The sequence below is a fragment of the Treponema lecithinolyticum ATCC 700332 genome (assembly GCA_000468055.1).
Classification (GTDB): Bacteria; Spirochaetota; Spirochaetia; order Treponematales; family Treponemataceae; genus Treponema_C; species Treponema_C lecithinolyticum.
The window spans coordinates 275,556-333,226 of record KI260561.1; the positions used below are offsets into that span (position 1 = coordinate 275,556).

General features: G+C 46.2%; 49 protein-coding genes. 19 read left to right on the plus strand and 30 right to left on the minus strand.

The genetic code is table 11. The features are described from left to right. Positions 1–389: 389 nt before the first annotated feature. From HMPREF9193_RS04010 to HMPREF9193_RS04020, 3 genes are all read left to right on the plus strand, one after another. A complete protein-coding gene (locus HMPREF9193_RS04010; RefSeq protein ID WP_021686791.1) occupies positions 390–878 on the plus strand; it encodes a hypothetical protein in 489 nt (162 codons plus the stop codon). 24 nt (positions 879–902) lie between these two features. Continuing rightward, positions 903–3,152, plus strand: a complete 2,250-nt coding sequence (locus tag HMPREF9193_RS04015) for a formylglycine-generating enzyme family protein (protein WP_021686792.1) — start codon at positions 903–905, stop codon at positions 3,150–3,152. Positions 3,153–3,401: 249 nt separating this feature from the next. After that, positions 3,402–3,587, plus strand: coding sequence for a hypothetical protein (locus HMPREF9193_RS04020; protein ID WP_156882449.1), 186 nt, complete (start codon positions 3,402–3,404; stop codon positions 3,585–3,587). 10 nt (positions 3,588–3,597) lie between these two features. Here the strand turns inward: HMPREF9193_RS04020 and HMPREF9193_RS04025 are convergent, their stop codons facing one another. Beyond that, on the minus strand, positions 3,598–4,074 hold the full coding sequence (locus tag HMPREF9193_RS04025) for a hypothetical protein (protein ID WP_021686794.1): 477 nt from the start codon (positions 4,072–4,074) through the stop codon (positions 3,598–3,600). An 8-nt stretch (positions 4,075–4,082) separates the two neighbouring features. After that, a complete protein-coding gene (gene fliS, locus HMPREF9193_RS04030; RefSeq protein ID WP_021686795.1) occupies positions 4,083–4,523 on the minus strand; it encodes a flagellar export chaperone FliS in 441 nt (146 codons plus the stop codon). Positions 4,524–4,670: 147 nt separating this feature from the next. On the opposite strand from fliS, the gene ftsH reads away from it, so the two are divergent. Further along, positions 4,671–6,659: an ATP-dependent zinc metalloprotease FtsH gene (gene ftsH, locus HMPREF9193_RS04035; RefSeq protein WP_021686796.1), complete on the plus strand. Its 1,989-nt coding sequence runs from the start codon at positions 4,671–4,673 to the stop codon at positions 6,657–6,659. Between the two features lie 21 nt (positions 6,660–6,680). Next, positions 6,681–7,727, plus strand: a complete 1,047-nt coding sequence (locus tag HMPREF9193_RS04040; protein ID WP_021686797.1) for an ABC transporter permease — start codon at positions 6,681–6,683, stop codon at positions 7,725–7,727. Here HMPREF9193_RS04040 and HMPREF9193_RS04045 read toward each other — a convergent pair. From HMPREF9193_RS04045 to HMPREF9193_RS04090, 10 genes are all read right to left on the minus strand, one after another. Next, the gene (locus HMPREF9193_RS04045) at positions 7,722–8,984 is read right to left on the minus strand and encodes a zinc-binding dehydrogenase (protein ID WP_021686798.1); all 1,263 of its coding nucleotides are present in this window, start codon (positions 8,982–8,984) and stop codon (positions 7,722–7,724) included. The two genes, HMPREF9193_RS04040 and HMPREF9193_RS04045, sit on opposite strands and share 6 nt — an antisense overlap. 319 nt (positions 8,985–9,303) lie before the next feature. After that, positions 9,304–10,824 (minus strand): FGGY family carbohydrate kinase, encoded by a 1,521-nt coding sequence (locus HMPREF9193_RS04050; RefSeq protein WP_040847563.1) that lies wholly within the window; start codon positions 10,822–10,824, stop codon positions 9,304–9,306. Between the two features lie 233 nt (positions 10,825–11,057). Continuing rightward, positions 11,058–12,272, minus strand: coding sequence for an SDR family NAD(P)-dependent oxidoreductase (locus tag HMPREF9193_RS04055; protein WP_021686800.1), 1,215 nt, complete (start codon positions 12,270–12,272; stop codon positions 11,058–11,060). Between the two features lie 7 nt (positions 12,273–12,279). After that, positions 12,280–13,611 (minus strand): PHP domain-containing protein, encoded by a 1,332-nt coding sequence (locus HMPREF9193_RS04060; protein WP_021686801.1) that lies wholly within the window; start codon positions 13,609–13,611, stop codon positions 12,280–12,282. Positions 13,612–13,727: 116 nt separating this feature from the next. Next, positions 13,728–16,184, minus strand: a complete 2,457-nt coding sequence (locus tag HMPREF9193_RS04065) for an alpha-ketoacid dehydrogenase subunit alpha/beta (RefSeq protein ID WP_021686802.1) — start codon at positions 16,182–16,184, stop codon at positions 13,728–13,730. Positions 16,185–16,227: 43 nt separating this feature from the next. Beyond that, the gene (gene lpdA / locus HMPREF9193_RS04070) at positions 16,228–17,592 is read right to left on the minus strand and encodes a dihydrolipoyl dehydrogenase (RefSeq protein WP_021686803.1); all 1,365 of its coding nucleotides are present in this window, start codon (positions 17,590–17,592) and stop codon (positions 16,228–16,230) included. A gap of 10 nt (positions 17,593–17,602) precedes the next feature. After that, on the minus strand, positions 17,603–19,057 hold the full coding sequence (locus HMPREF9193_RS04075) for a dihydrolipoamide acetyltransferase family protein (protein WP_021686804.1): 1,455 nt from the start codon (positions 19,055–19,057) through the stop codon (positions 17,603–17,605). 10 nt (positions 19,058–19,067) lie between these two features. Then, on the minus strand, positions 19,068–19,844 hold the full coding sequence (locus tag HMPREF9193_RS04080) for a DeoR/GlpR family DNA-binding transcription regulator (RefSeq protein WP_021686805.1): 777 nt from the start codon (positions 19,842–19,844) through the stop codon (positions 19,068–19,070). A gap of 151 nt (positions 19,845–19,995) precedes the next feature. After that, positions 19,996–22,080 carry an ABC-F family ATP-binding cassette domain-containing protein gene (locus tag HMPREF9193_RS04085; RefSeq protein ID WP_021686806.1) on the minus strand — a complete coding sequence of 695 codons (2,085 nt, stop codon included), beginning with the start codon at positions 22,078–22,080 and terminating at the stop codon, positions 19,996–19,998. An 11-nt stretch (positions 22,081–22,091) separates the two neighbouring features. Further along, the gene (locus HMPREF9193_RS04090) at positions 22,092–23,519 is read right to left on the minus strand and encodes an SH3 domain-containing protein (RefSeq protein WP_021686807.1); all 1,428 of its coding nucleotides are present in this window, start codon (positions 23,517–23,519) and stop codon (positions 22,092–22,094) included. Positions 23,520–23,615: 96 nt separating this feature from the next. Between HMPREF9193_RS04090 and ychF the strand changes: the two genes are divergently transcribed. Continuing rightward, a complete protein-coding gene (gene ychF, locus HMPREF9193_RS04095; protein WP_021686808.1) occupies positions 23,616–24,773 on the plus strand; it encodes a redox-regulated ATPase YchF in 1,158 nt (385 codons plus the stop codon). 46 nt (positions 24,774–24,819) lie between these two features. Beyond that, positions 24,820–25,974 carry an endonuclease/exonuclease/phosphatase family protein gene (locus HMPREF9193_RS04100; protein WP_040847471.1) on the plus strand — a complete coding sequence of 385 codons (1,155 nt, stop codon included), beginning with the start codon at positions 24,820–24,822 and terminating at the stop codon, positions 25,972–25,974. A 187-nt stretch (positions 25,975–26,161) separates the two neighbouring features. Here HMPREF9193_RS04100 and HMPREF9193_RS04110 read toward each other — a convergent pair whose 3' ends face one another. Next, positions 26,162–27,529, minus strand: coding sequence for an MATE family efflux transporter (locus tag HMPREF9193_RS04110; protein ID WP_021686810.1), 1,368 nt, complete (start codon positions 27,527–27,529; stop codon positions 26,162–26,164). A 39-nt stretch (positions 27,530–27,568) separates the two neighbouring features. On the opposite strand from HMPREF9193_RS04110, the gene HMPREF9193_RS11365 reads away from it, so the two are divergent. Continuing rightward, a complete protein-coding gene (locus tag HMPREF9193_RS11365) occupies positions 27,569–28,111 on the plus strand; it encodes a hypothetical protein (protein ID WP_021686811.1) in 543 nt (180 codons plus the stop codon). After that, on the plus strand, positions 28,000–28,551 hold the full coding sequence (locus HMPREF9193_RS11370) for a M15 family metallopeptidase (protein WP_245565492.1): 552 nt from the start codon (positions 28,000–28,002) through the stop codon (positions 28,549–28,551). The genes HMPREF9193_RS11365 and HMPREF9193_RS11370 overlap by 112 nt, the downstream gene beginning before the upstream one ends. 6 nt (positions 28,552–28,557) lie before the next feature. Here HMPREF9193_RS11370 and HMPREF9193_RS04120 read toward each other — a convergent pair whose 3' ends face one another. From HMPREF9193_RS04120 to HMPREF9193_RS04135, 4 genes are read right to left on the minus strand one after another with little or no spacing between them, the layout of a single operon-like run. After that, positions 28,558–28,998 carry a YbaN family protein gene (locus tag HMPREF9193_RS04120; protein WP_051305992.1) on the minus strand — a complete coding sequence of 147 codons (441 nt, stop codon included), beginning with the start codon at positions 28,996–28,998 and terminating at the stop codon, positions 28,558–28,560. Positions 28,999–29,000: 2 nt separating this feature from the next. Continuing rightward, entirely contained in the window at positions 29,001–30,683 is a 1,683-nt protein-coding gene (locus HMPREF9193_RS04125) for an amino acid ABC transporter ATP-binding/permease protein (RefSeq protein WP_021686814.1), read from the minus strand. Continuing rightward, a complete protein-coding gene (locus HMPREF9193_RS04130; protein WP_021686815.1) occupies positions 30,680–32,428 on the minus strand; it encodes an ABC transporter ATP-binding protein/permease in 1,749 nt (582 codons plus the stop codon). The genes HMPREF9193_RS04125 and HMPREF9193_RS04130 overlap by 4 nt, the downstream gene beginning before the upstream one ends. After that, positions 32,425–32,757 (minus strand): nitrous oxide-stimulated promoter family protein, encoded by a 333-nt coding sequence (locus HMPREF9193_RS04135; RefSeq protein WP_021686816.1) that lies wholly within the window; start codon positions 32,755–32,757, stop codon positions 32,425–32,427. The genes HMPREF9193_RS04130 and HMPREF9193_RS04135 overlap by 4 nt, the downstream gene beginning before the upstream one ends. Positions 32,758–32,879: 122 nt before the next feature. Here HMPREF9193_RS04135 and HMPREF9193_RS04140 point away from each other — a divergent pair, with 122 nt between their 5' ends. Together HMPREF9193_RS04140 and HMPREF9193_RS04145 are read left to right on the plus strand one after the other, a co-directional pair. Continuing rightward, positions 32,880–33,767, plus strand: a complete 888-nt coding sequence (locus HMPREF9193_RS04140; protein ID WP_021686817.1) for a fructose bisphosphate aldolase — start codon at positions 32,880–32,882, stop codon at positions 33,765–33,767. A gap of 123 nt (positions 33,768–33,890) precedes the next feature. Next, positions 33,891–35,381, plus strand: a complete 1,491-nt coding sequence (locus tag HMPREF9193_RS04145) for a hypothetical protein (protein ID WP_021686818.1) — start codon at positions 33,891–33,893, stop codon at positions 35,379–35,381. A 2-nt stretch (positions 35,382–35,383) separates the two neighbouring features. On the opposite strand, the gene HMPREF9193_RS04150 is transcribed toward HMPREF9193_RS04145, so the two are convergent. Then, complete coding sequence (locus HMPREF9193_RS04150; RefSeq protein ID WP_021686819.1) at positions 35,384–37,096, minus strand: YifB family Mg chelatase-like AAA ATPase; 1,713 nt, start codon at positions 37,094–37,096, stop codon at positions 35,384–35,386. Positions 37,097–37,233: 137 nt separating this feature from the next. On the opposite strand from HMPREF9193_RS04150, the gene HMPREF9193_RS11015 reads away from it, so the two are divergent. The 4 genes from HMPREF9193_RS11015 to HMPREF9193_RS04170 are packed head-to-tail and all read left to right on the plus strand — an operon-like array spanning position 37,234 to position 42,193. Continuing rightward, positions 37,234–38,511 (plus strand): Crp/Fnr family transcriptional regulator, encoded by a 1,278-nt coding sequence (locus HMPREF9193_RS11015; RefSeq protein WP_040847473.1) that lies wholly within the window; start codon positions 37,234–37,236, stop codon positions 38,509–38,511. A 60-nt stretch (positions 38,512–38,571) separates the two neighbouring features. After that, positions 38,572–39,591 (plus strand): thioredoxin family protein, encoded by a 1,020-nt coding sequence (locus tag HMPREF9193_RS04160; RefSeq protein ID WP_021686821.1) that lies wholly within the window; start codon positions 38,572–38,574, stop codon positions 39,589–39,591. After that, positions 39,588–40,910 (plus strand): hemolysin family protein, encoded by a 1,323-nt coding sequence (locus tag HMPREF9193_RS04165; RefSeq protein ID WP_021686822.1) that lies wholly within the window; start codon positions 39,588–39,590, stop codon positions 40,908–40,910. Before HMPREF9193_RS04160 ends, HMPREF9193_RS04165 begins: the two co-directional genes overlap by 4 nt. After that, a complete protein-coding gene (locus tag HMPREF9193_RS04170) occupies positions 40,907–42,193 on the plus strand; it encodes a hemolysin family protein (RefSeq protein WP_021686823.1) in 1,287 nt (428 codons plus the stop codon). Before HMPREF9193_RS04165 ends, HMPREF9193_RS04170 begins: the two co-directional genes overlap by 4 nt. Here HMPREF9193_RS04170 and HMPREF9193_RS04175 read toward each other — a convergent pair. Both HMPREF9193_RS04175 and HMPREF9193_RS04180 read right to left on the minus strand, forming a co-directional pair. Further along, entirely contained in the window at positions 42,145–43,275 is a 1,131-nt protein-coding gene (locus HMPREF9193_RS04175) for an omptin family outer membrane protease (protein WP_021686824.1), read from the minus strand. The two genes, HMPREF9193_RS04170 and HMPREF9193_RS04175, sit on opposite strands and share 49 nt — an antisense overlap. Further along, a complete protein-coding gene (locus HMPREF9193_RS04180) occupies positions 43,265–44,023 on the minus strand; it encodes an RluA family pseudouridine synthase (protein WP_021686825.1) in 759 nt (252 codons plus the stop codon). Before HMPREF9193_RS04180 ends, HMPREF9193_RS04175 begins: the two co-directional genes overlap by 11 nt. A 146-nt stretch (positions 44,024–44,169) precedes the next feature. Here HMPREF9193_RS04180 and thyX point away from each other — a divergent pair, with 146 nt between their 5' ends. After that, the gene (thyX, locus tag HMPREF9193_RS04185) at positions 44,170–45,006 is read left to right on the plus strand and encodes an FAD-dependent thymidylate synthase (protein ID WP_021686826.1); all 837 of its coding nucleotides are present in this window, start codon (positions 44,170–44,172) and stop codon (positions 45,004–45,006) included. An 11-nt stretch (positions 45,007–45,017) separates the two neighbouring features. Here the strand turns inward: thyX and HMPREF9193_RS04190 are convergent, their stop codons facing one another. Genes HMPREF9193_RS04190 through HMPREF9193_RS04200 form a run of 3 tightly spaced genes read right to left on the minus strand, consistent with a single transcriptional unit; the run spans position 45,018 to position 48,703 of the window. Beyond that, positions 45,018–47,156, minus strand: coding sequence for a hypothetical protein (locus HMPREF9193_RS04190; RefSeq protein WP_021686827.1), 2,139 nt, complete (start codon positions 47,154–47,156; stop codon positions 45,018–45,020). Between the two features lie 9 nt (positions 47,157–47,165). Further along, positions 47,166–48,284, minus strand: a complete 1,119-nt coding sequence (locus HMPREF9193_RS04195; protein ID WP_021686828.1) for a DUF2804 family protein — start codon at positions 48,282–48,284, stop codon at positions 47,166–47,168. 17 nt (positions 48,285–48,301) lie between these two features. Beyond that, entirely contained in the window at positions 48,302–48,703 is a 402-nt protein-coding gene (locus tag HMPREF9193_RS04200; protein WP_021686829.1) for a NusG domain II-containing protein, read from the minus strand. 147 nt (positions 48,704–48,850) lie between these two features. Between HMPREF9193_RS04200 and HMPREF9193_RS04205 the strand changes: the two genes are divergently transcribed. Beyond that, positions 48,851–49,525: a Crp/Fnr family transcriptional regulator gene (locus HMPREF9193_RS04205; protein WP_021686830.1), complete on the plus strand. Its 675-nt coding sequence runs from the start codon at positions 48,851–48,853 to the stop codon at positions 49,523–49,525. A 63-nt stretch (positions 49,526–49,588) separates the two neighbouring features. Here HMPREF9193_RS04205 and trxA read toward each other — a convergent pair whose 3' ends face one another. The 3 genes from trxA to metK all read right to left on the minus strand — a co-directional run bounded on the left by trxA (position 49,589) and on the right by metK (position 51,786). Continuing rightward, on the minus strand, positions 49,589–49,897 hold the full coding sequence (gene trxA / locus HMPREF9193_RS04210; protein WP_040847474.1) for a thioredoxin: 309 nt from the start codon (positions 49,895–49,897) through the stop codon (positions 49,589–49,591). Positions 49,898–49,979: 82 nt separating this feature from the next. Next, positions 49,980–50,633 (minus strand): endonuclease III, encoded by a 654-nt coding sequence (gene nth / locus HMPREF9193_RS04215; RefSeq protein WP_021686832.1) that lies wholly within the window; start codon positions 50,631–50,633, stop codon positions 49,980–49,982. After that, on the minus strand, positions 50,620–51,786 hold the full coding sequence (gene metK, locus HMPREF9193_RS04220; RefSeq protein ID WP_040847476.1) for a methionine adenosyltransferase: 1,167 nt from the start codon (positions 51,784–51,786) through the stop codon (positions 50,620–50,622). Before metK ends, nth begins: the two co-directional genes overlap by 14 nt. A gap of 90 nt (positions 51,787–51,876) precedes the next feature. Between metK and HMPREF9193_RS04225 the strand changes: the two genes are divergently transcribed. Then, a complete protein-coding gene (locus tag HMPREF9193_RS04225; protein WP_021686834.1) occupies positions 51,877–52,185 on the plus strand; it encodes an isoamylase early set domain-containing protein in 309 nt (102 codons plus the stop codon). A gap of 88 nt (positions 52,186–52,273) precedes the next feature. Here HMPREF9193_RS04225 and HMPREF9193_RS04230 read toward each other — a convergent pair whose 3' ends face one another. Then, on the minus strand, positions 52,274–53,377 hold the full coding sequence (locus tag HMPREF9193_RS04230; protein WP_021686835.1) for an FAD:protein FMN transferase: 1,104 nt from the start codon (positions 53,375–53,377) through the stop codon (positions 52,274–52,276). A gap of 105 nt (positions 53,378–53,482) precedes the next feature. Here HMPREF9193_RS04230 and HMPREF9193_RS04235 point away from each other — a divergent pair, with 105 nt between their 5' ends. Continuing rightward, positions 53,483–54,505, plus strand: coding sequence for an alcohol dehydrogenase catalytic domain-containing protein (locus HMPREF9193_RS04235; protein ID WP_040847569.1), 1,023 nt, complete (start codon positions 53,483–53,485; stop codon positions 54,503–54,505). On the opposite strand, the gene HMPREF9193_RS04240 is transcribed toward HMPREF9193_RS04235, so the two are convergent. From HMPREF9193_RS04240 to HMPREF9193_RS04250, 3 genes are all read right to left on the minus strand, one after another. Continuing rightward, positions 54,502–55,800, minus strand: a complete 1,299-nt coding sequence (locus tag HMPREF9193_RS04240; RefSeq protein ID WP_021686837.1) for a TRAP transporter large permease — start codon at positions 55,798–55,800, stop codon at positions 54,502–54,504. The genes HMPREF9193_RS04235 and HMPREF9193_RS04240 overlap by 4 nt on opposite strands. 9 nt (positions 55,801–55,809) lie before the next feature. Beyond that, positions 55,810–56,343: a TRAP transporter small permease gene (locus HMPREF9193_RS04245; protein WP_021686838.1), complete on the minus strand. Its 534-nt coding sequence runs from the start codon at positions 56,341–56,343 to the stop codon at positions 55,810–55,812. A gap of 100 nt (positions 56,344–56,443) precedes the next feature. Further along, positions 56,444–57,454: a TRAP transporter substrate-binding protein gene (locus HMPREF9193_RS04250; protein ID WP_021686839.1), complete on the minus strand. Its 1,011-nt coding sequence runs from the start codon at positions 57,452–57,454 to the stop codon at positions 56,444–56,446. Positions 57,455–57,671: the final 217 nt, after the last annotated feature.

The following is a 57,671-nucleotide window of genomic DNA, read 5'->3' on the forward strand; positions in this document are numbered from 1 at the left end:
AATTCACAACTCGAGTTTGCTCCGCAAACTCGGAAACGGATGGCTTTTGCTGCCATCCGTGGCCGTATTGCAAATAAGGCCGGATTCCAAAGGTATTGCGAGCCGGCGTAGCAATACTGCGAGGCCTTTGGCAGTGCGGGTATGAAAAGTGCACCTCCGTGTGCACTTTTCAACGCGAGTTTCGTCAGGCTTACGCCTGCCGAAACATCGGTTACGTACAGCGTTCCCGACCTCGTGTCGGAACATTAGCAGATAAGGCCGGGTTCTTAGGGCTGGCTAAGCCCTAAGCGTTATTTGGAAGATGGGTTGGGTTTTAGGGAAGGGAAGAAACTTTTAGTCGAAAAAGTGTCTTCCCTTCCCTGAATAAAGCATTTTTTAAGGAGGTTTTTATGAAATACAAACTAAAAACAATCTTGTTTATCGGTTTAGCGCTCATTGCGCTATTCGGCATGACCGGCTGTCCGAACAACGCGGGCGGAAGCAGTTCGGGAGGCGGCAACATCGACGGCGTATGGAAAGCTCTTTCCTCAACAGTAAACGGCGGAACACCGGTACCGTATCCGATATCCAATCCTAATCCGGGCGGCGGTACTGGACAGCTGTATTACTGTTTTTCGGAAGGTAAAGCATATCTCGCATTCAAAATAGAGGGAAATTCAAATCCCGGAGGAAACGGTCTTTTTAAAGGCGATCCGTGGGAAGAAGAATATACCTTTGAAAACAATATGCTTAAGTTAGTCGGAGAATCTCTGCCGTTTGTCTTAACCGGAAACACGGCAACAATAACCATAATCGAAGGCAGTAAGACCATTGTAACAATGCTTGAGCGGGTAAGCTTGCCCACCGTAGCCGAAATTAAAGCGGCAAAGAAACCGTAATAGGTTGGAAAACAGGAGTTATTTATGAAAACACGTAATTCAAAGACAAAGGCATCTGCGCTCATCACAGCCGCATTCATCGTACTTACCGCAGCACTGGTCTTTACCGCATGCCCCAACAGCGCGGGCGGCGGAGGCGGGGGCGGCTCTACCGTCAGCATCACCGTAAGAGGCGATGAGCACATAAACCTGCCGTCGAAGCCGATTGCGGTACGGGTGGGGGCCAAGTGGTCGGAAGCGCAGTCAACGGTTAAAAGCAAGGTCAGCGCCAAGCCGAACTTTTTGATTGACTCGTGGCACTTGGGCGAGGACGAAAGCGCACCGGAGCTTAAAGACACGGACATGTTTGTTAAAGACACCACCGTGTTTGTCAAATCGCGGCCGGACTTACCCGACCTTTCAAGTATACAGGGCTCGGGCGAGCAGGTTAAAATCACTTTCGAGGTAACGCCTGAAGAAGGAGGCGCCATACTGGGGCCGAAGTCGATCAGCGTCAACAAGGGAACCCTTTGGAATTCGGTTCTTAAAGCCTATGCCAAAGCTGCGCTCAAAGAGCACTACGGCTTTAAGTGTAACGGATGGAAAAAGAACGGCAACCCGGTGAACGATACCTACACCTTCGACGACGACACAACCATCTTTGCCGATATGGAAGACATGCGCATTAACATCACCGTAAAGGGCGACGGCAACGTGAGCGTACCGGATAGCACGCCGCTTGTTGTGCTGAGCGGAAGAAAGTGGCAGGACATAAAAGAGCAGGCCGCAAACAGGGTACAGGTCAGCGATCCTTCAAACATTGCCGTAACCGCGTGGCACCGGGGAGAAAGCGAAAGTGCTCCTGTGTTGACCGACGAGTACGAGTTTAAAAAAGCCGACGGGCAAAACCGCACTGTCTTTGCCAAAACGGGCGACCGGCGCATTACGCTTACCGTTACGTACGGTTCAGGCTCGGGTACACCGGAGACCGCCGGCACTATCACCATATACGACGGCGATGAGTGGCACAACGTACAAAAGCAGGTTGAAAAACTGGTAACCGTTCCCGAAGACCACTCCATACACTGGTATTTGGATAATGCAGGCGGGGAGTTTATAGACTTTTTCTATACGTTTAAAGCGAGCGACGGGAATGCACGTACGGTGTATGCCAGAATATCGCCGCCCATAGCGCTTACCGTTACATACGGCAGGATTACGGGGGCAACGGTAACGCTCGGCACCGTAACCGCAAAGCACCGCGGGTTGTGGTACGGCGTACAAGACCGGCTTAAGTATAAGTATCCTCTTCTCAAAAATACGGAGGTGGAATGGCATTGGCATGATAAAACCGGAGCGCTTATAAACGATACCTATGAGTTCGACGCCGGCAACGTGCCGTCGGACACGGTGTATGCGTTTGTCAGACCTCGAATAATTACGTATTACGGCGGACTGAGGTATCTTGCACCGATAGGCTCTGGCGGTTCGTATGAAGATTACAATATGAAAAAGATAGAAGCGGTAACGGACGGCTATGTCGGAGGCGATGCCTACTACTACGTCTACAACGATCCGCATAAGGTCAGTTTAACCGCCTATAATATAGGCACAACGGAAGTTACGCAAGAGTTGTACGAGTTGGTAATGGCACACAATCCGAGTTACTTTCAGGGCAGCTCACATCCGACTGCATCAGGCGAGAGCCAAGAAAAGCGCCCGGTAGAACAGGTAAGCTGGTTTGATGCGATAGCTTTTTGCAACGAGCTTACGCGCTGTTGTTACTCTTTGGGAGAAGCGCAATGCGTGTATACCTATAACGGGCATACCTACACGGTAGAAGATGCACAGGCACACAATGTGCCCGTCATGGATATGAGCAAAAAAGGCTTCCGCTTGCCGACCCAAGCCGAATGGGAGTGGGCTGCCCAAAGCGGCACTGCATGGCAGAAATGGGCGGGCACTGGCGACCGCGACGAACTTTCATACTACGCGTGGTACGATGCGAACGAATACGGCAGAACGCACCAAGCGGGACGTAAAAAGGCAAACCCGTTCGGTCTTTTTGACATGTCGGGCAACGTAAGCGAATGGTGCTGGGATTGGTGGATCCAGACTACGCCTGAGGGCGGTACCGATCCTGTCGGGCCGCTTTCGGGCACTAATCGCACCACCTGCGGCGGCGGTTACTCTTTCTTCGCCTCTGCGTGTTGTTGTGCGTCTCGCGGCTGTGAAGAACCCGACAAGAACAAGGATACTACCGGCTTTCGCATAGTGTGCAGGTATGAGTTTTAGGCTTTCCGCCTAAAACATCGCATGGCGCCGTATCTACACGTACCGCATACAAGCATCTATAAGTAGTAGATACGGCTATCTGCAATTGGTAGATAAGGGCATCTAAACTGAAACACCGCACAGGATTTGTGCGGAAGCTTGCGGGCAGGACGCCCGTACAGGCAAATGTCCGCCGAGTTTTTTGCGAAGCACAAATACTCGAAGCCCAAGAATGTACAGGACGTACATTCTTGGATACCTTTTCCCTTTATGCAAGCCCCTCAACTATGCAAAAAACTTTTACTCCTCGTTCTTGCAGACACAATCGGCACTATACTGCTTGCCGACCTAAAAGGTTCGTCTTCCGATGCAAGTCCTTTTGGGAAAAAACTGAAAGACAAGTCGCCCAATGTGCCGACGCTTTGTATAACAGGAACAGCTAACGGGTTTATTTGAGGGGATTGTTTTAAGTTTCAATATTTATTAAGGATGCGTTTTGGTCGTCGGATGCGTAAACCGAACGGGTGTTTTTGTAGGGATTGCGCACATTGTCCAATTTTAAGCGGACGCTGTCGATACGGGTGCGCAACGCATTGCGGTTTTTTTCGTTTTGTTGAAGTATTTTTGATTGCAGTTGTGCAAGGTCTGCTTGCAGTATGGGAATGTCCGTTTGCGAATAGCTGCCGTGCGAACTTTTGTACAATGCTTCCATGGGTTTTATAACTTTTTGCAAATTGCCGATACCGCCGATAATACGCTGTTCCAGTTCGGTGTGAGCGAGCAATTTTTCCGTGTCTTCATCAGCAATGCTTTGTTCTTGTTTTTCAAGTACGTTCAGGTATTCACGGAATTTTGTACGCTGTTCTTCGAGTAATCCGCGCAGTTTGTGCAGTATGCGCACGCGTTCGTTTAATTCCTGCTCGCTTAAGTGTGGTTCCGCCATTACAGAATCTATCCATTTATGTCTACGGCAGCGGCACGGGGTGTGTTTTCCGCAGCCATAGTGTTGGAAAGCGCCGCGTTCCACGATGTATACAATTCCTGCATAAAGGTAGTAATCGACAAAAGTTTTTTGCGGTCGTGGCTCATGCTTATATCCATCAATTCACGGTTAAAAAAGCTGTACAAAGCCATAAGGTTTTGAGCTATTTCTCCGCCGCGCTCCATGTCCAAAGACACCATCAGTTCGGTCAGTATTTCTTGTGTTTTAACCAAATTGTTGTGGAATTTTTCTATCGAAGCAGCTTCTATTTTATCTTCTTTCCCGTACAAAGACAACGCGCTATCGAGACGCCGAAGCGCTTCTTCATACAGCATAACAATCAGTTTGCCCTGACTTGCGGTTTTAACTCCCGTTTCTCTGTATGCGGCGTATGCTTGTGTGTATGCCATTACATCCCCTCCACAATGTGCTGATACATTCCTTTTTCCTTTATCGGCATTTTATTTTTCTGACTTTATGTTTTTCTTTTAAAATTAAAGATAAAATCACTCGACTAAACAAGCGTAATTGCGTATATTTATAAAAGCGAGGTTTGCATGAACGACAAAAACAACAAAGATAATAAAGATAAAAAAAACAATCCCGACAATCCTTTTGATTTTTTTAAGCTGTCTACCGACCCTGCGCCGGACGACGGCAATTATAAACGCCCCCGTTTTCCTTTATGGCTTATTCTTTTAGGTGTTTTTGCCGTTATAACCGCTTTTAATTGGTTTTTTATGACAAAAAACGATACCGCAATCGATTTTTCAGAGTTTAAAAAATTGATATCGGACGGATACATTGTGCGGGTTGAACTGGGTGATACGTATTTTATCGGTTACGGTGCGGATTCCGCAACGCACAATTCGGCACAGCGGGGAACGGCGGACGGTATTTCTCCCTTTTTGTTTTCATCCGCTTCCGCACAGGCTAAAACGTATAAAACCGTCGGTATTTTAACCGAAGATTTTTTAACTTTACTCGACGAAAAAAACGTTGCATACAAAGCCGTTAAAAATCAGCGAAGCGTGCTTTTGCAAGTGCTGTTTAATTTGGTAGTGCCGGTAGGACTTTTATTTTTAATTTATCACTTTGTTTTTAAACGTATGGGCGGTTTGGGCGGAAGTATTTTTTCTGCCGGACAAAGCCGAGCAGCAGCCGTTGAAGAAGGAAAGGTTACCACCCGTTTTGCCGATGTTGCCGGCGTTGACGAAGCAAAAGAAGAATTGGTTGAAGTGGTGGACTTTTTAAAATCGCCGCAAAAATATACCGAAATCGGCGGAAAGATTCCCAAAGGCGTGCTTTTGGTAGGTCCTCCGGGAACGGGTAAAACGCTTTTGGCGCGCGCCGTAGCAGGCGAAGCCGGCGTTCCTTTTTTCCGTATTTCCGGGTCCGATTTTGTTGAAATGTTTGTGGGCGTGGGTGCAAGCCGCGTGCGCGATCTTTTTAAGCAAGCGCGCGACAAAGCCCCGTGTATTGTTTTTATTGACGAATTGGACGCTATCGGCAAAAGCCGCATTAACTCGGTAAGCGGCGGTAACGACGAGCGTGAACAAACGCTGAACCAATTATTGGTTGAAATGGACGGCTTCGATAACTCAACCGGTCTTATTCTTTTGGCGGCGACAAACCGCCCCGATGTACTCGACCCGGCTCTTTTGCGCCCCGGCCGCTTCGACCGCCAAGTTGTAGTAGACCGCCCCGACGTAAAGGGTAGAGAAGCTATTTTAAAAATCCATGCAAAAAACGTAAAACTCGGACAGGATGTGGATTTGGCTGCCATTGCCCGTACCACATCGGGTTTTGCCGGTGCAGACCTTGCCAATGTGGTAAATGAAGCTGCTCTTTTGGCGGTGCGCGGCGGGCGCAAATTAGTAAGCATGGAAGATTTTGATGAAGCCGTAGAAAAAGCCATTGCCGGTTTACAAAAAAAGAGCCGTGTTATAAAAGAAAATGAGCGGCGTATAGTTGCTTTTCATGAAACGGGACACGCGCTTACGGCAGCTTTTACCGAAGGTGCCGATCCTGTGCATAAAATATCCATTATACCGCGAGGTGTTGCCGCTTTGGGGTATACGCTGCAAATGCCCGAAGACGACCGCTACCTTAAAAGCCAAAAAGAACTATACGGCGAAATCGACGTATTGCTCGGCGGACGTGCGGCTGAATTAGTTACTTTCGGCGAAGTGTCTACGGGCGCGGGAAACGACTTGCAGCGGGCAACCGATATTGCGCGCAGTATGCTTACCGATTACGGTATGAGCGACCGCTTTGAAAACGTTGTGCTGTCAAAACGCGGCGGTGCATACGGGAGCGAAGAGCCGCGCCTTATACGCGAGTACTCGGAAAAAACTCAACAGTACATAGACGAAGAGTTAGCACGCATTATGGCGGAACGTTTTGCGCGGGTAACTAAACTGTTAAAAGAAAAACAGCGCGTAATGGAATACATTGCAAACCGCTTGTTGGAAAAAGAAATTATAGAACAAAGCGAGTTTAACGATATTATAAAGGCGGAAGCCGACCTTGCGGTAAAAGCCTAAACGGACGGCGGCAGGAATTTTATGGATTTTATACCCGACCCTTTTTTTGTGCGCTTAAGGCGGTTTGTTTTGCAATACGCCGCCGCATGCTTTTTATGTTTATGTGTTGTTGTTTTTGCCGTTATTGACACCAGTTTAATTTCGGTGCGCAATATACGCAATATACTGTCCGATGCGGCACCCCTTTTAGTTTCTGCGTCGGCTATGGCGCTGTGTTTGTTTTCCGGCTACATAGACTTTTCCGCCGGAGCTTCGGCTTGTTTTGCGGCGGCTATTGCAAGCTCTTTTATGCAAGCGCCGGAAAGTGCCGGCAGAATGTTTGCTTTTTTGCCGCCGTTTCCGGCTTTTGCAGTCATTCCTTTTGTAACGGTTTTGTTTTTTGCGGTGGGTATGCTTAACGGTTTTTTAATAAAACGCGTGTCGCTTCCGCCGTGGTTTGCCACTTTTGCAACCGGCAGCGTATTGACTGCGCTAACGCATATATACTTATGTACAAAAGATATGCAATTACGCGTACTCGAAGGTTTTACCCGTCAGTATACTTTGTTCGGTGTAGGTTATATCGGAGTAAACCCTACGCTTTCGATTCCCATATCCGTAATTTTTTCGCTTTTTGTTTTTTTTGCCCTGCGTGCGGGAATAAAGCGGTTTTTACCCGAAGCTGACGCTCCCGGGCGTTCCGTTGTGCAAGACTTAAAAAAAACCATGTTTTTATTTGGCACAGTATCGAGCCTTTTTGCTTTAAGCGGCATGATGATTACTGCACGGGCGGGAAGTATTGCCTCTTTATCGGCAGGCGAATTTGAACTGCATACGCTTGCCGTATGTTTTACCGCTTCGCTGTCGCTGTTTGGCGCTCGGGGCAGCTGGGCTGCAGTCGCTGCCTGCACTTTTATTTACAGCGCGTTTATGTATACGGCAGACTTTGTGGGTATAAACCGTTTTGTAACGCTGGCATTCCGCACGCTTATTCCTTTGACAATGGTGTGGATTGATATCGTTAAAAGAAAAAAAACGGCAAATACCGGTAATAGCGGTATTACCGGTGCGAACATTAACCGATTATAAATCCGGCGCGTGCTCCAAAAGGTAATCCTCGGCTTCTTTTGACCACAGCATATCGCTTTTTTGCACGATTTTTGCCAGCGCGGCGAACAGGGGATCGGTTTTGCCTTTTTCTTCAAAATCGGTTAAAGCGGTCAGCGGCAGCTTTTTATGCGTATAAATCAGCTTTTTGCCGCCGGGAATCTTATCCAAATTGATAACCGTGTCGGCGACTTGGTCGAGTCCGCCTACGTGCGTAATCATCGTAACCGGGTTGAGTTCGCCTTTGGCCATCATGTGCAAAGATTCTTTTATGTCGTCGGTATTGCCGCCCGAAGTGCCGACTACGTGGTGGGCTTCGTAGTGCACGTTGTAAAAGTTGTACATCGCGCTGAACGACGGGTCGGTGGGGCCTGCAAAAAAGTTCAAACAGCCGTCTTTGCCGCACAAGCTGTCGCCCAGTTCCACAACGGGCTTTACGGGCGCAAATACGAATACATCGTCGTAGAGTTTGCCGCCGTTAAGTTCTTTTAATTTTTCAACGGGATTTGCTATATCGCGCGTGTTCACATACACGAGTTTTACTCCGTACTTTGCCGCTTCCGAGGGGGGCAGTAAGCTTTCCGCCCGCTTTAAGCGCGCATCGTCGATGTCGGTTACAACCAAAAAACCGGGTTTGCGCGGATTGTGAACAGCATAATCGATTGCAGTCAGGCCCATAGGACCGACGCCGGCAAGCAAAGCAAGCGAGCCGCCTTCGACGATTCCCATACGGTGTTCGTAGCTTCCCGCTGTGGTGTGGTACTGTGCGTGGAAGGCTCCGACAACACAGGATACCGGCTCCGAAAGCGAGCCCATAAAAAAGTTGTCGGCCTTGTATTCCAAAAGGCAGCCCAGCTCCATAACTTCGGCAGGAATAATGATATAGGTTGCATCGCCTCCGATATGGGCGTATGAATAGCCGGGCGCCCACAGCGTGCCGTCTTTGTTCAGTGCGGGCTGTATGGCGAACTTTTGTCCCGCCTTAAATTGGTGCTGCCATTTTTTGCCGACTTCAACCAGCGTTCCGCAAAATTCATGCCCGATAATAACCGGATTTTCGGACAGCTTTGCGCGCACACGTTTATGCGCGTCGCCCTGCATGGCAAGTTTGTGGCTCGACATACATACCGAGTCGGAAACGACTTCCGCAAGGATTTCGTCGTCTTTAATGGGCGGAAGTTCGAATTCTTCCAGCCTCAAATCGTTTACACCGTATAAACGTACAGCTTTTGTTTTCATACATACTCCTATAAAAACTTTTATTTAGGGGAAGGAAGACACTTTTGCGACTAAAAGTTTCTTCCTTCCCCTAAAACCCCTTCTATCTTCCAAATGACGCTTAAGGGCTCCCGCCCTTAAGAATCCCAACCTATCCACAAAACTGCCACGGATGGCAGTAAAAGCAATACGGTTCCGAGTTTTGCGAAGACAAACTCACGTTAAAAATCGGACAGGGAAGTCCGATTTTCAAACCTGCACTGAGAATTGCCCCCCCCCGGTTCTCAAGTCGTAAGTAACCGAGCACTTTTTATCGTTCTATAAAATGCAGCGGTCGAAGTTAAACCTTTGTTTCATTCATCCATGCTTTTTTATACGCTTCGTAGCCGGTTACGGGCGCTTTTTCGACCGCCGTGTAGGCTATGTCGGCGTTTTTGCCCAGTTCGCGTATCGGTTTGCCGCTTAAAGCCATAACGGCCGCTATCGCCGCACCGCATGCGGTCGCTTCGGCAATGCCGGTTAAAAATATTTCGTTTTCCGGAAGCGCCGAAGCAAGCAGGGCGTTGTATAATTTGTTTTTGCGGAAACCTCCTTCCGTAAAGACCTTCGTGCCTTTTTTTAGTCCCGAACGCCGAAGCGCGGTTTCGGTTTGTATAACCAGCGATAAATCGAGCAGGGCAAAAAAGCGCTGTTCATCCCGTATAATGTGGGGTAATTTTACACCCTTTTGCATGCCTTCAAGGGAATAAAAGGTGCCGCGTTCGCGGATGCCCGGCTTTGAACCAGTGAACTGTCCGGAACCCGCAACGATTTCGGGCATAAGGAAGGTGTCTTTTTCATTTAATACTTCCTGCGTTTTGCCGAAATCGAACGAGGGAAATTGTTCCGTATTGTGTACTTTTTTGTACAAACTTATATACGTGTCGAATTCCATGCCGCCCACAAAGATGGCGGTTTTTATGGGACGGCGGAACGCCGATTGGTTGAAAAAGACGATTTTTCCGATGTCGTCTTCGTTAAAAGCCAATTCGTCCTGCGGGTGCATGCATACGCACCAAGTGCCCGTCGAATTGAGCACAAAGTCGCCCGTGTCGTCTTTTGCAAGGTAGGGTAAAAGCGATGCGTTTGAATCGTGGATTCCCATGGTTACGAGGGTCGACCGGTCGAGGCCGGAGCATTTTGCCGCTTCCTCGGTCAGTGTGCCGAGCGCTTCGCACGTATTTTTATACTTCGTCGGAAGAAGATGCCGGATTCCCAACGTATCGGTTACGGGCGACCAATCGCTTTTTTTGTGGTCCCACAAATAGCTGTGACAGCCGCAATACGTCGGTTCGGTTCCCGCAATGCCGGTAAACACGTAGCCCCAATACTGGGGAAAATTCAAAATAGTGCGTGTTTTGGCGAATTCCGCGGCAAAATGTTTTTGCAAATACATAATGCCCTTTGCGGGATTTATGAGCGACCCGAACGGCGGCGTATACGTGCTGCGCTGCAAGTCGGCTTTGCTTCCGCATTTTTTATAAAATTCGTTCTGGAATTGTTCGCCCGGCTCGTGCGTGTAAAGAATCGACGGAACGCACACTTTTCCGTCCTTATCGATGCAGACAAAGGTTGCCCCGTGCGTCGTTACCGACAGCGCTTTAATCGGATACTTTTGCGCGAAGGTGCGCAATTGCTCGAAAAACCAATCTTCCATTCCCGCCAAATCGTGCGCTTCGACTTGAGCGCCGGTGTCCGGCTCGCGGACTTTCAGCGGTTCGAACGTTTTGTACACCGCATCGAGCTGATGCAGGTTTTCATCGTATACGGCAACTTTTTTGTTCGTCATGCCGATGTCTATAACGGCAACAGCATAGCTCATAACTTCTCCTAAAAAAACTTTTGCAGGAAGCTTGGGCTTCCGAAAAAGTTTTTTCGCGCTTTCGCAAACGTCAGTTGAGAAAGCGCAGTAAATATCGCCGCCAAGGACGGCGGTTAAATCATACAGAAGCGATATTTTGGTTTCACCAAAATTCGCTATAAACAGATGTACACGGAAGTACATCTGTTTATGACGGCGCCATTTTAGACGGCGCTTTTTATCGCTCTCCTTATTTAATGCAGCATAACCTGTCCGCCGGTTACCGGAAGTGCTTGACCCGTTTCGTATGTCTGTTCGACAAGGTAGAGTACGGCTTTTAAAACGTCCGGGCCGGAACAGCCTCTATTCATCGGAACCTTTGCTTCGTAAAAGGCTTTTACGTCGGCAACCGTTTGTGCGCCGGGAACTTTGCCGGCTTTTAAGTACTGCACGAACAAGCCTTTTTCCGGATCCGACCACAGCGGTCCGTCGAAAAAGTTTCCGGGGCATATTGCGTTCACTTTAATACCGTAGGCGACCAATTCCAGCGCAAAACTTTCAACCAATCCTATGCCGCCGAATTTGCCTCCGGCATAAGAGCCGTTTTTATTCGAGCCTTCCAAGCCCGACTTTGAATTGATTTGAATGATGTCGGTCGGCCATGAAGGGGCGACCGCGTATTGGCGCTTCATAAGGCGTGCGCAGTGCTTCGTTACGACGGCAAAGGCTGTGTAGTTTATATCGGTAACAAAACGGAACGAGGCCATGTCCTGCTCCAAAATGCTTGAAGCGCGAAGGACGCCCGCATTGCTTATGCACAAATCCAAGCCGCCGCAGGTAAGAGCGGCCGTTTCGAACATATTTTCCACGGATTCTTCATCGGCGACGTTTACTTTAACGGCAAAGGCTGTTTGTTTTTTTTCTTCGGCGTTTAAAGCGGCGGCAAGTTTTTCGGCGCCTTCAAGGTTTAAATCGGCAATAAAGACGACGGCGCCCTGCTTTACCAAACCGCGCACCAGCTCTTCGCCGAAGCCCTGTGCGCCGCCGGTTACGAGGGCTGTTTTGTTTTTTACGACGTCGGCACGTGAAGCGCAAGAGGCGCAGGCTTTTGCCGTCTCTTCTTTTTCGCCGCCGGAACAAGCGCAGTTCCATTCGTTTACCGCACCGCTTTCGGCTTGCGCAAGAGAGAGCGTGTCGGGTGCCGTTAAAAAGCGCTCGGTTTTTCCTTCAACCGAAAGTTCAATGCATGCGGGAACGGCGCCGTTGTGAATCGAAGCGAAAGCCTTTTTTACGGCTGCGGCCGCCTGCGTTTCGTCGTTCGGCGCGTCTTCAAAAGCGATGCGCAATGAAGCTTTCCGTTCTTTTTGTGCGGATTGCGCCGAACCGACACTTTGTACGATCCACGGTTTTTGCACAAGGTTTATAATCGCGCCGCGGATAATCGGCGCAAAAAATGCTGCGTGTGTCATATTTCTTTTATCGCTCCTGTGTTAATGATAAAGCCGCCTGTTCGGCGCTCAGCGTTCCCGCCGGTTTAAGTTTTTTGCCCAAGCCGGCATATACGGCAAGTCGCTTGGCAAGTGTTTCGTGCGCCAAAGGATTTTCGGCGGAAAACAAACCGTATTCGTTTTTGTATGAGGCAAGTTTTTCATGCGCCGCCAAAGCCCATGTCGCGTCGATAAGATTTTCGAATTCTTTTTCGAGCAATTCGGGACACGAAAAATCCTGACGCGAACTGTTTATGTCGACGCCGGATATTTCCATAAAACCGTATTTTTCGCACAATTTGCGCAAGCGCAAAAGCTGCTGCTTTGTGTTGCGCGGCGGCATGTACGTTACGGCAAGGTAGCCCAGTTCTTTGAGCACGGGGAATAAATCGTCCAAAAAATCGTCTTCAAATTTTTCGGCTTTTTTGTCGCCCGTGGGCGATTCGGTTATGTCGCCCAAATATGCGTATGCGGGAACGGCTCCTATCGCTTGGGCAAACGCGGTAACGGTTTCGGCCGGAATGCATTCGCTGCTGTCGGGCTGAATGAAGATGCGCGGCAAAAATTCGCTTTTTAGCGCACCGAGTAAATCGTACGCATAATGCGGATTTGAAGCGTCGGCGAGGCGCTCCGCGGTTTTCCCGCCGATGTACAAATTAAAGCGCGCTTTTAAATTCTTTAAAAGTTCTTCGCCCGTTCCGTAAGTGTCGATAAAGCGGTGCGCGAGCGCGTATAAAATATGCCGTTCGGTAACGCTTCCCGCCTCGTCGGATTTTGACAAGGGCTCTATGTCTTTTTCGTACGACAGCGGCTTAAGACCGGCTTCCGTGATAATTTCGTTTAAAGAAGCGGTCATCGCGATATTGCGCTTTTTGCGCGCTTTGCAAATCGGCTGCAAAAATAAAGCGGCGAGTTTTCTTTTCGATGAGGGAATGCCCTGCACCGTCATGTATGCAATGCCCTTGGAATCGGGATTGTTCAGTTTTACGTCGGCAAAACGCGTATGTTTAAAACTTACGCGCACTTCAAAGCCCGTAACGACTCCCAAGCCCAAAAGGCCGCAAGCTTCGGTCATTTCTTCGGCTGCCGATACGGAATCATGGTCGACGGAACCTGCAACCGCAAGGCCCGCTTCGCGCGCTTTTAAAGCGGCCATTGCCGGCGTGTAGGGACTGAAGCTGTATACGGTATGAATGTGATTGTTTGTCTGGACGTTTAAGGGCACAAGCTCCCTGCCGTTTTTTTCGACCCATGCTTTGAGTGCGGCAAGTCGTTTTTCGCCGGACAGTTTGGAATCGTTTATTTTTCCGTAATCGTTCATAGTTTCCCTTACATTATAAATGCGCAATAATTGCGCAAAGGCGGCCGCCGAAAATCTGCGTTTCCAGCAGCCGTTTTATCGATTTTTTAAACGCGTAAGTGTTTTACACGCGGGGTTTAGACTCCTTGACGATTTTTGCGCAAAATATCCATTGTCGTTTGAACCGATTTGGGCGTATATCCTTTTAACGGAATAATGCGCTCGTGAATCGTATCCAAAATCCAATCGACGCTCGGGAAATAATAGTGTTCGCATTCGGGAGCGGGCGTTATCCAGTTGCGGCTTCCCAGCACGGCAACCGGAGCGTCCAAATAATCGAAGGCGAGCGCACTCATATTCGAAGCAACCGTGTGCATAAAAGAGCCGCGTTCGGCCGCATCGCTTACGAGCAAAAGCTTACCGGTTTTCTTTACCGATTCGACAATTTTTTCGTAGTTTAGCGGATTAATCCAGCGGATGTCGATAATTTCGGCATCCATGCCGTATTGTTCTTTAAGCGTTTTCGCGGCGTTCATTGCGGTGTACAGCGTGGCACCCAGTGTTGCGATCGTGATGTCTGTGCCGGTTTTGCGGATTGCCGGTTCTCCTTCCGGAATTTCGTAGTAACCGGCCGGAACTTCTTTTTCGAATTCTTCGCCTTTATCATAGAGCTTTTGGCTTTCGAAGAAAATAACCGGATCCGTGCCGCGCAGCGCGTAGTTCAGCATACCCTTTGCGTCGTAGGGCGTTGCGGGGAATACCGCTTTAAGGCCGGGAATTGCAGCGACCAGAGCGCTCCAGTCCTGACTGTGCTGGGCGCCGTATTTGTTGCCGACCGAAACGCGTACGGTAAGCGGCATTTTCAAAAGTCCTGCGGACATCGACTGCCATTTTGAAGCTTGGTTGAATATTTCATCTCCCGCGCGTCCCATAAAATCGCAGTACATCAATTCCACAACCGCGCGTCCGCCGCTCATCGCGTAGCCGACTCCCGCGCCGACAATCGCCGCTTCGGAAATGGGGCTGTTGAACAGGCGGTTGTACGGCAGCGCTTCGGTTAAGCCGCGGTACACGGCGAAAGCTCCGCCCCAATCGCGGTTTTCTTCGCCCCATGCGGCCATCGTCGGATCGGTTACAAAGCGGTGGAACATCGCTTCGAACAAACCGTCGCGGTACTGGAACATTTTGTTTTTCGAAAGCGGTTTGCCGTCCGCGTCGAATGCGCTTCTGATTTTTCCTGAAATCGCTTTTAAGCGTACGTTCGTTTCGGGATTGACGTCGAGCACTTCGGGCTTTGCGTCGGCTAATTTGTCGGCCTTTGTGTTCGAAAACATAACCGATTCTATAAAAGAGGCGCTCGCGCGCGGACTTTCTTTGTCGTCCGTTGCCAATTTTACAACCTGAATCAGCTTTTCGCGGATTGAATTTTCCTGCTTTTCGGCGTCGGCCTTTGTGATAAGTTTGTTCTTTATAAGGTAGGCTTTGTATTCTTCAATCGCGTCCGCTTTTTGCCAAGCGTCGATTTCTTCTTTTGTGCGGTAGCTTGAAGCGTCCGAAGGCGAGTGTCCCGACACGCGGTAGGTGATTGTGTCCAAGAGTACGGGGCCGTCGCCTTTAAGCAAAATCGCTTTTTTGCGCGCGATTGCGTCCGCAACGGCGAGCGGATTGTAGCCGTCTACGCGCTCGGCGTGCATGTTTTGCGGATTGACGCCCGCGCCGACCCGCGCAACATAACCGTAGCCCATCGTTTCGCCGCAGGTTTGTCCGCCCATACCGTAAAAGTTGTTGAAAAAGTTAAACAAAATAGGCGGCGCGCCCCCGGCCGATTCGGGCCACAGCGTTTTGTATTGGTCCATTGCCGCCATCATCATCGCTTCCCATACCGGACCGCAGCCCAAGGCCGCGTCTCCCACATTGGAAACGACAATGCCGTTTTTTTTATTGATGCGTTTGAAAAGCGCGGCTCCCGTCGCTATGTCGGCCGAACCGCCTACGATTGCGTTATTCGGCATTGAACCGAAGGGCAAAAAATAGGCGTGCATGGAGCCGCCCAAGCCGCGGTTAAAGCCCGCGTTGCGTGCAAAAATTTCGGCAAGGGTTCCGTACAAAACGAAGTTTTCGGCCAAATCTTTTACGTTTTTGTACGAAATTTTTTCGGCCATCTTAAGCGTATCGCCGCCTAAAAATTCTTTCATGATTTTTTCGAGTTCTTTTTCGCTTAATTTTTCAACCGCCGAATAGCACTTTGCCAAAATTTCGCCGTGGCTGCGGTGCGAACCGAAAATAAAGTCGTCGATTCCCAAATTGACGCACTGACCGACGGCGGCCGCTTCCTGTCCCATCGAAAGGTGGGCAGGGCCTTTGTGGTTGTATTCGATGTTTTCCCATGCGCCCTGCGTTTTAAACGTGTTGAGCATGGTTTCGAACGCACGGATTGTCTGCATATCGTACAAAATCCGTTTAAGTTTTTCGGCTCCGTAGGTTTTTAATTCTTTTTCAAAATCGCTTTGATACTGATTTACCGGAATGTCTTTGATTTTCAACTTTTCCGCTTTTCTTACCTTTTTAGGGTCTACGAATAATGATTTCGGCATACTATATACTCCTTTTCAATAATATGACTTTTGCATACGGCTTTTATAAAGCCCACACCGCTTCGCGGATCGCTTCGCATACGGTCGGATGCGGGAAGATTAATTGCTTGACGTCTTCTACGCGCATTTCGTTTTCGATAAGGGCCGAAGCTCCCCAAATCATTTCGGAAGCATAGGAGCCCAAAATATGAACGCCGAGGATGCGGCCGTTTTTTTCATCCGCAATCACTTTTACCGTTCCGGCGGCTTTTACGCCGTTTTCGGCGACAAAGCGTCCCGAAACGATCATCGGCACGGTCGCCGTTTTTACACCGATGTTTTTGGCACGCGCTTCCTGTTCGGTTATGCCGCAGCCGGACGCTTCGGGTATGGAATAGACAACCCACGGAACGGCGTCGTATCTCATGCGGTCGCGGTTCGGCGTTCCGTCCAAAACGGAACAAATGTCGTTGACGGCGACTTCGGCCATGCGGTACGCCGAGTGCGCAAGCATGCTTTTGCCGTTTACGTCCCCGATTGCCCATACGCCGCTCACATTCGTGCGCATGCGCTCGTCTACCGCGACGCCCTTGGGCCTTATGTCGATTCCGGCAGCTTTGCCGTTCCAGCTTTCGGTTTGGCATTTGCGCCCGACGGCCATAAGGACGATGTCCGCTTTTACGGATTCGTCTTTGCCTTCTTTTGTTTTATAAAAGACGGTTCCGCCGTCGAGTTTTTCGACGCGGCAGCCCAAACGGAATTCGGTGTTTTTAAGATATTTGCGCAAAAGCGGGGCAAGCTCTTTGTCCATCGGCGGAATTATTTCGTCCATCATTTCGATAACCGTTACCTTGCTGCCGAGCGTTCCGAACAAGCTTGCAAATTCAATACCGATAACGCCGCCGCCGATAACGCACAGGTTTTCGGGAACCTGTGTCAGTTCCAAAAGCGCGGTCGAATCCAGCAGTTTTTTATTGTCCTTTGTGCCGGGAATCGGCGGCATTGCGGGAATCGAACCTGCGGCAATGATCACGGCTTTCGCTTCGTGCACTTCGCCCGTTTCGGCGATCTTTACCTTTCCCGCCGCGACAAGTTCTCCCGTTCCCATAACAACATCGACTTTCAATCGCTTCATAAGCGAAGCGACGCCGGAACACAGCGTTTCGACCGTTTTCTTTTTCCATGCGGCCATTTCGCCCATGTCGAACCGGATGTTATCGGCATGAACGCCGAATTGAGGCGCTTCCTGCGCGTGCAGGTAATGCTTTGCCGAATTCAAAAGCGTTTTTGTGGGAATGCAGCCGACGTTCAAACAGGTTCCGCCCAGATACTGTTTTTCGATGAGCAAAACCTGTTTTTTCCGCTGCGCGAGCCTTTCGGCGGCAAGATAACCGCCCGGTCCGCCTCCGATTATAATTACATCATACATACCGTACCTCTTATTTGGCAATCCAAATATCAATGTCTTTTAAGGCTGCGCACAAAGCTTTTACGAATTTTGCCGCAGGAGCGCCGTCCACAACCGCGTGGTCTATGGTTAAACTGAACGAAAGATGGGGCAGTATCGCGTAGCCGCCCTGTCCGTCGGCGGCGGGTTTGGGCTGAATGCCGCACACGCCTAAAATAGCGATTTCCGGCGCATTGATGACGGGCGTAAAGCTTTCGATTCCCGTATTACCCAAATTGGTTACGGTGAAGGTCGAGCCGCTTAACAGGTCGGGGCTTATCGAACCGGCTTGACATTCGCCTGCAAGGAGTTTTGCCTGAGCCGATATTTGTGCGAGCGACATTCGATCGGCGTTGCGGATGACCGGAACCATAAGACCGCGCGGAGTGTCCACGGCCATACCCAAGTGAACGTTTTTATACAGACGGATTGTGCCGTTTGTTTTTACGCCGTTTAAGAAGGGGAATTCTTTGAGCAGGCGGGAAACGAGGAACAACACCAAATCGTTTACGGTTACCTTCGATAAACCCATCGCCGGATCGCTTGCCTTAAAACGTTCGCGAAGCGATTGCATACGGACCGCTTCGGCGCTTGCATTTAAGGTGAACTGAGCGGCCGTTGCCAAAGAGTTCATCATGCGCTCGGCAATAACTTTCCGTATGCCTTTAATCGGCGTATCCGTATATTCGTCGGCTGCGGAGTAAGCTGCAAGCGCCCTGTCCGCTCCTGCGCTCGAACCCGAAGCTGGCGCAAAGGCTGCCGCACTTCCGTCGGCAACCGCTTGAATGTCGGCAAGCGTAACGCGCCCGCCGATGCCGCTTCCGGCTGCCGGGAGCAAACCGCCCAAACGCAGCGCTTCTTTTGCGGCAGCCGTAAGCGGCGGCCTTTCAGCTGCCGCGCGCAGCACATCCGCTTCTATAATACGCCCTTCGGCACCGCTTCCGCTTAAGGTGCGCACGTCGACGGCTTCTTTAAATGCGGCGGCTCTTGCCCGCGGTGAAATCGCCAAATGTGCGCCGGGCGCCGCCGAGGGGACGGCGGGCGCGGCGGATGCGGTCTTTGCCGCTTGCGTTTTTTCTGCAGCCGAACTTGCCGCCGGTGCATCGGTTACAGGTTCTCCTGCCGCCGATGCGGGTTCCGAAGCCGTTTGCGCTTCTTTCGGCGCTTCCGTTTGAGGCGGCGCTTTTACCGAATCTTCCCATTTTTCGCCGGGCTTTCCGACAACCATAATCGGCTGTAAAACGGGAACATCGTCGCCTTCAGTGTGTAAAACTTTTAAAACGGTACCGGATGCGCCTGCAGGAACTTCAAAGGTAGCTTTGTCGGTTTCAACTTCGCACACGACCGTTTCCGAATCGACCGTATCGCCTTCTTTTTTTTTCCATTCTACGATAATACAGGATTCCACTGTATTGCCCTGTCTGGGCATAATCAAAACATGCGCCATGTATAACTCCTCAACAGGTAATAATCTCTATGGGATTTTGTTTTAATTCTTCCGTTTGTTCCGGTTTTATGCCGTTATCGGTTATTAAAATATCGATGTCCGACATAGGCAAAATCGTTACCACGCCGCTTTTTCCGTATTTGGATGAATCGGCTAAAAGCACCAGTTTTTGCGCGCGCTCGCGCATAACGGAAATAATATCGCCGCCTTCGATTAAGTGGGTGGTTATGCCTGAATGCAAACTAAAACCGTCCGTGCCTACAAATGCATAGCGCACGTTAAAGCGGCGGATAGCTTCAATGGCTATGGATCCTACAAACGAATCCGTGCTGTCGCGGAATTCGCCGCCGATAAGGGTTATTTTTAAAGCGGGATTTGTTTTTGCGGATTCGAAAGCTTGAATCGAATTGGTGATAATTAAAATGTCGCGTTTTCCGCTTAAATAGCGAGGAACAAAAGATGTTGTAGTTCCCGCTTCTATAAAAACCGCGTCTCCGTTTTGAATTAAATCGGCTGCGGTTTTTGCAATGCGGTGTTTTTCTTCGGTGTGCATATTTTGCCGCTGAAAAATATGTGGATGTATCGACGGCAGAGCGCCGCCGTGTGTGCGGCTTAAAAGACCGAGTTCTTCAAGATTAGTTAAATCGGAGCGTACCGTTACTTCCGATACGGCAAGTTCTTCGCTTAAATCGGCAACGGACACAGTGCCCTGCGCCATAAGCCGGTTGAGTATAAGATGTTCGCGTTCCGATAAATCTTGAATCACATACGCCTCTTTATGTTTCACTTTCGATTATATTACGGATTTGGATAAAACGCAAGTAAAAAATAAATAAAAGTAAAGATAAGTTAAAAAAACATAGTTTTTGCTAAGAGGTGCCAACGGCGGTCGGTAAGCATTGTTTTTTTTTGTGTTGGTGTGAAGTGCTGTAAAGCGGTTAATAAGCGTTCAATTTTTCCGCAACATCAGCCCATTGTTCGGAAAGTTCTTCGTAGTATTTTTTTAGTTCGGCAATTTTTTGCTGTACGGCTTTACTTTTTGTTCCGTCGGTGTATACGTGCGGCTGTGCTAAAAGCGCTTCGTTTTCGGCTATTTCGGCTTCGATTTTTCCGGTTTCGCTTAAAAGCCGCTGTTCTTCTTTTTCCAATTTCCGCTTTTGTGCGTTACGCTGCTTTTGCTCTTCGTAAGACAGCGCTTTTTCTTTTTTTTCGCTTTGAGCATTGCCGGAAATCGGAGAAGCGCTTTTATCTTTTTGACCGTCAAGAATCTTGTCGGCGTCCGCACTGCCGGAAAAGGGGACGCTGCCGACTTTGCCGAAACTGTCTGCTTTGCCGCATCCGGCACTGCTTGCAGTTTTGCCGCAATTGCCGTCAAAAGACGAAGCAGTTCCGTTTTCTTTTGCTATTTGAGAAAGATAGTAATCATAACTTCCCGGATAATTTCGTATACGCGAAGCGCCCTGAGTTTTGGCGGGAGCTTGCAATTCCAAAACCCGTGTGGCAAGATGTTGAATAAAGTCTTTATCGTGCGACACAAAAATAAGCGTTCCGTCGAAGTGCTGCAGCGCGTCGGCGAGCACGTCTTTGGAATGTAAATCCAAGTGGTTTGTCGGTTCGTCTAAAATTAAAAGGTTTAAAGGTTTGAGTAAAAGCCTCAAAAGAGCAAGCCGGCTTTTTTCGCCGCCGGAAAGCACCGAAACCGATTTGTAAATATCGTCGCCGCGGAATAAAAATGCTGCAAGCATATCGCGTACTTTCGGAATTAAATCCAAAGGAGCGGTATTTTCTATTAATTGTATAACCGTTTCCGAGCCGCTCAGAGTTTCCCCTTCTTCTTGAGAAAAATAACCCATTTGCACGCCCGCGCCTTTTTGCACACTGCCCGAAAACGCCGTATCTTGTCCTGCAAGGATGCGCAGCAAAGTGGATTTACCCGCTCCGTTTCGTCCTGCTAAAACAAGACGCTCTTTTTTTTCTACCGTTAAATCAAAGTTGTCTATAACCGCCCGTGTTCCGTATGATTTACTTATCCCTTGTGCGCGCAGTACGATATTTCCCGAATGCGGGGCGTTCGGAAAACGGAAGTGTATTTTTTTTAAATGTTCCGGAATTTCTATGCGCTCAAGTTTTTCGAGCTTGCGAATTCTATCTTGCACTAAAGCAGCTTTGCTCGCGTTGTATCTGAATTTTCTGATAAAGTCTTCCGTTTTGGCGATTTCTTCCTTTTGGAGCGTGTACGCTTTAACGAGACTTTCCATTTCGGTTTGACGCACTTTTTCGTATGCGGTATATGATCCTTTGTATTTTTTTAATTCGCCGTTAAACAGTTCATACGTTTCTTTTACACATTGATCTAAAAAATAGCGGTCGTGGCTTACCAGTAAAAAACCGCCGCCGAATCTTTTAAGCCGTTCTTCCAACCACGTGCGAGCTTCTATATCCAAATAGTTGGTAGGTTCGTCCAAAATAACGATGTCGGCATTTTGTAAAAGCACTTTTGCAAGAGCTATGCGCATTTGCCACCCGCCGGAAAACGCTTGTGTAGGACGCTCAAAGTCCGCAGTGCTGAATCCCAAGCCGCATAAAGTTTCTTCAATTAGGCGGCTTCGTTCATGCCAGCGCGAAGCGTCGAGTTTGGTTTGCAAATCGTGGTATGTTTGGGCAAGCGTGTTTTGTTTTGCCGTATCTTTTGTTTCCGCCATCTGCGAAGCTACAGCATCCATTTTTTGTAAAACTTCCAAAGCGCCGGCAAAAGCTGTCTCCGCTTCGCTTTTAAGCGTTTTACCGCGGTGAACGATTCCCGATTGAGGAAGGTAAGCAAGCACGGTATCTTTTTCGTGCGAAATTTCTCCCGTGTCCGGCTGAATCAAACCCGCAGCGATTTTCATCAATGTGGATTTTCCGCAACCGTTTGCTCCGGTTAAAGCCGCTTTAGTACCGTTCGCTAAAACAAGGTTGACGTTTTTTAAAATGTCCCGGTCGCCGAATGCAAGCGATATTTTTGAAAGCTGAACAAAAGCCATTGCGATCCGGTTTAGCGTACCGAAAAAAACAATACGAGCGGACTTTTGCTGCGCGCGTTGACGGTACCGTTTTGTATGCTCCGTTTGTCGACGCTTTCCAAACGCAGCCCCGTTTCTTCCTGTTTGTATAAAAAGTTAACTTCTTCGCTATCGTTAAACATAAAGGTAAAAATACCGTCAAACTGTTGCTCGACCGACGCCGACATAAAGTACACGGTTTCGACTGTTCCCCGTACCGTACCGGCGCGTACTGCCGTTTGCGGCAAAAGACCGGAAGAAATTAAAAGCTGGCAACCGCTCCACGAAAAACTGCGGTCGCCGTTCAGCGTCAGTTTACCGTAGTTAGAACTTGAAAATACCGGTCCGCGCTCGGCAACTGTACGGTATTCGGCATTTCTGCGTTCGGTTTCGCTTTCGGCAAGCTTACGGATGTATTCTTCGGCACGTGCATTTTCGGCTTGAGCATTACCGGTGCCGTCGGCGCTTTCAAAGACGGCGCTTGCATTGCCTGTACCGGAGTCGGTGCCGAGTGTGTCCGAGCTTTCTTCTTCGTTTTGAGGCGGCGTAATCGTTACAAAATTATAGGAAACGGGTAAGCCGTCTTGTCCGATATACTGTACCGCTATAAAACCGGATGAGCGGACGGTGAGAGTAAACGGGGTTTGGCTGAATTTATACACTTTTTCGGATATTTTTTCGGTGCCTTTGTACGGGTACGATACGTTCAATTCGCTTAAGCGTATTCCCGTTGTGCCTGAATAAAAGCCGGTATCAAATCCGTATTCGGCTTTTAAAGTGTTCGGATCGATTTTTCTGCTGTTTATCATAACGCCGTAGTATTCTGGAAACCAGCGCGATTCAAGTATTTGAGCGATTAACCCGTCTTGATTTTCGCTGTCGGTGCTTTGTTCGGCAATTCCGACCGATTCGTCAAAAATACGTAAATTATGCGAAAAACACCAACCCTTTGTACCGTCTTCGGTAAGCACCATCAGCCATTCGCCTTGCAGCTGCTCTTTGCCGCCCATAACATTTTGACCGGTGCCTTTATACAGAATTTTTATTACTTCGTCGCGCCGGAGCCGGTACACTTGTTTTGCCGTATTTGCTGCTTCCGATCGGACAGGAAGACCGTCGAGCGCAACCGAAGCATAGCGGTGGCGGTATTCGGCATAGAGTTTTGCCGTTTTGCGCGCTTTTGATTTTGATTCGGGAGCACTTACAAACCACAGCGGCACTTCGATTTTTTCTTTTGACTGAGGGGTTCCGATAACGTATACTTTATTTATATTCGACCGTATGTATACCGGAACGATATCGCCGTCGTAAATATTTTTTTCGGGCAGCGACCACAGCATAACGCCATATCCCATTTTGCCGCAGCCGGTAAAATATATTCCGCTACACAACAGTATTAAAAAAAATATAATCCGCTTCATAGAATAAGCATATCATAAACACTGTGTTACCGCAACCTTGCGTATTTCGGCTAAAATTTGTAAAATCAACTATTCTCCGAATTATAAGGATGGTGTATGGCTATTAACTGCGGAATTGTGGGTTTGCCGAATGTCGGAAAATCCACTATTTTTTCGGCATTAACCCGCGCGCCCGCCGAAGCGGCAAATTATCCGTTTTGTACGATAAATCCCAATGTGGGGATTGTAGACGTGCCGGACAGCCGTCTCGATTTTTTATACGAAAAATTCGCTTCCAAACGGCGTGTGCCTGCCGGCGTTGAATTTGTAGATATTGCCGGTTTGGTAAAGGGAGCGTCAAAAGGTGAAGGTTTGGGAAATCAGTTTTTAGCGCATATCCGCGAAGTAGGGGTAATCGCCCATGTGGTACGCTGTTTTGACGATGCCGATATCGTGCACGTAAACAATAAAGTAGACCCTGCCGACGATATTGAAACTATCAACATGGAATTAGCGTTTGCCGATTTGGATACCGTTGAAAAACGTATTGAAAAAGCAAACCGCGCGGCACGCGTTATGGGAAAAGAAGAACAAAAAAAATCCGCAATTGTTTTGTCGGCGCTGGATAAAATAAAGCCGCTTTTACAAAACGGTACCGGTGCGCGCTATGCCCCGTTAACGGCGGAAGAAAAAGCGGCGATTTATGATTTGCATTTGATAACCGTAAAACCGCAGCTGTATGTGTGCAACACGGATGAAGACGGCATGCAAAACGGAAGCCCGTATATCGAAACCGTAAAAAAAATCGCCGCTTCTCAAAACGCGCTGCCCGAAGACGTTGCAGCATCCGGCGCTAAAACAGCAAGCGAAATTGTCGTTATTTGCGGAAAATTCGAAGCAGACCTTGCCGACATCGACAACGAAGAAGAAAGAGCTCAGTTTTTAAATGAATTAGGATTAAAGGAATCGGGCTTAAGCGTTTTGGCGCGTGCCGCGTACCGTCTTTTGGGATTGCGTACTTTTTTTACCGCAGGAGAGGACGAGTGCCGCGCATGGACAGTTCATGCCGGAGACACTGCGCCGAAAGCTGCCGGAGTTATTCATACCGATTTCGAAAAAGGTTTTATAAAAGCGGAAACCTATTCTTTTGACGATTTTAAAACATACGGCTCGGAAGCTGCTATTAAAGCGGCGGGTAAATACCGGGTAGAAGGGCGCGACTATGTAGTGCAAGACGGAGACGTTATGTTTTTTAAATTTAATGTAACAAAATAAAAAGCATAGCGGCGGCATAAAGCATATAGCAAAACGGAGGCAAACGGTGTCCGGAAAATTATGTGCTGTAAACTTAAAAAACGGTATAAAGCATAAGTGTATGTGCGGTTTTAAAAACATACTGCACGTGCTGTGTTTTTTGTGTATTTTTACCGCAGTTTCGTGTGGAGCAGGTCTTGCCGATTTTAAAAAGTCTGCAGGTGCCGGCACAAGCAGTGCAAACGACAAAAGCGGCGGAAAAACCGTCAGCATTATAAGCTGGAATTTGCAGAATTTTTTTGACGGTGTTGAAAACGGCAGCGAATACGTTCAGTTTCGCGGTTCAAAAAGCGCGTGGACTGAAGAAAAATACGTGCAGCGTCTTGAGCGTTTGTGTGATTTTATAACGGATACCAATGCGGATATCTATGTGTTTCAAGAATTTGAAAACGAAAGCATTTTGCAGGATGTAGCCAACCGTTTGGCAGGCGGCATTTTTTCTGCGCGCTTTTGGAGCTACGGCAGTTTTGCTTTGCAAAAAGGAAGCGCTTTGGGACTTGCCGTGCTTTCACGCTTGCCGCTTACAAACACGTGTGTGCATCAACTTGACTTACGCGCCGCACAAAACGGAAAAAACGAAAAGGGCGTGAGCCGTTTAACGCCGGCACAGCTTCGGCCTATTTTGGAAACGACCGTCGAAACGCAAGACGTTCCAGTTACGCTTTTTGTGTGCCATTGGAAATCGAAGCTCGGTACAAAAGCGCAAAGCCGGTATTGGCAAAGTGCACAAGAGCTCGTTTTGGCAAACCGTATAGCCGACGTTTATCAAAAAAATCAAAACGCCGCTGTTATAGTCTGCGGCGATTTTAACCGGGCTTTGGAAGATTTTGCCGCGCCGTTAACTTCCGATATTACAAGTACTTGCGCCGCCTCTGACGGAAGTGCATCTTGTATTGCGCTGCGCGGCAGACAAAACATTGCGCTTGTTTCCGCATGGCTTTTTTTTGACGATGAATTTTCAGAATCATCCGGTTCGTATTATTTTAAAGGAAAATGGGAAAAAATCGACCACTTTTTTTACAATACAAAAGTAAACGCTCTTGAATTCCAACCGCTTATGAGCGGTTCTCATATACAAAACGGCGTTCCCTACCGCTACGATATACAAAGCGGCGAAGGCTATTCCGATCACGTTCCCTTGCTGTTTGTTTTTTCTTTATAAGATTTTTTGCCGCGCTGCGAGTGCGTGCCGTCCGAGCCGGAAGTTTGCACACGCGATCTTACGACCCCGCATTGGTAAAGCTGTTCGGCATTGAAGATATAGAAGACAAACTGCCGTCTTCGGTTTATGCCGAATTTGCAGCTTTGTGCACAGAACTTTATGCCGCTTACGCCGAATCGTGCCGAGCTTATCTGGTTACATTGTGCAGCCATTTGCCGTTGCGTATGCGCAAAAGTCCTGCTGCAACTTTTAAAGCTTGTTCGGTTTGCAGGCAAATATATATGAGGTAAGGCGGCGCATGCAGCGCAAAGGCTGCGGCGGCAGCCAAGGGAATCGCGACAAACCACATCCAAACGCTGTCGTTAAATGCGGCATACACGGTATCGCCGCCGGAGCGGCACAAGCCTACAATAAAAAACATATTGAACGCTTGTATCGGATACATGCACATAAGGATGCGCAGCATAATTTGTGCCTGACTTATAATGTGCGCTTCGACATTAAACAACGCCGGAAGCGCAAGCGAAAGCGGGAACAATAGTGAGCCTATAAAAACCGCCAAAAGAGGCATAAACCACGCGCAGCGGTTCGCGTACCGGCGCGCTTCAAGCTCGGCGCCTTCGCCGATTTTTTTGCCGATAATTATTCCCGCCCCGTTTCCCACGCCTATAAAAAACACCCACGTAAGCTGAGAGATGGTTCCCGTTATATTGAATGCGGCGATGGCGTCCGTGCCTGAGTGAGAAAAGATTGCATTTTGGGTTGTAATGCCGATGCTCCACAGTACTTCGTTTACGATAACGGGAAAAGCGATTTTAACAAAACGTGCAAGAAAGCCGCTGGTAAACGAAAAAAGTTGGGCAAAGGTTCCGCACGCTTCGTAGCGTTTTCGGTATGCCCAGCCGACTGTGATCACCAATTCCGTAAAACGGGAAAAAACCGTTGCGATTGCAGCTCCCGTTACACCCATCGCGGGAATCGAAAAATCGGCGCCGAAAAGCGGAAAGTGAGCACCGAAAATAAACAAATAATTAAAAAGGGCGTTTATGCAAATCGATACCGCCGTGCTTACCGTCGGAAGTTTGACGTGTTCGGTTGCGCGGAAAGCAAGCTGGAACGCAAAGCTCACGGCAAGCATCGGGTAACTGGGTGCGACAAAGCGCAGGTATTGAGCGCCCAGTTCTATAACGCGCTCGTCCGAAGAATACACTTTGATAAGTTCGCGCGGGAAAAACAGCGCGGCGCTCATAAAAATAAGGGAAAGTACGACGGAAAGCGTAAGCGTAATTCCGAGCGTACGCCGTATGCCGGCTATGTCTTTTTTACCCCAAAACTGCGCGACAAAAATTGCACCGCCGCTTGAAATGCCGAACAGGATCATGTTCAAAATAAAAAAGATTTGATTACCCAGTCCCGCTGCGGCGATTTCGGTTGCTCCGAGCCTGCCGACCATTATCGTATCGAGCATGTTGACAAATGTTTGAAGAAAATTCTGTAAAATAATCGGAATCGCAATCGCAAAAAGCGTGCTGAAAAATCCCGGCAGTGATGCCATAGTTGAACCTCGCGCGCAGTATATCATATAATAAATAAAATGTTTACCGAAATGAACGCGCTTTTTCGCCGTTTTATTTTTTGTGCACCGATTGCATCGTTTGTGTTTTTGCTTTTGGCAGCCTCCCTTACCGCTATCCCTTCCGGCTCCCGTTTGAGCGGCGAACCTGCCGAACTTGCTCTTTTGCGCCGCGCGTATCCCGATATCGCGTTCAGCTGCGTGTACGATAATGAGCAAAAAGATTTTAAAATTGAACTTGCGCGCAAAACAGCTAAAACATCCCAAACAGCTGCTCCCGCAAGCGCACGGCATATCGCAAGTACGCCGCAGACAGCGGTGTTTTATTGGGCAGACGGTAGAATGCTTCCGCTCGAAAAACTCGGCAAGAAGGAATCGTACTGGAAGCTTATGTATACGTATGCAAAAGATATTCCCGATCCTGCACATTTTTCCGAACAGACATTCAGCGTTTGCGCAATTTTTCTTCGGCGGAAAACCGTTTGCGTCAAGCGGGCGTGTCGCTCGACTTTTTTAACGCAGTATACGACAGTGCAACGCGCCAATCGACGGAATCTCATATAAAGCGCGTGTCTTTTCTCGGTAAATACACCAATGCGCACGAATGGATCTTTGCGCCGCTTGCGCGCGTTGAAAACAAAATCCGCGAACTTGCAAAAATCGATTCCGAAGTGCGGGGTTTTGTAGATACTTTAGCGCGCGTCGACAGTTATAATTGGCGCGAAATAGGAGACCGTGCATCGCGTTCGTTTCACAGTTACGGTATTGCCGTGGATGTGCTTCCGCGCGGGTGGGGGCAAAAAAATATTTATTGGGCGTGGCGGCGCGACATCGACCCTGACGGATGGATGACGCTCCCCTTGGATAAGCGCTGGATGCCTCCGCTTAAAGTTATCGAAGCATTTGAAAGCGAAGGTTTTATTTGGGGCGGCAAATGGCCGATTTGGGACAATATGCATTTTGAATACCGCCCCGAATTGATTGAAAAAGCCGCACAAAACTAATCGGTTTTATTCTTGTACGGTTTCCCGTTTTAAAGAAAGCTCCGGTTTTTGTACGGGATTTGAATCGGTTTGCTTTTTTACTGTTTTAACGCCGAATAAAAAGTAAACGACATGGCATATCCATACAACGGCAAGGCAAATTCTTCCAATCGGTACACGTTTCATCATAATAAAGCCGAAAAGCATTACGGCGGTTACCGAAATTAAAACGGAAACCTTTGTTGTAACCGTCATTGCTTTGTGCTGCACAAAACTTTCCAAGTGATTTTTATACAGCGATGTACCGATAAACCAATCGTGCAGTTTTTTTGAACTTTTGGCAAAGCAAAACACCGTTGCCAAATAAAACGGTACGGTCGGAAGAAACGGCAGTACAATGCCTACGGTTCCCAAGCCCAAACTGAGAAAACCGAAAAAAAGCCATACAAAACGAATAGGATTTTTCATAGTCATTCCTTTACCATATTAAAAACGGTATGTGCAATATTCAGTGTCGACATTCTGTGTGACACGATAACTACTGTTTTATTTTTTGATTTTTCTTTAAGCGATTTTAAAATAATACCTTCGTTCAGCACATCAAGGTTGCTTGTCGGCTCGTCCAAAAGCATAAGCGGTGCATCGTGCAAAAACGCGCGGGCAAGTCCTATGCGCTGACGCTCTCCGCCGGACAGCGTGCTTCCCGATTCTCCTACCGGTGTGTCGTACTGCTTCGGAAGTGTGATGATAAAATCGTGAAGCGAAGCTTTTTTTGCCGCTTCGATTATTTGCTCGCGTGTGGCGCCGGGTTTACCGATTGCGATATTGTTTGCAATTGTGTCGCGGAACAGCACTGTTTCCTGCGTTACGTATGATTGAATTGAGCGCAGTGCGGCTGTGTTTATTGTGCGGATGTTTTTGCCTGAAATACTGATGTTTCCTTTTTGAACGTCCCAAAAGCGCATAAGCAGTTTTAAAAGCGTCGATTTGCCGCACCCGGACGGACCGTGTATACCTAAAATTTGTTGATCGTTGATTTTCAGCGAAAAATCTTTCAGTATAGCCTCTTTTGCATAAGAAAAATCTATATGCGAAACTTCAACATCTTTTACCGAAACGTTTTCTCCGTTTGTTATTTCTTCAACAATCGGCTCTTCTTCAAGCAGCGATAATACACGCTCTCCGCTTGCAAGCGTTTGCATTAAATTGTTTGAAAGGTTCGACAGCGCAACGGCAGGTCCGAACGAACTCATAAGGGCGACGGTTGTAACGATAACATTTTCAAATCCCGTTTTACCGCCGATAAAAGCAAACAGCATAATGCTCAATACTGCAATGTCAAATCCTAGGATAACGATGTTTGTGATTGCGCGCTGATACCCTTCAAAAACCGAAAGTTTTTTTTGCATATACGTCAGTTCGGTCGATTGTGTTTTTAATTCGCTTATGCGCTGTGTTCCGCAATCGTATTGAATGGTTTCATCAAGTCCTCGAAGCGAATCGAGTACAAAAGCGCTTAAAGAGCCCAGTGCATTGCGGAATTGCAAACCTTTGGATTTGCCCAATTTGGCATTAATAAGCGGAATAACAATACCGACGCTTATATAAGCGCATAAAGCGGTTATACCGGCTGCGGCGCTGCCGTGCCAAATAAAAACGGTCATGCACGCACATACAATAACGGCAATTGCTACCGGAGAAATTGTATGAGCGTAAAACACTTCAAGCAATTCTATATCGGTCGTTATTATGGTAATAAGATTGCCTTTGTCTTTTCCGTCAAGTTTTGCAGGGCACAATTCGCGCAGTTTTGCAAAAATGCGGTGTCTGATAACGGCAAGCAGTTTAAAGGCTATAAAGTGATTGCAGTATTGTTCGGCATAGTGAAATACCCCGCGCAGCACGGCAGCGCCGATAAGTGCGTATGCCAATAAGCGAAGCGGCAGCGCCGCCGTTTTTTGCAGTGCAATACCGGTTATGGCGGAGCTTGAAGCAACCGTTAAAAATATTGCACATAAATGCCCTATGCTGCCGAATGTGATTGCCAGCAGCATAACCGGAATAAGGGTCCGTATAAGAACAATAAGGCGCGCCATAACGGCAAAGCCGTTTCTTTTTTTTGTCTGTAGTGTTTGCTGCGAATTGCCGCTCATTGGTGTACCTCCGCTGCATAAGTTTCAAGCGTATGCTGTTCGCCGTACAGCCGCCCATAAGCGCCGTTCAGTTTTAAAAGCTGTTCGTGCGTACCTTCTTCGGCTATGCGGCCCTGTTCGAGTAAGTATATGTGTGCTGCGCCGATAATATTTGTCAGTTTATGCGAAATACACACAACCGTTTTTTGTTTTGCCAATTCCGTAATAACGTTCATAATCATCTTTTCGCTTTCGGCATCTATATTCGACGTAGCTTCGTCAAATACATAAATACTGCTGTCGTGCAAAAGGGCTCGGGCAAGGGCAAGGCGTTGACACTGACCGCCCGATAAATTGCTTCCTTTTTCGTCAAGTTCCGTTTTAAGTCCTTGTCTTATGCTTAAATCGTCCCACAAATTGACTTTTTGCAGCGCATGCTGCATATCGGCTTCGGATGCGTCTTTTTTGCCCATGCGTAAATTATATGCAACCGTACCCTTAAAAATATAACTTTCATGAGTAACGATGGTTGCTGTATTCATAACGTTGTGCTCATCTATGGAAGAAAGCTCGGTGTCGTTAAATTGAATGTTTCCGGAATAACCTTTGTTGCGCGTCATAATTAAATTGGCAATAGTACTTTTACCGCAGCCTGATTTTCCGACAATAGCCGTAAGCGCTTTGGGTTTGCACTGCAAGCAAATGTCGTGCAAAATGCCGCGCTCTTTTGTATAGGCAAACGAAACATTTGAAAAGGTTATTGTTTGTTCGTTTTTTTGCAGTGCTTCGCCGCTGCCGAGCCGGTTGTTTTGTATTTCCGGTAAATCGAGCAGGGCGAATATTTTGTCCGATGCTGCCATGCCGTTCATTGCTACGTGGAAAAAAGATCCGAGCAATCTAAGCGGAATAAAAAACTCGGCTGCAAGCAACACAATCATAAGGCAGCCGCCAAGTGTAACGGCACCGCGCGCAAATTCGTTCAAAGCGATAATCATTCCAACCGCCGCACCGCCGTATGCCATAATGTCCATAACGCTCGTGCTGTTTAACTGCATGGAAAGAACTTTCATAGTAATGCGTCTAAAGTTTTCGGCTTCTTTATCCATTTCGCAAGCTTTTTGTTCGTCCGCCCGGTAGATTTTTAAAGTGGTTAAACCTTGCAGGTTTTCCAAAAAGCTGTCACCCAGTTGTGCATAAATTGACCAATACTTGCGCAGTAAAAATTTGGCGATTTTCATAATCAAAGCGATCGAAAACGGTATCAGCGGTACGCATAAAAGCAAAACGGCGCTTGCCTTTGCGCTTACAAACGATAAAAAGGCAAACAAAGTTAAAGGAGCGAGCAAACTGTAGCCGAATTGTGAAAGGTATTTTCCAAAATAAATTTCAAGCTGCTCTACGCCGTCTTGTGCAAGTTGAACGATTTCGGCTGTGGGTGCAGCATTGCGGTAAGAGGCTCCCATACGCAGCAGTTTTTCGTACATGTGGGTGCGGAGCGTTATCTTAACATCGGCACTTGCTTTGTGCGAAAAGGCTGCATATAATTTATCCGAGATAAAACGGAGCATAAAGCAAGCGGCGGCTGCAGCGGCATAGGGTATCAACACCGTGCCGAGCTGTCCGCGGTTAAACGCTTTTTGTACAATATCGGTTATAAAAAAAATAACGGCTATTTGGCATAAAAGCGAAACCCATTGGCACAGCACTTGTAAAAATACGAATTTTTTTGCATGCGATAAAAGTTTTATAAGACGGATTTTAATCATATCTTTCCCTTGGTTTGTGCGCTGACCAATATATGTTTTATAACAAGCAGCGGATGGTACAAAAAGATTCTCGGCCCTGAAAAGCGCATAACCGTTTTAATTTTTTTTCTCATTTCCTGCCCGTAACAATGCACTTTGCATGCTGAGCAAAACGTTTTTTCCTTTATAAACGGACACTTGTTGATTTTATTCAAAGCATAAGACAACAGTTCGCTGCATTCGGAACAAAGAAATTTTTGCGTACCGTGCTTTTTTTTGCAGTACAGCCGTATCATTTCTTCTATAATCTTTTTTTCATGCGCCGCTTTTGCCTCTGCAATGTTATACATCACTAATTATGTTACCGAATATGAGCTTGCTCGTCAATAATTTTTAACCGTATTTTAAGCGTAAACACCTCTGGAAATTTTTGTTAGCTTAGTCTATATTTTACCGGTAAGGAGGTATTGTTATGGATAAAAATAAAATGGAACGGATGCGCACGGGCAAAGGTTTTATTGCTGCGCTCGACCAAAGCGGCGGCAGTACACCCAAAGCTTTGGCTTTGTACGGGGTGGAAAAAAACGAATACGCAAATGAAAAAGAAATGTTCGACCTCGTTCATGCGATGCGCACTCGTATTGTCAGTGCACGGGCGTTTAATGCCGACAGGATTTTGGCTGCTATCTTATTTGAACAAACTATGGACAGGGAAATCGAAGGTATGCCTACCGGCGATTATTTGTGGAACAAAAAAGGAATAGTGCCCTTTTTAAAGATAGATAAAGGGCTGTCAGATGCAGCCGATGGCGTTCAGCTTATGAAGCCGATAGACGATTTGGATGCGCTGCTTGAACGTGCGGTTAAAAACAATATGTTCGGTACAAAAATGAGGTCGGTTATAAAAGAGGCGAACGCTGCCGGTATTAAAGCGGTAGTCGATCAGCAATTTGAATTGGGCTTGCGGATTGCAAAATACGCTCTTGTGCCGATTATCGAGCCTGAAGTCGATATTCACAGTTGTTCAAAAGCGGAATGCGAAAACATGCTAAAAAAAGAACTGCAAACGCATATCGAAAAACTGCCCGAAGATACATACATTATGCTTAAATTGAGCATTCCATCTCAAGCTGATTTGTACAAAGATTTTATCGGTCATCCGAAAGTGCTGCGTGTGGTAGCACTTTCCGGCGGATACAGCCGCGACGAAGCAAATCTTTTGCTTGCAAAAAATCATGGTATGATTGCCAGTTTTTCGCGCGCTCTTGCCGAAGGTTTAAACGCAAAGCAATCGCAAGAGGAATTCGAAAAAACGCTTGATGCTTCTATTGAGGGAATTTATCGGGCATCGATAACGTAAACGTTTCCGCATAAACGTGTTGACCGTGCGCTTAGGCTGCGTGCGGTCGTTTTTTTTGCTTGTTTTCTGTGCAGTTTAAGCGCTTAAGTAACCTCGGGCGCTTTTTTTTGTTATAATTGCATTATGGAAAAAAGTATACGAATACGCTCGTTTTTTTACCTGTTATCGGTTTTCGTATGGGTTTTATGTACCGCTTGTGCAACTTTATTGGTTGAAGGCAGCAATCCCGTTCAGCGCGCCGACTCTGCAGCACAATTACTTTTGGACGGCAGTACCGGCGATACGTACATAAAAGCATATAAAACGGAAACCGAAAAAGCCGAGCAGTACATTGCCGATATGCTTAAAAAAGCCGAAGCCGACGAATCGCTGTATGCCGATATCGCCGACAATGTTGACGAATGGCTTTCTTTTTATGAAAAAGTCGGCGCGCTGTCCAAACGCTATCCGGACGGTTTAACCGGAAAAAGCGAAACCGTTTTTTTTAAAACCGCCGATTACCGTGCGCTTAAAGAAAAAGCCGCACAAAAAGCGTGCACGGCTTTATTCCGCGAAGCTGAACGCTTGCACCAAGCTTCTTCCGGCAATTTGGAAAAACTGCCGCGTATACTGTCTGTGCTTAAGAGGGCACGGAATTATTCATACAAAGAGGATGAGCGGCTTTGTCCCTTTGGCGCACAATTGTGTTTTGCAGCAGCCGAAGCGGATTCGCAATCAAACAATCCTAAAATACTTGTGCGCGCCGCCGACTACTATATGCAAGCAGATTCTTGGCTAAGCGGCTATAAAAATGCGGTAAAAAAAGCCGATTTACTTAAGCAAAGAGCAGTACAATTATATGTGCAGGATGCAAACGCTAAAATGAATTTAAAAAATTATCCTGCGTTCAGACAAGCAAAGCAGTTGTACTTACAAGCTCGGCACATTGCACCGGATGCCGTTTCGGCAGAACTTTCCGATGTAAACAAAAAATTAACTGTGCGTTTGTACATTGTCTACGGCGGTATGAATTCAAAGTATCCGGACGAAGCGGGAATAAAAAAAGCCGTGCAGGAAACGGTACAAAACACGCTTATGGGACCGGATACGGTGGACGTTTATTTTATGCACGAAAACGAAAGCGGTCGTTTGTTTTTTGCCGAAAAAGACGGAGCGGATCTCGTCTTTGCGCCTTCGGATTCTTTCGGAACCGTATGGGAAGTAAACGGACCGATAAATTTGTCTTCGAGCAGTGTTTCCAAAACCGTAGACGGTGTTACGTATACCGGAACAATAAACGAAAGCAGCCAAAAAGTAACGGTATTTTTTCAAAACGATTTTGTACTATATGATGTGCGCAGCGGAACAAAAAAAGAGTTAAACGTTTTCCGGCAAGAAGGACATAAAACATCAAAAGTGTTTACTTCCCGCTCGTATAAAGGGGATGAAAGAGCCCGTCCATCCGATTTTGATGCCGGTGCGCTGTACGTACCGGGGCAATACGCGCTCTTTTTTCCCGGTTTTAAAGCAAAAAACGAAGACTATGCCGCGCTTACGCAAAGTTTCGGTACGCTTAACGAAACGGGTAAGCAATTATGCTGGATTATTTCGAACTTGCAGTATACGGAAAACTAAATTTAAAACAGCATTTGCATACTTCCTTCGTTTCGGTGCATAAGTACGGCTTCTTCCACATGTTTTTTTTGTATAAACTCGCACTCTTCCATGTCTGCAATAGTGCGCGCAATTTTTATACAGCTGTGTATTCCCCGTGCGGAAAAACCGAATTTATTTGACTGTACGTTTAAAAAGTCCGCGCTTTCGTTATCCATCGGGCACAGTGTGTTTATTTCGGAAGCTTCAAGGTATGAATTCGGTTTTTGTTGACGGCGCCTTTGAACGGCGACGGCTTTTGCAATGCTTTTGCGTAATTCTTCGGTAGAAAAATTTTTATCCGCAACACTGCCGTTTTTTGCTTTACCGCATACGCCGTCTTCCGGCGCCGACAAAGCTACGCGTATATCGATTCTGTCCAAAAGCGGGGCGGAAAAACGACGCCAATACTGTTCTATTGCACGCGGTGCGCACAAACAGATTTTATCGGGACAGCCGAAATTGCCGCAAGGGCAGGGATTTGCCGCAAGTAAAAGCTGGAAGCGGGCGGGGTATTCAGTTGTTCTACCCGCGCGGCTTAAGCTGACTTTTCCTTCTTCCAGCGGAACGCGCAGCGCTTGCAAAACGGAAATGCGGAATTCGGAAGCTTCGTCTAAAAATAAAACGCCGTTGTGCGCTAAAGAAATTTCTCCGGGGCGGCAGTGCGTTCCGCCGCCGATAATACCTTCGAGCGTTGAGCTTTGGTGCGGCATGCGGAACGGCGGTTCGTATATCATTTTTTTACCCGAAATCAAATTGCCCGCAAGGCTGTGAATACGGGTTACGGTGAACGCTTCTTTTTCGGTAAGCAGGGGAAGCAGCGTGTAAAAACGTTTAAGCGCAAGCGTTTTTCCGCAACCCGGCGGTCCGTATACCATAAGATTGTGCCTGCCCGCCGCAGCCGTTTGCAGTGCGCGTATTAAAAAAGGTTGTCCTGCAACGTTTTTAAAGTCGAGTTCTTGTGCAAAGGGGGCAAACGATACGCTTTGTTTTTGTTGCATGTAATCTTGTGTTCCGCATGTGTCCGTGCGTATGTCCGTACCGCTACCGCTGCCCGTACCGGCTGCGGCGGTAGCACTTGAATCCGCATGGGTACCGGCGCCCGCATTTACGGCTTTGTTCGCTTTTGCGGCTGTTTGAGCGGAAAAAAGTTTGCCGGATTCGTTTTGACCTTTTTTTGCACACTGTACAAAGCTTTTAAAAGCTTGTGCAAGGTTTTGTGCGGCACAGACTGTCATATCGGAAAAAGACGCCGCTTCGGCTTTGTTTTCTGCAGGGATAACACAATAGCGTATGCCGTATTCGTGTGCGGTTGAAAGCGCCGCATACACACCGCGTACCGGCCGCACGCGCCCGGAAAGTTCAAGTTCCCCCATAACCAATACGTCATCCGCTTCCGTAGTTTCAACTTTAGTTTCCGGATATTGTTTTTTATACAACACTGCAAGCGCGATTGCTAAATCAAAACCTGCGCCTTCTTTTTTTACGTCTGCAGGCGACAAACTTATCAATACCCGTTCGGCAGGAAATTCAAAACCGGAGTTCCGTATGGCGGCTCTCATACGTTCCCTCGATTCCCGAACAGCGTTGTCCGCAAGGCCTACCAAATCTACAGCCGGAATGCCCCGCCGTAAATCCACTTCAACCGCAACAAGTGCGCCTTCATAACCGAATGGCGAAAAACTGTATATTCTCATACTAATACTTATTGTCGTTTTTAGTAAAAAAATGTGTACTTTTTTTTAACTTTTTTTGTTTTTTTTATTGATAGATGGATTTTTTTTTATTTTTAGGGTATAATGAAAAAAAATGGACGCTGAAAAGAGGAATCGGTATGCCTAAAGCAATTCAGTATACGAAAGGTTCGATTATTTATTTTGCGGGTGATCGCGATGAACGTATATTTATTTTGCAACAGGGACTTATTATTTTAAAAAGTACTGATATTGAAACCGGAATGCCCAAAACCGAATATATCAAACAAGGGGAATTTTTCGGCGTAAAGTCGGCTTTAGGGCATTTTCCCCGTGAAGAAACGGCAACCGTCGCCGCAGGCAGCATTGCCGTAGCGTTCAGCGTAGCGGAATTTGAAAAAAACTTTAGTTCCAATAAAGCGGTTATTATGAAAATGCTAAAAGTGTTTTCAAATCAATTGCGTGCGATTCACCGCAAAACCGAATCCATTTTGGATAGCAGTATCGATATAAATCAAATGTGCGGTTTGATGTCGGTAGCGCAAAGTTTTTTTACCGATGCACAATACCAAGCATGCTGTGATGTGTGTTTAAAGCTGCTTACCGGTTTTCCCGATGCGCCGAATAAAAACGAAGCTGCAAAATTATTTACCGATGCCAAGCGCCGCTTAAGTGTACAAAAACAACGGGACGACAGCCGTCGCGGAACCGATGAAAAAAATACATACGCCGCTTTTGCAATGCATTCTCCATCCCATGCTTCTCTTTTAAAACAGTTTTCTCTTCCGGCTTTTTCGCGTTTTGCAAGAACTTTTGAAGCAGGTTCGGTTATTATTGCCGAATACGAACGCGGCGACAATTTTTATTTGATTTTGTCGGGTTTAGTACAGCTTGTTAAGTGCGTAAACGGAGAAAAGAAAAACTTAGATATTTTACGGCCTGCCGAATTCTTCGGTGAAATGGCAATATTGGAAAATTCGCCGCGTTCGGCTACAGCGCTTGCCTTGGAAAAAGTTGAAGTATTGGAATTTAACAAAGAAAACTTTGAAATTCTTATTACCGGCAATCCGTACATAGCTCTTATTTTGCTTAAACTGTTTTGCAAACGCATTTATGACCAAAAACGGCGGCTTAAAATTTTGGTTATTGAAGATATTCAAGCACGTCTTGCCGATGTTTTTGTTATGTTTGACGAAATGAATCCGCCGCCTAATCCGAACGATAAAACGCGCCGGTTTAATTTAACCGTTCAGGATATTTCACATTGGGCGGGGCTTCCCGTAGAAACAGCGCGCGAAGAAATAAACAAATTTGTCGAAAAACACAGGATAGAAATATTCGATTCGTATATTACGGTAAACAATATTGCGGATATGCGCCGCATTGTGGATACGCGTTCAGCACTTCACTATAAATAAACTAAAAATACCGGTACAGTTTGATTTTAGCAACCGCGTATTTGCAGTGTAGGAGATTTTATGAAATATATGGTAAAAAAACAACAAAAATTACGGATTATGCGCACAGCCGGCGTTTTTTTTACGCTTGTATGTATATTGTCCGCCTTTGCTTCGTGTTCGGTAAAAACTTCGCAATGGCAGTCCGATTACGATACGGCTTTATCTGCGGCTCAAGCCGAAAACAAAGGCATTCTTTTACTTTTTACCGGACTTGGTTGGGATACGGTCAGTACAAAATTAAAAGCCGATATATTTGACAGCGAAGAATTTATAAAAAATGCGGGAAAGAGCTATATTTTACTTCACATAGATATTGAAAATATCGATATTGCAGCGGATAAAGAAACGGCAAAAAACAACTTTATTCTTGCGTCAAATATGGGGGTACAAGCCGCTCCCACGGTTTTGCTTTTAACAAAAAGCGGTCAACCGTTTGCTTTTGTACCCATCAGTACCGAAGTAAAACTGCCTGCAGATATGCTTAAACTGATAAAAGAAAGCGGCAGGGGCGAAAGACGAGTAAACGTTTTATACAAAAAGATGCAAAAAGCGCAAGGTTTTGATCGGGTAAAATTGATAGATGCATATGTAGAAGCTATTCCCATCCAGTTCCGCCCGACGCTTACCGATTTGGCGTCTGAAGTGCTTGAGTTGGACCCGGAAAATAAAACCGGATTGTTGGGAAAATTCAAATTGCAAAAAGCGATAGAAGCTGTCGGAACGGCATTTGCGCAAGCCAGCGGTTTTGAAGCGGCATTAAACGATTTATTGATTTTAATAGACGAACCGAATATGCTCAATGCCCGGCAAAAGCAAGACGCGTATTACATGCTCGGTTATTTTTCCGCTCAAAGCGGAAAAGTTCCTAAGGATGAAGTAATCGCTTATATGCAGCAAGCATACAATGCCGCTCCCGATACACAAGAAGCGGCGCAGTTAGCTTCTCTTATAGAATCTTTAACCGGAACAACAGGAACTCAAAATAACGCGGCGGAGCAAAAAAACGGTTCGGCTGCCGTCGAAAATTCGGAAAAATGAATGTAACGGAAGCCCCTTTTGCCGGCATTTTACTTGTGCCGGCGCTTATCGTTCTTATTGTTTTATCTATGCTGTTTTCAGCCGCCGAAAGCGCTTTTTTGTCGGTTAATAAACTGCGCATACGCTTTTTACGCGATAAAAAACATAAAGCAGCCGTAAAAGCCGGAAAATTGCTGGACGACAAAGAAAAGCTTTTAAATACCGTACTTGCCGGAAATAATACGGTAAACGTATTGCTTTCGGTTTTGTTAACCGCTTCGGCGGTTGCACTGTTCGGGGAGCAAAACGGCTCAAAAAGTATTTTTGCCGCTTCGGCAGTGTCTACCGTACTTTTATTGATTTTCGGCGAAATCGTTCCCAAAACCCTTGCAAGCCGCCGCCCGGAAAGTACGGCGTTTAAATTGGCGCCCTTTATAAGCGTGTGCGCCGTTTTGCTCCATCCGCCGGTAGTTTTTTTTACCGCCGTATGCAAGCATATCATTAAGCTGTTCGGCATACAAACCGAAAAAAACACCGTATCGTTTAGCGAAGAAGAAATAAAAACATTTATAGAAGTCGGCGAAGAAGAAGGACTTATCCATTCCGGCGGTAAAAAAATGATGCGCCGCGTATTTACTTTTACCGACCTTGAAGCTCAAGACATTATGGTGCCGCGCACGGAAATAGTTGCGGTAAAGCAAACCGATTCGTATACAAGCGTTTTGGAATTGTCGCAAAAATCGCGTTTGTCGCGCTTTCCCGTTTTGGGAACCGGCATAGATGATATACGCGGTATTTTATATATGAAAGACGTTTTACTGTATTCAGGCGATACGCAATTATTTGAAATAAAAAAAATAATGCGCGAGCCGCTGTTCATCCTTAAAACAAAAAGTATGAGTACGGTTCGCCAACTATTGTACGAAAAGCGCCAAAGCATAGCGATTGTTTTGGACGAATATTCGGGAACTGCCGGCTTACTTACAAAGGAAAACATAACATCACAGATTTTCGGGAATATAGGCGACGAATACCGTTTGCCCGAAGTATACGATGTGCAGGCAAACGCTGCGGACGGTATACAAAAAAACGTACAACCGGGTGCGCAAGGCGAAATGATAGTCGACGGCAAAACCCGCTTAATCGATTTGTCCGAAACCTTGGGCACACAATTGCACTCCGATTTTAACGAAACGGTTGCCGGCTTTGTTATGGAAAAACTGGATAAAGTTCCCGCAGCCGGAGATTCTTTTGTGTATGAAGGCTGGTGTTTTTCCGTATGTACCGTCGCAGGATTGCGTGTGCGTTCTATCGGCATAAAGGCGGCAGAACACACATGAGCGTTGCTTTTATGCTTACCGCTTTGATATGTCTTGTTGCCGTATCCGCCGTTTTTTCCTCGTGCGAAACCGCTTTTTTATCACTTTCGTATGTGCGTATGCGCCAGATGCTCAAACAAAAAATTCCGAAAGCAAAACTTATCGAAAAATTAAAAAACGATATGCCTTTTTTACTTACGACAATTCTTGTAGGCAATAATTTTGTCAATTCGCTCGCATCCGCTTTAGCTGCAGCAGTAGCCCTTGCTTTGGCAGGAAAAAACGGCGCCTATGCCGCAGTTCCTGCCGCCGCCGCGTGTATGACGGCTTTAATTATCGTTTTCGGCGAAGTGCTTCCCAAAACAATAGCTTCTTTACAAAGCGAACAAACTGCCGTCCGTTTTGCTTCTTTTTTATACGCATTGGAAAAAATTCTATTCGTTCCGGTATGGCTTTTTTCGCGCTTTGCCGTCGCCGTAAATGCTTTGTCCGATATTTTCGGTAAAGCCGAAGCAAAGCATATCAGTGAAGATGAATTAAAAACCTTGTTCGACGTCGGCAGTCAAGAAGGTACTTTGGAACGAAGCGAAAAAGATATGCTGCACCGCATATTCGAATTCGGCGATTTACGCGTGCGCGATATTGTGTGCCCGCGTACGATGGTATACACAATCGATGCCGAAGCGACGTATGAACAAACGGTACAAGCTGTTGCCCGTTCGGGCTTTTCACGCTTACCCGTATGCGCTTCCGGCTTTGATAACGTAATCGGTCTTATTCATTTTAAAGACCTTTTATTTTATGCCGGATCCAAAGCGGATTTTTCGCCTAAAAAAATTATGCATACGGTATTGTTTGTGCCGGAAACTAAAACGGCGCTTTCTTTGCTGCACGTATTTAAAACTGAAAGCCGGCATTTTGCAATTGTAGTGGACGAACACGGCAGTAATTGCGGCATTGTTACCATGGACGATATTTTAAAAGCAGTGTTCGGCCGCATAACGGACGAATATAATACGCATACCCAAAACGCCGAACAGCGTATTACCGTTGTAAATCCGTACGAATTCGTTATACCCGGTGATATACTTTTAAGCGAAATAAACAATATGTTCGCTCTTGAACTTGTATCCGAAGAATACGAAACTTTTGCAGGATGGCTTTTGGAGTGCTTCGGTTATCTTCCCGAAAGCGGAGAACATATCGTTTGGAAAAACATAGTGTTTACGGTAGAAGAACAAAGGAACAGGCGTATTCAGCGTATCCGCATGCAGTATGCCAAGGAAATGCCGAAAGAGCGGTAAGTCGCTCCCGGTTTTCCTGCCGTATTATACAATACATTCCCCGTTTTTTTGTAGGAACTTCCAGTCATTTCGTTTATAAAAATACCGTTTATGCGGAGCTCTAAAGCATGCCGTATAAAAGCTTCGTTTGCACTGGGCAAGCTAAAACGTAAATTCAATTCTCCTTTTACCGAAGCCCATCCGTACATACGGTCAAAGAATTTGTACGCGACGACCGGCTGCGGCGCAGATATTGCGGTATTGTAGTGCGTATCTTGTGCCGCGCCAACTGATACCGGAATAAAGCACAAATTGGCAGTTAAGTCGAAGTTTGGATGAGCTTTCCACTGTACAAACGAAGCAAGGTAGGGAAGGTATAGATCCTGCCGGTATAAAATAACATCTCCTGTAAACGAAGAGCGTGCTTGTCCCGGATTTTCTTTGTAGCCGTCGTGTGCACACAGCGCCGTTGTCATAAATTGAAAGCCCGCGCCGGATCCCGTGCTCAGTTTTGATACATCTAAAATCTTGTATGCAAACAAAATATCGCCGTTAAAAATACCTTCCGTGCGTACCGGATGTTCGGAAAAATCGGTAAGGGTGTCGTCAAAGTTTTTCCAATCTCTGTCTTGCATAAAACCGCTGCCGGAAACCGGTAAAACGGTTTGTGCCTTACAGGCAATACGCATGCGCTTTATATCGAAGCTTGCGTTTACGGCGATTGTCCATAAAAAATGTAAATCCCAATCGAGTTTGCTTAAGCGCGTATATGTTCCGTCTGATTTTTGTGCGTATACCAGTTCGCTCATATCACCGTATATAAAGCCGCTGTCAAAAGAAAAAGAAGCTTCGTCGAACCACGGGTTTAAAAAGCGCTTTCCTTTTTTTGCTTCATTGGCGCTTGAGTTTGCATTTGTACTTGAGCTTTCGTTTGAGCTTGCGCCGGTTTGATTTTTTTGAGTTTGAGATGCATCTGCAGCTGTATCCGTTTTTGTATCGGGGGGCTCATTTGCGCTGCTTTGTGCGCCGGCAATTGCTGCGCCGTATAAAAATACACACAAACACGTAAATACAAAAAAAACAGTTTTTTGTTTAGTTTTCATAAGCTGCTAAAGGGTTTGTTTTGTACAGTTTTAAAAATTGTTTGCGTACGCTTTCCAAATCTTTCGGATACGGCGCAGTAAACTGCAAGCATTTGTTTAAAACCGGATGGTCGAATTCCAAACTGAATGCGTGCAAAGCAAGGCGCGATAAAAGCGGCTTTTCTTCAAAGGGGTCGCCCCGCCATGATCGTTTTAATTCGGAAAGCAGTATAGGTTTTTGGTTGCCGCTGTACAGCGGGTCGCATACGATAGGCAAACCGTTTTTTGCCGCGTGCACGCGTATTTGGTGGGTGCGTCCGGTAAGCGGCTGCGCTTCAAGCCACGAAAAGGGTCCGCAATGTCCCAAGCATTTAAAATCCGTTATACAAGCTTTTCCTTTTTTGTGATGTACAAGCGTTCTGTGCCTTGCATCGGCGTCGGCTAAAAGAGGTAAGTCTACGTGCAGCGTTTCCCATAACGGCCGTCCGTACACAAGAGCGTGATAACATTTGCGTACGCACCGCTTTTCAAACGCTTCACACAGCGCTTTGTGGGCTTGCGCCGTGCGCGCATACAGTACCGCTCCGGAAGTATCTTTGTCTATGCGGTGCACGGCGTACAGTTCTCCCAAGCTTTTACTCGCAAGCACATCGAGCCTCGGCGCTTCCGGGTCGAAACGGTCTGATGCTACGGATAAGCCTGAACGCTTGTTCAGTACAGCTATAAAATCGTCTTCATAAATAACGGTAAAATCGATATTTGTTTTCATAAATGATTGTTGGTCCGTAAATACCTATGTTTTTTTTCCAAACAACTATAACACAGCCGCTTTACAGGGGCAAGAGGAAAAACAATACGTATTGTCAAAGCATTTGTTTTACGGCATAATAAAGTTCAATGTTTAGGGAGGCTTAAATGGCGCATTGTACGACAGCGGAAGCTGAAGCCGTTTTGGATAAAGAATTTAAAGTTTTGAATTCGGGATTTGTACGTCTTGTTGACTACATGGGAAACGATTCGCGGATTGTGCAATCGGCGCGGGTGTCTTACGGAGAAGGTACAAAAACGGTCAGAGAAGACGGAGCGCTTATCGATTACCTTTTGCGCCACGAACATACTTCTCCCTTTGAGCAAGTTATATTAACTTTTCATATAAAAATGCCCATATTTGTTGCCCGCCAATGGATACGGCACCGCACCGCTCGCGTAAACGAAATTTCGGGGCGTTATTCCATTATGAAAGACGAATTTTACGTTCCTGCCGAAGAAGATGTTGCAAAACAAAGCACGGACAATAAACAGGGGCGTTCCGAAGAAAAACCGGACGCTTCTTTTGTGCAATCGGTAATTCTATCGCTAAAAAACGGGCAAAAAGCCGCTTACGGTGATTATATGCAATTGGTGGAAAGCCAAACGGCAAGAGAATTGGCGCGGGTGAATTTGCCGCTTTCTTTATACACTGAAATGTATTGGCAAATCGATTTACACAATTTGTTTCACTTTTTGCGTTTGCGTTTGGAAGCCCACGCACAAAAAGAAATCCGCGATTATGCAGCGGTTCTTTTGGAAATTACCCGGAAAGTTGCCCCTCTTGCAGTTTCTTCATTCGAAAACCACATACAAAAAGGTGTTTCGTTTTCCGGAGAAGAAATGGAAGCGTTGCGCCGCCGCTTAAACGGTCAAGAATGTGAACTAAGCGGTAAAAAATTGGAACGTTTTAACGAAAAAATCGCTACCGGTAAACAGCTGTAGCCGCACCTCTTTTATTCGCCGTTTGTACTTCCGCTCTCAGCGTTATCCGCATCGCGCTCATCGTCATCTAAAGATTCGCTTCCGGCGTTGTTTTGCGCTTCGTTTTGCATTTGGGAAGCGTTTTTTTTGGCAGTGTGTATCATATTACGCATGTGGCGCACAAACAAATCCTGCTGGTCGGAGCGCAAAGCGACTGCAAATTGAGGTTCTCCAGTGTTTTCGATTGTGCGGTAGGGAATGATCATTTTCATTTTATACGCGATGCTTCCCTTATCGTTTATCCACCAATCCAATACCCGAAGCGCGCACAGCGTATATTTCATCAAATTAAGCTTGGTAAACTCTTTTGACTTTGCTCCGCCCAGAAGTAGATTCAAACGGTACGAAACGGGAGTTTCCACATCAAAACCGAACGGCGTATTCAATTCATCGTCTGAAGAAGTTTCCGAAATTTCCGCCAGCCGTATCATATCGGAAAAAAGTCTTACCAAAACACGTACGCGGTCCGACAGCGAAATAAAAGAAGTATCTTGGCTCGGGCGTTCAATAAAGCATACTTCAAATACCAAGTGCGGATGAAAATAATATTTCATTTGCCACAGCCAATTTGAAAGCTGTTGTTTGCCGTATTTGGATTTGCTGAAATCGCTTTGTGTGTATACATGGTTAACGTATTCTTTTAAATCGGGAAGCATGATTTTATCAAAAAGTACTTCGCGGTATTGCGACCACTCGGCAAAAACTTTTTGCAAACTGTCGGGATTTTGATCGTCTTCTTCTTCCTCGCCGATATCGCGGTTAAACGAAATATTTCTGCAGCCTTGAAAAAAGTCTTCTATAATGCGCAGCAAAATTATCGTAATATGCAGCGGGTTTGAGGGCGCTATTAAATTAAACCCGTCTGCAAAAGAATACAAAGGCTGAAAATACGGGTACATATCCGGCGCACATGCTAAATTAAGCCAGCCCGATTCGGGGAATAAGCGTTCAAGTACGGCAAGGCTTTGAAAAAGCAAACGTTGCTGCGGAGTTGTTTGTTCTTCTTCGTTTCCGTCTTCATCGTTTTCGCTTGCGCTTTCTTCATCCTCTTCGCCGCTTTGCGCGCCGTCCGTATCTTGAACGTTGTCGTCGTTTTTTTTGGGCAGCACTAAATCGTATTTTGTTAAACAGAGGAAGCGCATAATGTCGGAAATATGTTTGGTATAAAAATCGGGGAAACTTTCGCATTCGCTTATGCACATGCGCATAAGAAGCGGATACAAGCCCTTTACGATTTGCCCGAAAATGTACAGCCATTCCGATGCCGCTTGCCGCGCGCTGTTTAAGTTTTTTGTTTTTTGATGTGCAGGCGAATTGAGTTCTGCCGTAAACGCATATAATTGTTTTATAAAACGCGTCATTTGCAGTTCGCCTAAAAAATATAACTGTATAAGCGGACGGAACAGAGTTTTTACAAAGGGTACGGCATGTTCGGTGTTAACCGAAGGTTCTTTTTTCTTTAACTTGGAAAGTTCGGTTTTTAACGGTATCGTATCCCAATTATTAAGCATACGCAGCGTGCGGAAAATCGGCTCATCGCTTTCGTTGATTTTGGTTTTGTACGTGCTCGGAGTTTCCAATACCAAGCTTTGGATATTGGAAATAAAAGATTCGACGTGTTTTACATGCGCGCTTAAATCGTTTTCAATAAAAGCGGTATCGATACGCTCCGAAGTACTTCTGCCGAAAGAAAACAATCTTGCAAAAAATCCGGGTACGGGGCGGATATGATATTCTTCCGAAATCATCAATTTATTGAACTGTTGACGCTGTTTTGGTGAAAGAGCGGGTAATGTATAGCGCTTGGGGCTTTGCATTTGCTGCTGTGCTGCCAAAGCCGAAATGCGTGCATTTAAAGATGCTTCATCGTCGTCGCGCTGTTTGAACGAAGATACTTTGCGGGAAACGGGAGTTTGCGGCGAAGTTTTCCGTACCGAGCGCATTTTTTGCAAAACGGCATCGTCTATTTCTTCGGATTTTTCAACACCGATTTCTCCGCCCAGTACTTTCATCATGCGCGCAGCTTCTTCTTTTTCAAGAACGCCGATGTTTTTTCGTGTTTTTTCAAGCTGCCCCGCTTCATATCGTGCAGGCGGTTTTTTAGTACTCATATTTCCCCGTTATAAACGTAAATATTGTTTTTTTGCAACGGCACAAAAATCTTTTAAGGTGAATTTGGTTCCGTGTTTATCTCGTACGGTTCCTTCGCACTTACCGTAGATTGTATGATACTCCGTACGTAAAATCAATATGCTTTTTTTTCGCACCGTATCCGATACGGGAAAAAACGAAAGATCTATCATGCTTTCCGTATCTTGAATAATCCATTGACCGTTCAAACCGTAAGGATGTGTAATTGTTACCGGCGGTAACGGCGTCGTTTCTCCTGCGGCAAACAATACGTTTTCGTTGTATAAATCGGGGTCAAACGGGTCTTGGTTTGAAGTGTATAAATTAAAGCGGATAGGCACGCCGTCTGCAGTGCCGAGAACCGTCAGCGATTGGCAGTGCGAGCGCAAGCGGTAATACGAACGGCGTACGGTAAAAAATCCCCAGTTTTCGACTTTTGCCGCATCCGGTTCGCTTTGTGCTGCACCCGGTTGCGCTTTTCGTGTAAGCGGTACGTTTTGAAGCGCTGAGCGGTATTGCAAAGAAAAAGAACCTTTGAGCGGCAGCGATAAATGGTGAACGGCGGCGCAGCGTCTCATAACCGGTGCGGGAATTACCGAAGTGTTGCATAGGCTGTATTCGTTTTGCAAATCGCCGGAAAAAGAAAAGGATACGTCGGCTCTGTGCGTATCGCCTTTTAGCCGGCACAAAAACGAAAACGTACCTTTAGTATAATCCCAGCGGATAATAAAAACCCGCTTTTTTTTCAGCGATGTGCATATACCCGATATAATGGTAAGTGGAATAATGCGCCGGCGCAATAAAATAAAAGAGCGGAACGATAATTTTTTTCCGCTTGAACGTTCCCATATATTTATTTCGGCAAAATCGAAAAAGTGAGCATCTATAATTTCCATAGTGCCGAAAAATTCGGGTGTTAAAAACGTAAAACATAAATTCGCCCGTATGCGCCAATTGGTAATAAAAGCCGGAAGCGGCATAATACTAAACGGCTGTTCCAGTTTTCGTATGTCGAGCGTTTTCGGCGCCGGAGTAAAATCTCCGAAAACCGGCTGCCCGGATTTTACTATGCTGTCCGGCGGTTCGCTTATGCTCCGCGTATACATCATTCCGTCCTTAACCGTTTTTAGCGGGCTAAACCGACCGCATCGAATTCTTTCGGTGAAGTATCTTTGCCTTCTATCCGTATAAAAACTTGGTTGGGTAAACATGCCGACCAATCGCCCGGCCGCCACAGCGGCGGACTTTGAACGCAAATACGGTTGCTGCACGGCGAATCGGCAAAACGCACTGTTGCGTTTTCTATAACAATACGGCTTATACCCAAAGCTCCCGGCACTTCTATTTCTTTGTCCGTATCCAGCGGATAAATCCATTCCCGCTTTTCGTTTGAAACGATTAAATGGGGTTTTTCTTCAACCGTGTTGCCGAAAAGTCGTGTTATCGAAAACATAGCGGCTGCTAAAAACAAAAAACCTACAATATAATCAATCCACTTTAATTTGATTTTTCCGTTGGGCGTATTCATTGCATCCTTTTCCGTAAGCGTTATTATACCGCTTTACCATAGTGAAGTCAATTTTTTTTACGTTTTTTACACTGTGAAGCAAATTTTGCTGTCTTTTGGCGCCATCGTCATCCTTGCGAAAAGGCTTTAATAACATTATAATAACGTATGAGCGTTGAATTCGGCGAATATTTTCCTTTATGGACTGCATTGACGGTTAAACACCGTAAGATTTTAAAAGAAGCAGCCGTATTTACCAAAGTACCCGAAGGAACGATACTACACAACGGTAAAGCAGACTGTATCGGCGTTATGCTTATTTTTGAAGGTCGTCTTAGAGCTTATATTATGTCGGAAAACGGAAAAGAAGCGACGCTTTTTCGATTGCTTGCGCACGATATGTGCGTATTGTCAGCTTCGTGTATGTTTTCAAGCATACAGTTTGAAATAACCATTGAAGCGGAAAAAAACACTTCATTTTGGCTTATACCGGCGGACATTTACCGCAGCGTTATGCGCCAATCCGCCGTGCTTGCCAATTACACCAACGATTTAATAACTTCCCGTTTTACCGACGTTATGTGGCTTATAGAACAAATAATTTTTAAAAGCATGGACGAGAGACTTGCATCTTTTTTGCTTGACGAAAGCCGCCTTGAAAATACTCAAAAGTTGTGCATTACGCATGAACAAATCGCCCGCCACTTGGGGAGCGCACGCGAAGTTATTACGCGTCTTTTAAAGTATTTTCAAGAAGACGGCTGCGTGCGTTTGCGGCGCGGCGGCATTGAAATAACCGATATGCAAAAACTGGAAGTAAAAGCGGAAAATCCGCCGCACTAAACGCCTGTTTAAAACACCGCAGTAAACAAACCGCCGCCGCACTGAATCGGCGGGCAGCCGGTTTTATTTAAGCATATCCAAAATGCCGCCTTTATCGCGTGCGCCCACTTCTTGGCGTGTAAGCTTTCCGTTTTTGAATACCATAAGGGTAGGAATGCTCATAACTCCATATTGGGCGGCAAGTTCGCTTTGTTCGTCTACATTTACTTTGCCGACTTTTGCGTAATCGATTTCTTCGGCAATTTCATCAACTATCGGAGATACCATGCGGCACGGACCGCACCAGCTTGCCCAAAAATCAACCAATACGGGTTTGTCCGATTCCATAACTTCTTTTTGAAAATTATCTTTGGTAAGAGTAATAACTGCCATAACATGCTCCTTATAATTTATTATACCAAGTAATATATATTTTTTTAGCACACAGCGACGGTGAGAAAGTTACTAAAGTGTACTAAAGCCGGTTTTTTTTGCATACATCCTCAATAAGGCACTGCGTGCATTTGGGGTTTTTTGCTGTACACGTATAACGTCCGTGCAAAATAAGCCAGTGGTGCGCGTGTAGCATAAACTCTTTGGGAATACATTTAAGTAAATCCTGTTCCACTTGCAGCGGCGTTGTTCCGTCGGACAATCCCATGCGCGGCGATATACGCAAAAGATGAGTGTCCACCGGCATAGTCGGCTGCGAATACACAACGTTAAGCACAACATTTGCCGTTTTTCTTCCTACGCCCGGCAGCTTTTCTAAATCTTCGCGTTTTTGCGGCAGCTTTCCGCCGTATTCATCGATTAGCATACGGCACAAACCCATAACATGCTTTGCTTTGGAACGGTACAAGCCGATCGTTTTAATATACGAAATCAGCTTTGCTTCGCCGAGCGCCAGTATTTTTTCGGGCGTGTCGGCAATTTTGTACAGAGGTTCGGTCGCTTTGTTTACACTTTTGTCCGTTGCCTGCGCGGAAAGCACTACCGACACCAAAAGTGTAAACGGGTTTTGTGCGCGCAATTCCGTCGCCGGTTCGGGATTTTGTTTTTGAAAGCGCCGGAATATTTCAGAGATTTCTTTTTTGCCGAGAAATTGAAAATCCTTATCTGACGGCATTTTTCAAAGCTTCCGCCTTATTCGTGCGTTCCCAGCTGAATTCTTTGCGTCCGAAATGACCGTATACCGATGTTGCCTGGTACACCGGTTTTTTAAGGTCGAGCGTACGTATAATGCCGGCAGGGGAACAGTCGAACGTATCGCGTACGGCTTGAACGAGCACGTCGTGCGCAACTTTTCCGGTACCGAACGTTTCTATCATAATTGAAACGGGGAAGGGAACGCCGATTGCATAAGCAAGCTGAACTTCGCAGCGCTCGGCAAGACGGGCGGCAACAATATTTTTTGCAATATAACGCGCCATATATGCTCCGGAGCGGTCTACCTTAGACGCATCTTTGCCGCTGAATGCACCTCCGCCATGGCGTCCCATGCCGCCGTATGTGTCGACAATCAGTTTGCGTCCGGTAAGCCCCGTATCTCCTGCAGGACCGCCGATAACAAAACGTCCGGTCGGGTTAATAAAAAACTTTGTTTTTTTATCCAATAAACCGGTAGGCTCCAAAACGGGCTTAACGATTTCTTCTATAATACCCTCGGACAGCGTTTTGTATTTTACCTCCGGGTTGTGCTGATGCGATATAACCACTGTGTCTATGCGCACGGGTTTGTGCCCTTCGTATTCTACGGTAACTTGACTTTTTGCGTCCGGACGCAGCCAGCCGAGCGTTCCGTTTTTGCGTATTTTTGAAGCTTTGCGCAGCAGTTTATGTGCGTACATAAGAGAAGCGGGCATAAGCTCCGGCGTTTCCGAACATGCAAAGCCGAACATCATACCCTGATCTCCTGCGCCCTGCTGTCCTTTGAACTCTTTAAGACCTTCTCCGCTTACTCCCTGATTGATGTCGGGCGATTGAGAATGAATGATGTTTAACACTGCCATGGAATTGCAATCCAAACCGAATGAAGCGTCCGTATAGCCGATATCGCCTGCAATTTTCCGTGCCAAAGCCGGAACGTCTACAAAGGTACGTGTGGTAATTTCGCCTCCCACTAAAATGAGCGCAGTTGAAGCAAAGGTTTCGCATGCAACACGGCTTTCAGGATCATCTTTTAAGCATGCATCCAGTACCGCATCCGAAATTTGATCGCACAATTTGTCCGGATGTCCTTCTCCGACCGATTCCGATGTAAAAAGATATTTTTCCGCCATAGTATCTCCCATAAAAAAACTACACAAAAAGTTGTTTTGCCAGTATAATACATTTGAACTCTTTAGAGAAGATATCGGAAGGAGGCGATTATGGCATTAAAAAAAACATACGATAAAACCGGAAAAATCTGTACGGTTACTTTTTCTCTTCCCGAACAGGGAGCAAGCGGTGCGCAAAACGTATGGCTTGTCGGTGATTTTAACAATTGGAGCGCTTCGGAAACTCCGATGAAAAAACAAAAAGACGGTTCTTTTTCCGTAAAAGTCAAACTCGAAAGCCCTCATGAATACCAATTCCGCTATTTAATCGACGGTAAAACATGGGAAAACGATTGGGCAGCCGATGCCTATGTTCCCGCTCCGTATTCCAACACTGATAACTCTCTTGTGCGAGTGTAAAGCACGGCGCTTTTGCCGGCTGCCGTAACCGCCGGGGCTGTGCGACTTCTAAACGCGGTGCCGTTTGCAGCTTTGAGCGCAGCGTGTTTTATTTTGTTTTGAACGTTTCGTTCAATACGGTAAAATGTGCTTTAAGCTGTTCTCCTACACCTATATTTTTTTTATCGTCGATGTATAAACCTGTAATACCGTACTGTTCTAAAAAAGCCGCCCCTTTTTCTTTTCCCATAACAAACACCGCCGTAGCGAGCGCATCTGCTTGCATTGAAGATGAATGCACTATGGTTACCGACATTAAACCGTTGTCTGCAGGACGGCCCGAAGCGCAGTCCAAAAGATGATGGTAGCGCTTGCCGCCGCGTTCAAAAAAGCGTTCGTATATGCCGGAGGTAACGACCGAAACGTTTTTTACATCGACTACGGCAGCCGGCTGATCTGCCGGGGCGAAAGGGTCTTTTATGCCGATGTGCCACATGCTTTTATCTTTTTTTTCACCGACCGCATAAATATTACCGCCCAAATCGATGATTGCGCGCGGTATGTGTTCTTCCCGTATAATGCGGACGATTTCGTCGGCAGCATAGCCTTTTGCAATACCGCCCAAATCGAGCGCCATTCCTTTTTGCAAAAGAAAAACTTCATTTTTGTCGACACGTACCTTTTTCCAATCGCATAAGGGAAGCACTGCATTTATTTCCTGTTCCGACGGCAAGTGCGGACTGTCGCTTCCTATATTCCACAGTTTTACCAAGGGGCCCGAAGCAGGATTAAAAGCGCCGCCGCTCTTTTCGGCAACAGCGAGCGCTGCCGTTATTACTTCCAAAGTGTCTTCGTGTACGCTTACCGCTGAAATTCCTGCCGCTTGGTTTACGCGCGCTATATCTGAATTTTCGAGATTTGCACTCATGTGTTCTTCTATTTGTTCAAGGCGTTCAAATATCCGGTTGTAGCGCTTTGGTGTTCCGTATTCAAACAGCTGGATGGTACACACTGTGCCCAAAACAGGTCGAGTTTGTTTTTCTATAACGTTCGTGCGGCAGGAAACAAAAAAAGGGCTGCCGAAAAGAGCGGCTGCAAAAAGCGCACGTGCGGCGCTGCGGACAAAACTGTATTTATGTATATGTGAATAATGCATAAACACTACTATAGCGCATAAATCGTTTTGTTTAAATAGATATTGTTGACAGCCCATTGCTATAGTGGTAGTATACTTGTATATAAGACTTTGCAAAACGCCGGTAAGCCGGTGCGATTGCAGGCTGCGCTTACGTTTGTGTTTTTATTAAAGGGGGAACAAATGAAAGCCGTTCAAATCGTAAAACCGCTTGAGCTTAAAGTAATTGACGTTGAAAAACCCGTCATAGATTCGCTAAACAATGTGTTAATAAAAATGACTGCAGCAGGAATATGCGGTTCAGATGTGGGAATTTATCACGGAACCAATGCCGCCGCAACTTATCCGCGCATTATTGGGCATGAAATGGTAGGCAGGGTTGAACAAATCGGAAGCGGTGTTACCAAATTAAAAATCGGAGATAGAGTTATAGTCAATCAAGTTACCAATTGCACTTCGTGCTATCCGTGCCGGATGGGGCGGGGTAACGTATGCGATAACCTTAAAGTACGCGGTGTTCATATCGACGGCGGTTACCGTGAATTTATTGCAGTTCCCGAAAAAGACTGCTACATATTGCCCGATTCTGTTTCCGATACCGATGCGGTTATGATAGAACCGACAACCATAGCGATTCAATCTTGCTCACGCGCCGGTTTGGTTAAAGACGATTTTTTATTGCTGTACGGTTCGGGCGCTTTAGGCAGTTCGATTTTAAAAATTGCCCGTCTTACTTGCGATACCATCATTGTTGCCGATGTTATTGATGAAAAACTGGAAACGGCTAAAAAAAACGGAGCCACCTATATTATCAATACGGCAAAAGAAAACCTTATTGAAAAAGTAAAAGAGTATACGGGCGGACACGGTGCTACGGTGTCTATCGATGCGGTGTGCAACAGCGATTCGCTGATAAATCTTTTGCAAGCAACCGGAAACGCAGGGCGTGTAATTACTATGGGCTTTTCAACCGCAGCTACGCAAATAAATCAATTTGTTATTACATCCAAAGAACTTGATGTGCGCGGCTCACGGCTGCAAAACAATATGTTTGCAAAAGCGATTGATTTACTTAATGCAGGTGCATTGAATTTAACCGGCAGCGTTTCGCATACTTTTAAATTGACGCAAGCACAGCAAGCGTTCGATTTTATAGATACGCACGATCCTGCAATCAAAAAAATTGTATTGACTTTTGATTTTTAACCGTTAATCCATTTAAGCGGTACGGTAATTAATTGCGGAATAAAAATCAATAAAAATACCAGTATTATTTGAAAGATATAATACGGCACAACCGCAGGAATTAATTTATCCATTTTAATCTTACCGGTTGCACAAGCAACATTTAAAACCGGACCGACCGGCGGAGAAGTAAGACCAAGTACGTTTGCAAGCGTAAATACAATACCGAAATAAACTGGATCGATATGAGCCGCTTTTAAAAGCGGGAGCATAATAGGCGTCATTATAAGAATAGTCGGCACAACGTCTACACAAGTTCCCATTAAAATGATAATAATTTGTAAAACCGCATTGAGCAGCATGGGGTGAGCCGTAAGCGGTTCAAGCGATTGGGTAATCAATTGCGGAATGCGTGAAATGGTCAGCATATATGCGGCAACTTGAGCGGCAGCGGCAAGAAACATAACGACGGCAGACATTTTTGCCGCTGCTATAAAAGACTGAAAAATATCGCGCGCTGTCAATTCCCGGTATATAAAAATGCCGATTATTAAAGCATACACTACGGCTATAACGCCCGCTTCAGTTGCGGTAAAAACTCCGCCGCGCAAGCCTGCAATAATAATAAGCGGCAACAGTAGTGCCCACAATCCTTCACTTATACATCGAATAACTTCTTTTATTGTAGGTTTGGGCATATCGCTTATTATGTTGTCTTTTTTTGAAACAAAAAACCATACGATACACATAATAACGGTTAAATAAGCTGCCGGCGCGATACCGCCTAAAAACAAAGCTTTTATAGAAACGCCTGCGGTAACGCCGTATACAATCATCGGAACCGACGGCGGCATTATGGGCGCAACTAAATTGGCACTTGCTACAAGACCCGATGCTTTTGCACGGTCATACCCGGATTTTACCATCATCGGAACAAGGATGGCGCCCAATGCTGCGGTGCTTGCGACAGCTGAACCGACAAGGCTTGCAAACATTAAACACGCCAGTATTGTAACATAGCCGAGCCCGCCGCGCACTCTGCCCACAAAAATATTGCAAAAAGCAATAATTCTCTTTGTTAAACCGCCGCGGTTCATCAGTTCTCCGACTAAAATAAAAAAAGGCAGCGCCATCATCGTAACCGAGTCGGTACCGCGCATAAGCTGAGCTGCAACGATTTGGGCATTTGTTGCGGTTCCGCCCATCGCTAATGCGGTTGCAGCGCCGCTTAAAAGCAGCGAATAGGCGATGGGAAGACCGAACATAATTCCTATAATAAGCGAAGCTAAAAAAACGATTGTATATAATGTAATCATAGTTTTTCCTTATTCGGCGCTTGCCGCGATTTCTTCATTCCGCTCTTCTTCGCTTACCGAAACCAATTCGGCAACCGGAATTTTTAAAATAAAAAGTCTGAACATATTAATCAGTGAAATAACGATAATTGCACATCCGGTAATCAATCCCGCTGCATACACTAAGTATGTGGGAAAGTGTGTTGCAACCCATTTATCGTGTAAGTTTTGGATAACCAAACCCCAACTTCCCCGTACAAGGATAACCATAAGCCATACCGTACAGATTTGTACCAGTGTATAGATAATTTTTTGAAAAACTTTCGGCAATTTTAAAAGTAAAGAGTCTATCAATAAATGCCGGTTATCCCGAGCGGCTCCGATTGCACCCAAATACACCAAATAAATAAAACACAACCGAGCGATTTCTTCGGACCATACAAAACCCGTGTTAAAAACGTAGCGGAGTACGACGTTCATAAATAACAGTAAAATCATACAAGCTAAAAAAACGGCAATGAGAATTTCAATGGTTTTAAACAATTTATCCGTAAGTTTTTTCATGCGCTCTCCCGGAGTTTTATGTACGGTGGAAAAGTTCCGGGGCTGTCGTTAATGTTGTATTTCCATAACCTTTAAGACAGTCCCGGATCCGGATTTTTGATTAATACGCTTTTATTTTGTCGGTTAATTCTTTTGCCCATTTTTGTTCGGCATACAAACTATCCGTAAGAGGTTTGATTTTTTCTATAATAAGCTGTTTGTCTTGCGCCGTACAGGGGGTTACCGTAAGTCCTTTGCTGCGTAAAGTTTGTCTGTCCGAATCGATGCTTTTGATATAGGTGTTCCATGCATTTTCGGCAGTGTCTTTTGCCGCTTTTTTAACGATTTCCCGATATTCTGCAGGCAGTTTGTCAAAAAACGGTGCGCTTACAATAATTTCAAGCGTAGCTATGATGTGGTTTGTTTCGTACACGTATTTTTGCACTTGATCAAAGCTTTGACTCAATACGGTTACCATGCCGTTATCTTGTCCGTCTACAACGCCGGTTTCCAATGCGGAAAACAGTTCGTTAAGCGGAATAACTTGAGCGCTGGCTCCCAGATTTTTAGTAATACCTACGTGGATAGGGTTTGGCGGCATGCGGAATTTTTGACCTTTAAAATCTGCTATACCGGTCAGTTTTTTATTACTGGTAAAGGTACGGGCGCTGTTCGGTCCCCATGCGAGCATGTAGACGCTCGGAAACTTTTCGTGGAATTGAGCGTTTAATTCTTCCGCGATATCTCCTGTCCATACTTTTTGTGCATGTTCTACATCCCGGTACAAAAACGGCCAATCGGAAATCATGCTTACCGGCCATTCTTTGTTAAACGGTGTTCCGACGATTGCCATTTCGATTGTTCCGTTACGCACTCCGTTCCATAAATCACCCTCGTTGCCGAGTGTGCCGTCCGAATAAATTTCAACGGAAATCATTTTGTTTGTTTTTTCTTCAACTTGTGTTTTAAATATATTTGCTACGGCTTTGCCCATCGGGTGGGTAGAGCCCCAGTTGTCTCCGACTTTAATCGTGTACGAAGCCGACGCGTCTTGTCCGCCGCGGGCAAAAACAGGTGTGGCTGCTATAACAAGGGCAAGTATGCAGCACGTAAAAATAGTTCTTTTGTTCACAAAAGCCTCCTTAAAAAATATACCGGCAACAATTGGTATAGTAATATGCTAGTATGTAAATTAGATTCTGTCAAGTTTTAAATGAATTGATTATTATAGGAGCTGCACTGCTATTGGATTGTCATCGATTTTATTGCATTTTTACTTTCCCTACAGTTAATAGCAGGCACTTCAGAGCACGTGTGCAGCGTTAGTATGTGTTGTGTACGCTGCTGTT

Excerpts from the sequence above, each read along its gene's own strand:
- HMPREF9193_RS04120 (WP_051305992.1), bottom strand. The coding sequence starts at position 28,998 with ATGAAAAATCCTATTCGTTTTGTATGGCTTTTTTTCGGTTTTCTCAGT.
- HMPREF9193_RS04045 (WP_021686798.1), bottom strand. The coding sequence starts at position 8,984 with ATGAAAACAAAAGCTGTACGTTTATACGGTGTAAACGATTTGAGGCTG.
- HMPREF9193_RS04020 (WP_156882449.1), top strand. The coding sequence starts at position 3,402 with ATGCAAGCCCCTCAACTATGCAAAAAACTTTTACTCCTCGTTCTTGCA.
- HMPREF9193_RS04230 (WP_021686835.1), bottom strand. The coding sequence starts at position 53,377 with ATGGGCTGTCAACAATATCTATTTAAACAAAACGATTTATGCGCTATA.
- HMPREF9193_RS04135 (WP_021686816.1), bottom strand. The coding sequence starts at position 32,757 with ATGTATAACATTGCAGAGGCAAAAGCGGCGCATGAAAAAAAGATTATA.
- HMPREF9193_RS04245 (WP_021686838.1), bottom strand. The coding sequence starts at position 56,343 with ATGAAAAAACTTACGGATAAATTGTTTAAAACCATTGAAATTCTCATT.
- HMPREF9193_RS11365 (WP_021686811.1), top strand. The coding sequence starts at position 27,569 with ATGTTTACCGAAATGAACGCGCTTTTTCGCCGTTTTATTTTTTGTGCA.
- HMPREF9193_RS04140 (WP_021686817.1), top strand. The coding sequence starts at position 32,880 with ATGGATAAAAATAAAATGGAACGGATGCGCACGGGCAAAGGTTTTATT.
- HMPREF9193_RS04190 (WP_021686827.1), bottom strand. The coding sequence starts at position 47,156 with ATGAGTACTAAAAAACCGCCTGCACGATATGAAGCGGGGCAGCTTGAA.
- metK (WP_040847476.1), bottom strand. The coding sequence starts at position 51,786 with ATGGCGGAAAAATATCTTTTTACATCGGAATCGGTCGGAGAAGGACAT.
- HMPREF9193_RS04145 (WP_021686818.1), top strand. The coding sequence starts at position 33,891 with ATGGAAAAAAGTATACGAATACGCTCGTTTTTTTACCTGTTATCGGTT.
- ftsH (WP_021686796.1), top strand. The coding sequence starts at position 4,671 with ATGAACGACAAAAACAACAAAGATAATAAAGATAAAAAAAACAATCCC.
- HMPREF9193_RS11015 (WP_040847473.1), top strand. The coding sequence starts at position 37,234 with ATGCCTAAAGCAATTCAGTATACGAAAGGTTCGATTATTTATTTTGCG.
- HMPREF9193_RS04200 (WP_021686829.1), bottom strand. The coding sequence starts at position 48,703 with ATGAATACGCCCAACGGAAAAATCAAATTAAAGTGGATTGATTATATT.
- HMPREF9193_RS04240 (WP_021686837.1), bottom strand. The coding sequence starts at position 55,800 with ATGATTACATTATATACAATCGTTTTTTTAGCTTCGCTTATTATAGGA.
- HMPREF9193_RS04195 (WP_021686828.1), bottom strand. The coding sequence starts at position 48,284 with ATGATGTATACGCGGAGCATAAGCGAACCGCCGGACAGCATAGTAAAA.
- HMPREF9193_RS04165 (WP_021686822.1), top strand. The coding sequence starts at position 39,588 with ATGAATGTAACGGAAGCCCCTTTTGCCGGCATTTTACTTGTGCCGGCG.
- nth (WP_021686832.1), bottom strand. The coding sequence starts at position 50,633 with ATGCCGTCAGATAAGGATTTTCAATTTCTCGGCAAAAAAGAAATCTCT.
- HMPREF9193_RS04125 (WP_021686814.1), bottom strand. The coding sequence starts at position 30,683 with ATGAGCGGCAATTCGCAGCAAACACTACAGACAAAAAAAAGAAACGGC.
- HMPREF9193_RS04090 (WP_021686807.1), bottom strand. The coding sequence starts at position 23,519 with ATGAAGCGGATTATATTTTTTTTAATACTGTTGTGTAGCGGAATATAT.
- HMPREF9193_RS04170 (WP_021686823.1), top strand. The coding sequence starts at position 40,907 with ATGAGCGTTGCTTTTATGCTTACCGCTTTGATATGTCTTGTTGCCGTA.
- HMPREF9193_RS04205 (WP_021686830.1), top strand. The coding sequence starts at position 48,851 with ATGAGCGTTGAATTCGGCGAATATTTTCCTTTATGGACTGCATTGACG.
- HMPREF9193_RS04065 (WP_021686802.1), bottom strand. The coding sequence starts at position 16,184 with ATGCCGAAATCATTATTCGTAGACCCTAAAAAGGTAAGAAAAGCGGAA.
- HMPREF9193_RS04110 (WP_021686810.1), bottom strand. The coding sequence starts at position 27,529 with ATGGCATCACTGCCGGGATTTTTCAGCACGCTTTTTGCGATTGCGATT.
- HMPREF9193_RS04010 (WP_021686791.1), top strand. The coding sequence starts at position 390 with ATGAAATACAAACTAAAAACAATCTTGTTTATCGGTTTAGCGCTCATT.
- HMPREF9193_RS04060 (WP_021686801.1), bottom strand. The coding sequence starts at position 13,611 with ATGAACGATTACGGAAAAATAAACGATTCCAAACTGTCCGGCGAAAAA.
- HMPREF9193_RS04175 (WP_021686824.1), bottom strand. The coding sequence starts at position 43,275 with ATGAAAACTAAACAAAAAACTGTTTTTTTTGTATTTACGTGTTTGTGT.
- HMPREF9193_RS04235 (WP_040847569.1), top strand. The coding sequence starts at position 53,483 with ATGAAAGCCGTTCAAATCGTAAAACCGCTTGAGCTTAAAGTAATTGAC.
- thyX (WP_021686826.1), top strand. The coding sequence starts at position 44,170 with ATGGCGCATTGTACGACAGCGGAAGCTGAAGCCGTTTTGGATAAAGAA.
- trxA (WP_040847474.1), bottom strand. The coding sequence starts at position 49,897 with ATGGCAGTTATTACTCTTACCAAAGATAATTTTCAAAAAGAAGTTATG.
- HMPREF9193_RS04050 (WP_040847563.1), bottom strand. The coding sequence starts at position 10,824 with ATGAGCTATGCTGTTGCCGTTATAGACATCGGCATGACGAACAAAAAA.
- HMPREF9193_RS04160 (WP_021686821.1), top strand. The coding sequence starts at position 38,572 with ATGAAATATATGGTAAAAAAACAACAAAAATTACGGATTATGCGCACA.
- HMPREF9193_RS04015 (WP_021686792.1), top strand. The coding sequence starts at position 903 with ATGAAAACACGTAATTCAAAGACAAAGGCATCTGCGCTCATCACAGCC.
- HMPREF9193_RS04025 (WP_021686794.1), bottom strand. The coding sequence starts at position 4,074 with ATGGCGGAACCACACTTAAGCGAGCAGGAATTAAACGAACGCGTGCGC.
- HMPREF9193_RS04225 (WP_021686834.1), top strand. The coding sequence starts at position 51,877 with ATGGCATTAAAAAAAACATACGATAAAACCGGAAAAATCTGTACGGTT.
- ychF (WP_021686808.1), top strand. The coding sequence starts at position 23,616 with ATGGCTATTAACTGCGGAATTGTGGGTTTGCCGAATGTCGGAAAATCC.
- HMPREF9193_RS04180 (WP_021686825.1), bottom strand. The coding sequence starts at position 44,023 with ATGAAAACAAATATCGATTTTACCGTTATTTATGAAGACGATTTTATA.
- HMPREF9193_RS04130 (WP_021686815.1), bottom strand. The coding sequence starts at position 32,428 with ATGATTAAAATCCGTCTTATAAAACTTTTATCGCATGCAAAAAAATTC.
- HMPREF9193_RS04075 (WP_021686804.1), bottom strand. The coding sequence starts at position 19,057 with ATGGCGCATGTTTTGATTATGCCCAGACAGGGCAATACAGTGGAATCC.
- HMPREF9193_RS04085 (WP_021686806.1), bottom strand. The coding sequence starts at position 22,080 with ATGGCTTTTGTTCAGCTTTCAAAAATATCGCTTGCATTCGGCGACCGG.
- lpdA (WP_021686803.1), bottom strand. The coding sequence starts at position 17,592 with ATGTATGATGTAATTATAATCGGAGGCGGACCGGGCGGTTATCTTGCC.
- fliS (WP_021686795.1), bottom strand. The coding sequence starts at position 4,523 with ATGGCATACACACAAGCATACGCCGCATACAGAGAAACGGGAGTTAAA.
- HMPREF9193_RS04150 (WP_021686819.1), bottom strand. The coding sequence starts at position 37,096 with ATGAGAATATACAGTTTTTCGCCATTCGGTTATGAAGGCGCACTTGTT.
- HMPREF9193_RS04055 (WP_021686800.1), bottom strand. The coding sequence starts at position 12,272 with ATGACACACGCAGCATTTTTTGCGCCGATTATCCGCGGCGCGATTATA.
- HMPREF9193_RS04040 (WP_021686797.1), top strand. The coding sequence starts at position 6,681 with ATGGATTTTATACCCGACCCTTTTTTTGTGCGCTTAAGGCGGTTTGTT.